The organism is Proteiniphilum sp., from assembly GCF_034927365.1.
Taxonomy (GTDB): Bacteria; Bacteroidota; Bacteroidia; order Bacteroidales; family Dysgonomonadaceae; genus Proteiniphilum.
In genome coordinates, this window is sequence record NZ_JAYFQD010000013.1 from 403,700 (window position 1) to 461,370 (window position 57,671).

Annotated in this window: 44 protein-coding genes (2 of these 44 running past the window's edge); 22 read left to right on the forward strand and 22 right to left on the reverse strand. The window is 43.4% G+C overall.

The features are described from left to right. The 3 genes in view from VB073_RS10590 to VB073_RS10600 are tightly spaced (at most 20 nt apart) and all read right to left on the reverse strand, a layout consistent with a single transcriptional unit that may run on beyond the window. Positions 1-1,786, reverse strand: the 5' portion of a protein-coding gene (locus tag VB073_RS10590; protein ID WP_323404138.1) for a UvrD-helicase domain-containing protein. 1,481 nt of this gene lie to the left of the window's left edge; the window shows 1,786 of its 3,267 coding nt (coding positions 1-1,786); the start codon lies at positions 1,784-1,786; the stop codon falls past the left edge of the window. After that, positions 1,764-2,102, reverse strand: coding sequence for a translation initiation factor (locus VB073_RS10595; RefSeq protein WP_323404139.1), 339 nt, complete (start codon positions 2,100-2,102; stop codon positions 1,764-1,766). Before VB073_RS10595 ends, VB073_RS10590 begins: the two co-directional genes overlap by 23 nt. A 20-nt stretch (positions 2,103-2,122) precedes the next feature. Beyond that, positions 2,123-3,949 carry a Na/Pi cotransporter family protein gene (locus VB073_RS10600; protein WP_323404140.1) on the reverse strand — a complete coding sequence of 609 codons (1,827 nt, stop codon included), beginning with the start codon at positions 3,947-3,949 and terminating at the stop codon, positions 2,123-2,125. A gap of 138 nt (positions 3,950-4,087) precedes the next feature. On the opposite strand from VB073_RS10600, the gene VB073_RS10605 reads away from it, so the two are divergent. Next, positions 4,088-5,755 (forward strand): nucleoside kinase, encoded by a 1,668-nt coding sequence (locus VB073_RS10605; protein ID WP_323404141.1) that lies wholly within the window; start codon positions 4,088-4,090, stop codon positions 5,753-5,755. A 92-nt stretch (positions 5,756-5,847) separates the two neighbouring features. Then, positions 5,848-7,236 (forward strand): tRNA uridine-5-carboxymethylaminomethyl(34) synthesis GTPase MnmE, encoded by a 1,389-nt coding sequence (mnmE, locus tag VB073_RS10610; RefSeq protein ID WP_323404142.1) that lies wholly within the window; start codon positions 5,848-5,850, stop codon positions 7,234-7,236. Positions 7,237-7,435: 199 nt separating this feature from the next. Here the strand turns inward: mnmE and VB073_RS10615 are convergent, their stop codons facing one another. From VB073_RS10615 to VB073_RS10625, 3 genes are read right to left on the reverse strand one after another with little or no spacing between them, the layout of a single operon-like run. Next, positions 7,436-8,665: a glycosyltransferase family 1 protein gene (locus tag VB073_RS10615; protein WP_323404143.1), complete on the reverse strand. Its 1,230-nt coding sequence runs from the start codon at positions 8,663-8,665 to the stop codon at positions 7,436-7,438. A 26-nt stretch (positions 8,666-8,691) separates the two neighbouring features. Further along, positions 8,692-9,510 (reverse strand): 1-acyl-sn-glycerol-3-phosphate acyltransferase, encoded by an 819-nt coding sequence (locus VB073_RS10620; protein WP_323404144.1) that lies wholly within the window; start codon positions 9,508-9,510, stop codon positions 8,692-8,694. Positions 9,511-9,541: 31 nt separating this feature from the next. Beyond that, on the reverse strand, positions 9,542-10,111 hold the full coding sequence (locus tag VB073_RS10625) for an RNA polymerase sigma factor (RefSeq protein WP_323404145.1): 570 nt from the start codon (positions 10,109-10,111) through the stop codon (positions 9,542-9,544). 237 nt (positions 10,112-10,348) lie between these two features. Between VB073_RS10625 and VB073_RS10630 the strand changes: the two genes are divergently transcribed. The 4 genes from VB073_RS10630 (at position 10,349) to VB073_RS10645 (ending at position 13,307) form a co-directional block, all read left to right on the forward strand. Beyond that, positions 10,349-10,777 carry a hypothetical protein gene (locus VB073_RS10630; RefSeq protein ID WP_323404146.1) on the forward strand — a complete coding sequence of 143 codons (429 nt, stop codon included), beginning with the start codon at positions 10,349-10,351 and terminating at the stop codon, positions 10,775-10,777. A gap of 54 nt (positions 10,778-10,831) precedes the next feature. Beyond that, positions 10,832-11,863, forward strand: coding sequence for a hypothetical protein (locus VB073_RS10635; protein WP_323404147.1), 1,032 nt, complete (start codon positions 10,832-10,834; stop codon positions 11,861-11,863). Positions 11,864-11,952: 89 nt separating this feature from the next. Beyond that, on the forward strand, positions 11,953-12,867 hold the full coding sequence (locus VB073_RS10640) for an AraC family transcriptional regulator (protein WP_323404148.1): 915 nt from the start codon (positions 11,953-11,955) through the stop codon (positions 12,865-12,867). 152 nt (positions 12,868-13,019) lie between these two features. Next, complete coding sequence (locus VB073_RS10645) at positions 13,020-13,307, forward strand: hypothetical protein (RefSeq protein WP_323404149.1); 288 nt, start codon at positions 13,020-13,022, stop codon at positions 13,305-13,307. Between the two features lie 383 nt (positions 13,308-13,690). On the opposite strand, the gene VB073_RS10650 is transcribed toward VB073_RS10645, so the two are convergent. Together VB073_RS10650 and VB073_RS10655 are read right to left on the reverse strand one after the other, a co-directional pair. Continuing rightward, positions 13,691-14,098 (reverse strand): biopolymer transporter ExbD, encoded by a 408-nt coding sequence (locus tag VB073_RS10650; protein WP_323404150.1) that lies wholly within the window; start codon positions 14,096-14,098, stop codon positions 13,691-13,693. Positions 14,099-14,101: 3 nt separating this feature from the next. Further along, positions 14,102-14,785: a MotA/TolQ/ExbB proton channel family protein gene (locus VB073_RS10655; protein WP_323404151.1), complete on the reverse strand. Its 684-nt coding sequence runs from the start codon at positions 14,783-14,785 to the stop codon at positions 14,102-14,104. Between the two features lie 301 nt (positions 14,786-15,086). Between VB073_RS10655 and VB073_RS10660 the strand changes: the two genes are divergently transcribed. Continuing rightward, positions 15,087-15,212 carry a hypothetical protein gene (locus VB073_RS10660; protein WP_323404152.1) on the forward strand — a complete coding sequence of 42 codons (126 nt, stop codon included), beginning with the start codon at positions 15,087-15,089 and terminating at the stop codon, positions 15,210-15,212. A gap of 2 nt (positions 15,213-15,214) precedes the next feature. Here VB073_RS10660 and VB073_RS10665 read toward each other — a convergent pair whose 3' ends face one another. Next, positions 15,215-16,477 (reverse strand): MFS transporter, encoded by a 1,263-nt coding sequence (locus tag VB073_RS10665; protein WP_323404153.1) that lies wholly within the window; start codon positions 16,475-16,477, stop codon positions 15,215-15,217. 205 nt (positions 16,478-16,682) lie between these two features. After that, positions 16,683-17,273, reverse strand: a complete 591-nt coding sequence (locus VB073_RS10670; RefSeq protein ID WP_323404154.1) for an HD domain-containing protein — start codon at positions 17,271-17,273, stop codon at positions 16,683-16,685. Between the two features lie 232 nt (positions 17,274-17,505). Here VB073_RS10670 and pdhA point away from each other — a divergent pair, with 232 nt between their 5' ends. From pdhA to VB073_RS10740, 14 genes are all read left to right on the forward strand, one after another. Next, positions 17,506-18,615, forward strand: coding sequence for a pyruvate dehydrogenase (acetyl-transferring) E1 component subunit alpha (gene pdhA, locus VB073_RS10675; protein ID WP_323404155.1), 1,110 nt, complete (start codon positions 17,506-17,508; stop codon positions 18,613-18,615). Further along, positions 18,612-19,589, forward strand: coding sequence for an alpha-ketoacid dehydrogenase subunit beta (locus VB073_RS10680; RefSeq protein WP_323404156.1), 978 nt, complete (start codon positions 18,612-18,614; stop codon positions 19,587-19,589). The genes pdhA and VB073_RS10680 overlap by 4 nt, the downstream gene beginning before the upstream one ends. Positions 19,590-19,735: 146 nt before the next feature. After that, positions 19,736-21,055 carry a dihydrolipoamide acetyltransferase family protein gene (locus tag VB073_RS10685; RefSeq protein WP_323404157.1) on the forward strand — a complete coding sequence of 440 codons (1,320 nt, stop codon included), beginning with the start codon at positions 19,736-19,738 and terminating at the stop codon, positions 21,053-21,055. Between the two features lie 443 nt (positions 21,056-21,498). Next, the gene (locus tag VB073_RS10690) at positions 21,499-22,332 is read left to right on the forward strand and encodes an ROK family protein (protein WP_323404158.1); all 834 of its coding nucleotides are present in this window, start codon (positions 21,499-21,501) and stop codon (positions 22,330-22,332) included. 49 nt (positions 22,333-22,381) lie between these two features. Further along, positions 22,382-25,024, forward strand: a complete 2,643-nt coding sequence (locus VB073_RS10695) for a glycosyl hydrolase 2 galactose-binding domain-containing protein (RefSeq protein ID WP_323404159.1) — start codon at positions 22,382-22,384, stop codon at positions 25,022-25,024. A 24-nt stretch (positions 25,025-25,048) separates the two neighbouring features. After that, positions 25,049-28,282 carry a TonB-dependent receptor gene (locus VB073_RS10700; protein ID WP_323404160.1) on the forward strand — a complete coding sequence of 1,078 codons (3,234 nt, stop codon included), beginning with the start codon at positions 25,049-25,051 and terminating at the stop codon, positions 28,280-28,282. A 16-nt stretch (positions 28,283-28,298) separates the two neighbouring features. Further along, positions 28,299-30,101 carry a RagB/SusD family nutrient uptake outer membrane protein gene (locus tag VB073_RS10705; protein ID WP_323404161.1) on the forward strand — a complete coding sequence of 601 codons (1,803 nt, stop codon included), beginning with the start codon at positions 28,299-28,301 and terminating at the stop codon, positions 30,099-30,101. 20 nt (positions 30,102-30,121) lie between these two features. Then, the gene (locus tag VB073_RS10710) at positions 30,122-31,366 is read left to right on the forward strand and encodes a glycan-binding surface protein (protein ID WP_323404162.1); all 1,245 of its coding nucleotides are present in this window, start codon (positions 30,122-30,124) and stop codon (positions 31,364-31,366) included. Positions 31,367-31,389: 23 nt separating this feature from the next. Then, a complete protein-coding gene (locus VB073_RS10715; protein ID WP_323404163.1) occupies positions 31,390-33,735 on the forward strand; it encodes a hypothetical protein in 2,346 nt (781 codons plus the stop codon). 67 nt (positions 33,736-33,802) lie between these two features. Further along, positions 33,803-35,164: a glycosyl hydrolase gene (locus tag VB073_RS10720; protein WP_323404164.1), complete on the forward strand. Its 1,362-nt coding sequence runs from the start codon at positions 33,803-33,805 to the stop codon at positions 35,162-35,164. Positions 35,165-35,184: 20 nt separating this feature from the next. Further along, a complete protein-coding gene (locus tag VB073_RS10725) occupies positions 35,185-36,183 on the forward strand; it encodes a glycoside hydrolase family 5 protein (protein ID WP_323404165.1) in 999 nt (332 codons plus the stop codon). Between the two features lie 53 nt (positions 36,184-36,236). Next, a complete protein-coding gene (locus VB073_RS10730; protein ID WP_323404166.1) occupies positions 36,237-37,100 on the forward strand; it encodes an ROK family protein in 864 nt (287 codons plus the stop codon). Positions 37,101-37,108: 8 nt separating this feature from the next. Further along, a complete protein-coding gene (locus VB073_RS10735; RefSeq protein WP_323404167.1) occupies positions 37,109-38,110 on the forward strand; it encodes a LacI family DNA-binding transcriptional regulator in 1,002 nt (333 codons plus the stop codon). 72 nt (positions 38,111-38,182) lie between these two features. Continuing rightward, positions 38,183-38,785 (forward strand): SagB/ThcOx family dehydrogenase, encoded by a 603-nt coding sequence (locus VB073_RS10740; protein ID WP_323404168.1) that lies wholly within the window; start codon positions 38,183-38,185, stop codon positions 38,783-38,785. A 47-nt stretch (positions 38,786-38,832) separates the two neighbouring features. Here VB073_RS10740 and VB073_RS10745 read toward each other — a convergent pair whose 3' ends face one another. The 12 genes from VB073_RS10745 to VB073_RS10800 form a co-directional block, all read right to left on the reverse strand. Next, positions 38,833-40,251, reverse strand: coding sequence for a sialate O-acetylesterase (locus VB073_RS10745; protein ID WP_323404169.1), 1,419 nt, complete (start codon positions 40,249-40,251; stop codon positions 38,833-38,835). Between the two features lie 106 nt (positions 40,252-40,357). Further along, the gene (locus VB073_RS10750; protein ID WP_323404170.1) at positions 40,358-40,741 is read right to left on the reverse strand and encodes a heavy metal-associated domain-containing protein; all 384 of its coding nucleotides are present in this window, start codon (positions 40,739-40,741) and stop codon (positions 40,358-40,360) included. Positions 40,742-40,824: 83 nt separating this feature from the next. After that, complete coding sequence (locus VB073_RS10755; RefSeq protein WP_323404171.1) at positions 40,825-42,435, reverse strand: efflux RND transporter periplasmic adaptor subunit; 1,611 nt, start codon at positions 42,433-42,435, stop codon at positions 40,825-40,827. 55 nt (positions 42,436-42,490) lie between these two features. Further along, the gene (locus tag VB073_RS10760; RefSeq protein WP_323404172.1) at positions 42,491-44,011 is read right to left on the reverse strand and encodes a TolC family protein; all 1,521 of its coding nucleotides are present in this window, start codon (positions 44,009-44,011) and stop codon (positions 42,491-42,493) included. Between the two features lie 13 nt (positions 44,012-44,024). Beyond that, positions 44,025-47,849: an efflux RND transporter permease subunit gene (locus tag VB073_RS10765; protein ID WP_323404173.1), complete on the reverse strand. Its 3,825-nt coding sequence runs from the start codon at positions 47,847-47,849 to the stop codon at positions 44,025-44,027. A gap of 137 nt (positions 47,850-47,986) precedes the next feature. Then, positions 47,987-48,466, reverse strand: coding sequence for a hypothetical protein (locus VB073_RS10770; protein WP_323404174.1), 480 nt, complete (start codon positions 48,464-48,466; stop codon positions 47,987-47,989). Between the two features lie 362 nt (positions 48,467-48,828). Further along, positions 48,829-50,382, reverse strand: coding sequence for a 4Fe-4S dicluster domain-containing protein (locus VB073_RS10775; protein ID WP_323404175.1), 1,554 nt, complete (start codon positions 50,380-50,382; stop codon positions 48,829-48,831). An 87-nt stretch (positions 50,383-50,469) separates the two neighbouring features. After that, positions 50,470-51,411 (reverse strand): DUF362 domain-containing protein, encoded by a 942-nt coding sequence (locus VB073_RS10780; protein WP_323404176.1) that lies wholly within the window; start codon positions 51,409-51,411, stop codon positions 50,470-50,472. A gap of 61 nt (positions 51,412-51,472) precedes the next feature. Then, on the reverse strand, positions 51,473-53,368 hold the full coding sequence (locus VB073_RS10785) for a TonB-dependent receptor (RefSeq protein ID WP_323404177.1): 1,896 nt from the start codon (positions 53,366-53,368) through the stop codon (positions 51,473-51,475). Positions 53,369-53,431: 63 nt separating this feature from the next. Next, positions 53,432-53,833 carry a phosphoribosyltransferase gene (locus tag VB073_RS10790; protein WP_323404178.1) on the reverse strand — a complete coding sequence of 134 codons (402 nt, stop codon included), beginning with the start codon at positions 53,831-53,833 and terminating at the stop codon, positions 53,432-53,434. 1 nt (position 53,834) lies between these two features. Next, a complete protein-coding gene (locus VB073_RS10795) occupies positions 53,835-54,344 on the reverse strand; it encodes an ECF transporter S component (RefSeq protein WP_323404179.1) in 510 nt (169 codons plus the stop codon). A gap of 150 nt (positions 54,345-54,494) precedes the next feature. After that, entirely contained in the window at positions 54,495-55,673 is a 1,179-nt protein-coding gene (locus VB073_RS10800) for an esterase (protein WP_323404180.1), read from the reverse strand. 282 nt (positions 55,674-55,955) lie between these two features. Between VB073_RS10800 and VB073_RS10805 the strand changes: the two genes are divergently transcribed. Continuing rightward, a protein-coding gene (locus VB073_RS10805; protein WP_323404181.1) for an N-6 DNA methylase crosses the window boundary here: on the forward strand, positions 55,956-57,671 show its 5' portion. It continues 1,092 nt past the right edge of the window; the window shows 1,716 of its 2,808 coding nt (coding positions 1-1,716); it begins with the start codon at positions 55,956-55,958; the stop codon falls past the right edge of the window.

Consider the following 57,671-nt stretch of genomic DNA (forward strand, 5'->3'; position numbering starts at 1 on the left):
GATAAGTCAGTAATGTTTCGGCAACCTGTACCGCTTCGTGGTTCCATCTTACCACGATGGCAATATCTTTGAGTGCAAAGCCTTGATCCTGAAGTGCCTCTATTTCGTGGGGAAGTCGTTCCAGTACTTCCGCTTTCCAGTCGGTTTCTTTATCGTCTTTCAGGAAGGTAATCTTTACCTGTCCGCTGCTGCCCGCTTTTTTAGCTGGTATCTGCTGATAAAGGTCGGCGTAGGCATTGGTGATCTGTGTGTCGCTGTTTTGTCCGTTATTGTTATCCTCCGTTATTTGCTGAGTGCCTTCTGTAGATGCATTAAAATCATTTTGTAAATTGATAGCGGCTTTCGTAAAGAAAGCATTGTTGAATTCCACTATATGGGCATCGCTTCGCCAGTTGGTATCCAATACATGTTCCTCTATATTGCCGGTCCGGAAATCTTCCTTGACCTGTTCTTCGAGTAGACGCCAGTCAGAGTTGCGGAAACGATAAATACTCTGCTTTACATCACCCACGATCAGGTTGAAATTGCCGGAGGCAAGGCTTTCACTGATTAGCGGTTTAAAATTTTTCCACTGCATCCGGGAGGTATCCTGAAACTCATCTATCATATAATGATGTACACGTGTTCCTATCTTCTCGTAGATAAAAGGAGAGTCGGTATCGGCAATGATATCGTTGAGTAGTTCCGTCGTGTCGGAGAGGAAAAGGATATTGTTTTCCTGTTGCAGTAGCCTCAGTCGTTGTTTAATGTCATTAAGGATTCCCAGGGTATAAAAATTACGGAGCAGGTGTTTCGCCGTCTGGTAATTCCGGTCGTTATCGGAGAGGTGGATGATCTGCTTCACGCAATCGTTAAGGCCTTCCGTATAAGCGGATCGGATAGCGCTCTCTTTTGTCTTGTCGTTGAACCAAAGGTCGACATTGTCCACCAGTGCGATAAGGCGATTGGATGGTTTTTCCATACCTCCGTTGGCCAATTTGGTAAACAGGAGGAATCCGGAATTTTTTTTATGCTTAAAATCCTCGTACGACAAGCCATATTGTTGCATGATGCTCAGTGCCTTTACTCCCACCGATTTCACCTCGTGTTCGTAGCTCTTCGAAATGCGCATTAGCATCTGTTTATAGGCTTCGAGTTGTTCCTTATCCTGAATGGCGGACTGCTCCTCGTCGGTAAACGATTTATATGTCTCGTTGAACAGCTGTCTTGCGAGGTCCAGCACCTGTTGTTCGATCTTCCAGCTTTTGCCCTCCTCTATATTGTTTTGCATGAATCGGAGGAGCCATTCGGAGAGTGTCTTGTTTTCCGGTTTATCCAGTTCGGAGAGCATCAGGTCGATAGTCTCCGTCAGCAGTGAAGTTTCATCCAATTCGATATTATATCCTCCGGATAAACCGGTTTCACGGGCAAAGTTACGCATAGTCTGCTGGAAAAATCGGTCGATAGTACTGATCGAGAAGGAGGAATAGTCGTGAAGAATAGTTTCCAGGATGATTCTGGCTTTTGCGCGTACATCTTCCTGATTCATGGCGAAATCTTCCATCAGTCCCGGCATATAGGAAGAATCAGCGCCCGAAGCAAGTCGGTGCAATTCTTCCACGATACGCGATTTCATTTCGTCGGTCGCCTTGTTGGTGAAGGTCACGGCGAGGATATGCCGATGATTGTTAGGTGACGAAAAGAGCAAACGGAGATATTCACCTGTCAGCCGATGTGTTTTTCCCGATCCGGCAGATGCCTTGATTACATATAAATGTTTGTTATCAGATGATACGTGATTTGACATATCCTTCCTTTTGCAAGATACCTAACACCTTCTCGCGGTGATCGCCCTGGATGATGATTTCACCCTCTTTGGCAGATCCTCCCACACCGCATTTCGTCTTCAGCACCCTACCCAGTTCCTGTAGGTCGTCGTCATTTCCTATAAACCCGGTGACCAGCGTTACAGCCTTTCCCTTCCGGTTCCTTTTATCGAGGCTGATGCGAAGCAACTGTTTTTCATTGGGACGGGTTTCTTCCCCCTCGCTTCCCTCTTCCTGATAATGGTAATCGGGATTGGTGGAGTAGACGATATCTAATCTTTTTTTCCAGTCGTTCATCTCTTTACAGGGTTTTGAGTTTATTTAACCTCTTTATGCTTAACTTCTAACGATTCAACTACGTTCATGATATAATCCCCCATTCGTTCACATTCAGAGATAATATCCATATAGAAGATGGAGTTCTGATAGGAGTAGAGGTTTTGATTCAGATTCTCCACATTTTCATGCTTCAGCCGATTCCGTTTTTCGTTGATACTGCTCTCTATATACTTGCTGCGTACCAATTCCGCTTCTGTTATTCTTTGGTTTTTGAGCAAAGCCTGCATATTTTCGAATGCCTTGTCGAGCAGATCGTACATGTTGTTGATATTGTTGATGATGATCTCTTCAAAGACAGCATCGGCCTCCATCTTGCGTTTCAAGTGACGGGCAATGTTACAGTTCGAGTCGGCAATACTCTCTATTTCCGTCACGCCACGCAGGATATAACGCACCCGTTCCTTACTCTGGTTGCTCAATCTTCCTTCCGAGACCTTACCCAGATAGGATCCTATCTCTACCTCCATACGGTCGCAAATCTCTTCATACTTCTCTGTTCGGTTGTACAGTTTCAGGAATTTTTTGTCGTGATGATCCATATTGGTGGATTTCTTCACAAAGCCAAACATCTTCTTTGCACGTTGTGCATATACTTCTACCTCTTTCTCGGCCTGGAGGATGGAGAGTTCGGCTGTGGGTGCTACCCCGGTAGAGATATACTTAAGTGCGAATTCTTCATCTTCTTCCTCGCCCTTTCTGGGTTTAATAGCAGCAAGACATATCTTTTCGTAGAATTTCACGAACCATACCATAATAAGCACATTACAGATATTGTATAGCGTGTGGAATAGGGTTAATCCATAGGAAGTAGAGGACTGATAGCTTAAATATTGATCTTGTAGTGTTGCCAATGCCGGAGATAACTCCGCTTTGGAAAGGGTGGAGATTTGCCTGTATTCTTCAGGTGAAAGCGAGTTGAAGAATGATGTCATCCCGCTGGGATAGAAGGAGGTAGCTCCTCCGATTATGTTATCCACCATTTCCACAAAATAATTGAATACGACAGTCAACCAGACCAGCCCCAATACATTGAAGATGAAGTGGGCGAATGCCGCTCGTTTTGCCGATATATTGGCTGGAATAGCCGCTATGTTGGCGGTAAGGGTTGTACCGAGGTTTTCTCCCATCACCATCGCAGCAGCACTTGGGAAATCGATCCACCCCTTTGCTGCCATAATCAGGGTGAGGGCGATTGTGGCGGCCGATGACTGCACGATGACCGTCAATATGGTGCCGATAAGTAGGAAAAAGAGCACAGAGATGACCCCTTTGCCACTAAAGTTCTGCAGGAAAGATAATACTTCAGGGTTGTCTTGTAGGTCGGGCATCGATTCTTGCAGGAAACCAAGTCCCATAAACAAAAAGGCGAATCCAAAGATGAATTCGACCATCGATTTTTGACTGCTCTTGGAGGAGAAGATAAATGGAAGTGTCAAGCCCATCAATGGAATCGACAACGCGCTGATCGATAGTTTGCCGAATCCGAAGAAAGCTATGATCCATGCGGTGAGTGTCGTTCCGATATTGGCACCCATGATCACGCTGATTGATTGGAGTAGGCTTAATAAGCCGGCGTTTACAAAACTCACCACCATAACGGTGGTGGCGGTGGATGACTGGATAAGGGCGGTGACGAGGAGACCTGTCAATACTCCTGTTATACGGTTTTTTGTCATCGCTGACAATATGGTCCGGAGCCTGTTCCCGGCGAGTTTCTGTAGGCTCTCGCTCATCGTTTTCATACCATATAAAAACAGAGCCATCCCACCTAAGAGCTTAAAAAAATCGAACAAACTATATTCCATGTGTGAAAAATAGCGTATATTAGCGTGCAAATATAGTGAAAGCTGAGAGAAAAACCAAGCTTGCTTGAGTTTTTCCGAGGCGTATCCTATATTCTGGAAATATAGTGAAAGCTGAGAGAAAAACCAAAAATTAACAATATGGCAGATACTGTTCGAGTGCATTGTCTCAACACAGATGAATATAAAGAGGTGAAAATCGGCTCTTCATTAGAAGAGCTTATTGATTTTTTTGGGGTAACATCTCCCTATAAAATTATGAATGCGAAGGTGAATAACAAGACCGAATCACTTGCATATAGGGTATATCGACCGAAAACAATAGAATTTGTAGATATGAGGAATTCTTCGGCCATGCGTACCTATGTGCGGTCGCTTTGTTTTATTCTCGCCAAAGCGGTGAATGATACTTTGCCCCATGCTGAAACCTATATTGAACATGCAGTAGCCAAGGGGTATTATTTTCAGATAGAAGCAGATGTGCCGGTCGGTAAACCCGAACTGGATGCTGTCCGTAAGAGGATGTGGGAGATTGTAGAAACGGATATCCCTTTCGTACAGGTGGAAGAGGAGACTGTGGAAGTGGTAAAACTTTTCCGTGAGCGGGGAATGGAAGATAAAGCCCAGCTGCTTGAAACATCTGATTTCCTCTATTCCCGTTATTCGAAACTGGAAGAGTACATCGACTATTTTTATGGTAGCCTGACGCCCTCTACCGGTTATATTACTATGTTCGATATCCAACCGCATAACGGAGGTTATCTGTTGCGGGTACCCAACCGTGGAAACCCGGTAGAACTGGAGCCTGAGATACAGCAGGAGAAATTGTTGAAAGTGTATCGAGAGCATGTTCAATTTTTGAAAATAAGCCAGTTGGATAATGTAGGTGATCTAAACAGGGCAAAGGAACAAGACCTGATGTCGGAAGTCATACAAGTGGCGGAAGCCTATCAGGCGAAACAGATCGCAGAGATTGCCGAAGAGATCACCCGCCGGTTCAGAGAAGGTGTGCGTGTAGTCCTGATATCCGGCCCCTCTTCTTCGGGAAAGACCACTTTCCGTAAACGGCTCGAAGTGCAACTGTTGGTGAATATGCTGAAACCGGTGGGTATTTCGTTGGATGATTATTTCATCAACAGAGATGAAACGCCTTTGGATGAAAATGGGGAGAAAGATTATGAGTCACTCTATGCTCTCGACCTGGAGTTGTTCGAGCAACATATGCTCGCGCTTATGGCGGGAGAAGAGATTGAGCTGCCGTCATACAATTTTATGACTGGTAAGCGGGAGTTCAAACAGCACTATCTCAAGATGGATGATAACAGCATCCTGATCGTGGAGGGGATACATGGTTTGAACCCTGAGTTAACGGAACATATCCCTGCGGAAAAGAAATTTATGATCTATGTTTCGGCATTGACAGCCATCTCGTTGGACAATCATAACTGGATACCTGCATCCGATAACCGGCTACTCCGGCGTATTGTGCGTGATTACCACTACCGGGGCTATTCGGCAGAACAAACCATTTCTCGTTGGGACAGTGTTCGTCGTGGTGAAGATAAATGGATTTTTCCTTACCAGGAGAACGCCGACGTGATGTTCAACTCGGCCATGATCTATGAACTGGCGGCTATTCGCCGACATGCAGAACCGATCCTACAGCGTGTACCCCGTACCGTACCCGAATATTCCGAAGCGTATAGGTTACTTAAGTTCTTAGGTTACTTCAATTATATTACCGATCGGGAATTGCCGCCGACATCGTTGCTCAGGGAGTTTTTGGGGGGAAGTAGTTTCCGTTACTAAAAGTGTAGGAAAGTGATAAGGTGGAAAAGTGGGAAGGTTGATCCCGATAAATCGGGCAAGTAGTGCAGATTTACTGATATGCAGATTTTTTGATGACAGAAGATATAATTTGTGCGATATCTACGCCTCCCGGAATGGGAGCGATAGCGGTTATTCGTCTATCGGGAGAGGGTAGTTGTGCGTTGACTGACCGAATATTTCATTCTCCTTCCGGGAAGAAACTGGATGAAGTCGCTGCTAATACCGTTCATTTCGGAAAGGTTATGGCGGACGATGAGGTGTTGGATGAAGTTTTAGTCACTGTTTTCCGTGCGCCTCATTCTTTTACGGGTGAGGAGAGTGTAGAGATTTCCTGTCACGGATCGGTTTATATACAGCAAAGGATAATAGAACTGTTGCTCGCCAACGGTGCAAGGTTAGCCAGAGCGGGTGAATTTACCCGCCGTGCGTTCCGTAATGGGAAGTTCGACTTGAGCCAGGCGGAGGCTGTCGCTGATCTGATATCTTCTTCCTCACGTGCCTCACACAGGGTGGCAATGAACCAGATGAGGGGTGGTTTTGCAAAAAAACTGTCCGACCTTCGTGATAAATTGTTACAGTTTGTATCCTTAATCGAGTTGGAACTTGATTTCTCCGAAGAAGATGTGGAGTTCGCCAACCGGCAACAACTTTATTTGCTGACCCGGGAAATTGAGCAGGAAATTGATAAATTAGTCAATTCTTTCCGGTTGGGAAATGTTATCAAAAGTGGTATACCAGTCGCTATTATCGGCGAGACTAATGCCGGTAAATCAACCTTGCTGAATCTTTTACTCAACGAAGAAAGAGCCATCGTCAGCGATATTCACGGCACCACGCGGGATGTGATCGAAGACGTCATGAATATCGGGGGAGTAACTTTCCGCTTTATCGATACGGCAGGTATCCGCCAGACTTCCGATACCATCGAGACGATGGGGATCGAGCGTACCTTCCAGAAAATCGAACAAGCCTCTATCGTCTTGTGGATGATCGACCTGACCACATCGAAGGAGAAGATCGAATCACTGGCAGAATCCATCGTACCTAAAACAGTAGAAAAACATCTGATTTTATTATTCAATAAAGCCGATCTGGTATCCGAAGAACAACGGACAAATATAGAGAATATTCTTCCAGAGATAGGGAATGACCGACTCTTTATTTCCGTCAAGCAGCAGTATAATACCGCCCTGTTACAGGAATTGTTGGTCAAAGCCGCCGCCATTCCTGCCATCAGTGAAGAAGATGTAATCGTGACCAATCTGCGTCATTATGAAGCCCTCAACAAAGCCCTCGAAACTATCCTCCGTGTAAAAGAAGGATTGGAGATTGGCATTACCCACGATTTTCTCTCACAGGATATCCGGGAATGTATGTTCCATATTGGAGAAATAACAGGCCAAATATCTACGGATGAAATACTTGGAAATATATTCTCGAAGTTTTGTATCGGAAAGTAACATTCTGTATATCATTGATTTATAAATATAAGAAAGTATTGTAATTCCTTAGAAGAAGTAAAGAGATTGGCTTCTATACCATATAAACTATCCTGAACCTGAGTTGTAAAAACCATAAGACTTTACCGGTATCATTCCGGCATGCAATGACATGCGTTTTGTAGTATGTACTCTAAAATCAAGCCAATCCCGTATCCCATTAAATATATTTTCTTTTTTGTAAGTTTTCAGAATAATACGCCAGGTCTTCGATATCGTTGAAATATACCTTCGCTAAGTTCTCCCAATTCAGGGTCGATGTGTATTTCAGACCTCCGAATTGAATTTTTTTTCTCAGGAGATGGTTGTCCAGTAATTTTTTGATTTTTTCTATATAATCATCCGGTTCATCGGGATTGCACAAGAAACCTGTTAGCCCGTCATCCACCAATGCCTGCGATCCTCCTCCCCTGGCTATTACCGGAACACATCCGCTGGCCATTGCTTCGATCACCACGTTTCCGTATGACTCAGATACAGAGGTAAATAAAAAAATATCGGAAGAAGCATAAACTTTCGCCAAAGTTTCGTGAGGCAAAAAGCCGAAGAAAAAGGCATCCTTCATTCTTGCTCTGGCATCTTCTTTGGCAATACCGCTACCGGCAACCAGAAAATTGACTTTTAGTCCGACTTCCTGAACCCGGTCGTAAATGGCAAAAAGAGTCTCAAGATTTTTCTCCCAAACCAATCTCGATACGAACAGGATGGAGGGATAATCGTTGTTGGTTAATCTCTTTATGAAAGACCGGTCCCTTTTATCAGGCGAAAACAGGGAGGTATTGATCCCCCTTTGCCATAGTTTAAAATTTCGTGGCGATATCCTGTGTCCTTCCAATTCTTTGGCAATCTGGCGCGTGGGGATATAAATGAGGTCGCATTTATTGTAAAATTTGCGGTACGTCCTGGCAATCACGGCCTCGGTGCAATTAATAAGAAAAGGCAGGTTCTTTAAGTAATATTTTGTATATGAAATGAAGTGTGTATGATAGATGGATAATACAGGGATGCCCTGTTTCTTCGCGTAATTAAGCGCGAAGAAACCCAACGATGAAGGTGTGGCAATATGAATGATATCGGGCTGGAATAAGGATAAAGTGGTGACCAATTCAGCTTTACACAAATGGGGGAGGGCAAACTTATAAGTATGATTATAAGGAATGGTCAATGTCGGGATTTCCCGTACCTGATGTTTCAGTTTGTGTTTGGAAGACATTCCACAAAAGAACAGGTAGCTGTATTCTGATTGGGGGATTCTATCTATCAACTGGAACATGGTCTTGTTTGCCCCATCGAAATCCCGGACCAATATATCCGAGAAAAATGCCACTTTTATTTTTTGCTTTTCCTCAACCATTGTTGGTTGACTTCTCTGAATTGACTTAACTTGCATACTCATTTTGTTTAATAAGGGATTGATTATTGTGCCAAACTGTATGTCCGTTGCTTCAGGTATTTACCCAATTTTGTATCGTCACGAATAATTTGCATGAATTCCGGCAAAATCGGATTTCCCACGGTGATGGTAATTTCCCGACCCTCCTTATTTTTTAGCTCATGACAAAGCAACAGGTTGCGGGCTTTCCATCCGAAGATGCGGGAGAGATAAAACGGCATGGAATTCCTTCCTGAGATATGAATGGGAATAACCGGGACTCCCGCCTTACGGATCAGTTTTATGACCGACAATTGCCAATCCCGGTCCAATATTTCGAACCGTCGGTTTCTGAAACTTATATAAGAAACTGCGCCGGAGGGGAAAAATCCCAACGAATTCCCTTTTTTCAGGTGCTTGAGGCATTGTTTTACCCCGTTTAATGTAATACTTGCCTGCAATTGATGGGGATTTACCACGATAAAATTATCTTCCAGCGTATCGATCAATCCCAGAATATGATTGACCAGTAATTTGAATCGGTCCGAATAATAACCGACAGCTTCCATCAGTGTGATGCCGTCGATATGGCCGTAAGGGTGATTGGATACTGTGATAAAAGGAAGGTTTTTATACTTTTCCAATACTTCCGCATTCCTTATTATACGATTGATTTTTAAATTGTTGAGTAAATCCCGGCAAAAGGAAATACCCGTTAAATGCTTCGACTGGTCATAAATATCATTGGCGTTTTGCAACCCCGACAATTTTACACCCACATCGATAAGAACTTCTCCATACCTTCCCCTGAAAACAGGATGTAAAGTGCGTATATCTTTCAGGCTGATTAATTTCTCCTTCATCGATAATCTTAAAAGTAAAATGAATAAAAAGCTATCCCGAATAGCTGTAAACCCTTATCAGGCGTTCCTTTATCATTGCCATTATATTCCGGTAACGGGTACGGACGATCTTGGGGGACACTTTCAGTTCGGAAGCGGTTTCTTTCACCGTATATTGTTCATTTAGCCTCAATACTAAAATATCTTTTGTCAATTGGGGCAGGTTATCCAATACACTGTTTATGATAGTATGTACTTCATTCGTATGGATTTCTTCAAGGATGTGGGTATATGATAATGACTTCTCAATTTCCGACAATAGGGAATTATCGCCCGATTTACGGGCATACGACGATTTCAGGTAATCCAGCATCCTGAAAGAAAGAACGCGTAAAAAATAATCCTTGACGGAACCATTTGTATTGTTTATGAAATATGAGGGATTCTCCCATATTTCCATCCAGAAGTTTTGCGCTATTTCCTCTACTGTTTCCTTGCAACCTATGCGGGTGTATATCCACCTATAAAAAAGGCGGTTGTAACGATCATAAAGAAGATTGAAAAAGTAAATTTTACGACCGGTTTCCATTTGCTTCAAAAGGGTAGCATCGGTGATCTCCATATAAAATATTTTGAGCAAATCTAAAGAAAAAGTGTTACGATTCAGGCTCGATATTATTAAGTATTTGCTACAAAAAAATCGAAACTAACAAATGGGAGAATATTGAATTAAAATGCTTTGTAATCGCGATATAAATCTTAACAAAATCTTAATGGTTTTCAGGTAAAAAACAACCCGTTCAACTCTATTATCTATATAGGGAAGTAGGAACCAATTATTTATTTTCAATTATCGATTATGTTCATTAACAATAGACGTTTCAATAACAATAGAGAAGGCTATGTGCCGGACCGTGGAGGGAAAGGCGAAAGAAGTAGAATTGAATGGTTTCTGTTTGCCCATTATTTGCTGAATCGCTTTGCGTCAGGTAAGATCTCGAAAAAGGAAAAGCAACTTCTGTCACTATGGGATCCCTCATTAGAAGAACAGTTATCGGTATCGCCCAATGAGAAAGACGAAAAGGATGCAGAGAAAAAAATTTATAGGAAGATATCCGAATATTTTTCTTCCATTCACACTAACGATAACGAGTCGATACCCGTCCAACCCGAAAAAAAATCTAAATCGGGCATATTGTCCAGTTTTCCGGTAATTATGATCATCATCCTCGTAGCCGGTTTCGGGATGTACTTTGTCTTCAATATTTTCATATCTTCAATCGATTAGTGAACGGAATTAATGGAAATGAAGTAACTTTGTCAAAATGATAATTTAGTAATTATGAACAAGATTAATTATCCGGCATTCGTTTTTTTATTCTCGATATTATTGATTGGTGCATGCTTTGCAAAGACGGGAAAATCTACTGAAGATAATTGGAGTAGTGAGTTGAAAAGTAGGTATATAGCTGGTCATGAAATAGCGACCGAAGAAGTATTACGGTCGATACCAAAAGAATATATCGACAAAGCCAGGACTACCCTCCATGTTGCCTATCAACACACATCGCATGGAACACATGTTTCCAGAGGGATGTCTGGTTTGAATGATTACAAGGATGGTGACGATGTACTGTTTGGCTTTTCGTACATGGACGATAAATTTCGCGAGGGTGTACCGGAACCAATCCCCGGGAAACTCGACTTTCGCGACCATGCTTTAGTCGATTATGCTGAAGAGAGTGTTGATGCTTGGGATTTAGGTAGGGTTGAAACTGCTTTTATCCAGGCTACGAGAAATTTTCTTGATGATCCTAAGAATGCAGTAATAAACGTGGTTATGTGGTCGTGGTGCAATATTGAGAGCCATAAAATTTCTGAAAACTACATCCCGGGGATGGATTCGTTAATTGCTGAATATGGTGTTGGTGGAACAAAAATAGGCTCAAAAGACGGTCAGCGTGAAAACCCGGTTACCTTTATTTTTATGACTGGACATCCCAATACCGGTGATAATGTTGGCGAAGGTAAACCGAAAAATCAGGCCAAAGTCATAGTAGATAACTGCATCGAAAAAAAACAATATTGTCTGGATTATTATAGTATCGATTCGCATGATATGGATGGAAACTACTGGGAAGATACTGGTGATAATGGCAACTCCGAAGCTTATGGCGGTAATTTTTATAAAGACTGGCAGGATACGCATCAACTTGGTGAAGATTGGTTCGAAAATAAAATCAAACCCGGTGGCAAGGTCGAATTCGGGGCACACAACGATCAACATATTACGGCAAATCGTAAAGCTTATGCTATGTGGTGGATTCTAGCGAGGATTGCCGGATGGGACGGTCAACTTGAAAATGACAGATAAATGACAATATCTTTATTTTACTAATGTCTTTTCCGTTAGTTGCAAGTGTAACGACATTTGTATTTGGGCTAATAAACTAAAAAACGATCATGGTAGGATTGAAATTGGGGGATACAAAGATCAAGCAATACCATCTTCATAAGGATGAACCGGATAAGGTTCAATTCGAGATATACAGTTTAAAAGAGTATCTGGAAGAAAGCGTCGGGCATCTATATCCTCATAGACATAGCTTTTATCAGATTATATGGTTCATATCGGGTAAGGGTAAGCATTATGTCGATTTCAATGAGTATGAGGTCAAAGAGAACTCCTTGTTTTTTGTCTCAAAAGGTCAGATTCACTATTTCGATAACAATAGTTACGAGGGTTGTATCATCCACTTCAATGAATCATTTGTAGCTGAGGATGAAAATTATATCAACATCTTCCTGAATCACAATATATTCCATTCGTTTGAGAAGGAGCCATTCTTCACAATCAATGAGCAGGATACAAAGGAATTCCACAATATCGTGAATCAACTGCAGGCAGAGATGTGGGTTACAAGCCAGTTTGCTCATGCTGAATATCTGAAACACCTGCTCCATCTGTTTCTTATCCTTATTCAGCGGTTTGGCGTGAAACGGGATTGTGACGGTCTTTCAATGAATAATCCGTCTCATACATACTTTGTCAGATTCCGGAAATTACTGGAAGAGAATTATCATGCCATACATACCGTAAATGATTATGCCGGACTATTGAATATTTCGAGTAAGACACTCACGAATTGCACCAAAGAGATTTCAAGCCAGACTCCTCTGGAAATAATTAACGACCGTATCCTACTTGAAGCGAGGCGACTATTGGCCTATTCCGATAAGAATGTGAATGAGATTGGATTTGATCTGGGATTTGAGGATCCTTCTTATTTCGCGAAGTTCTTCAAGCGGCAGATGAAGATGTTGCCGAGAGATTTTAGAAAACTGAATAGTTCGATTTCTGAGAAACTGATTTTCTGAGTGAAGGGTGTCGTGAATGAGTGATAAATAGACTTGTTTCTGTAATTTACCATTTTTGTTCTCTTTTCTACGCTAATTGGCCATTCAGTATGCCATATCTTTGTATTATCAATCAATATTGATGGTTCTTTACTATTTAAAATTTAAGGATTATGGCAAAAGCTTATTTGGAAATTACGATGTTTGTCAGCAATGCAAACAGACCCACCGCAGCAGGTGTATATAATAAGTACAAACAACCGTTCCTGGATGGCATCAGGGGTGCCGTTTCTAAAGAACTGCTTATCCGTAATGAAGATGTGCAGGTACTACACTGTTTTGAAAGTGTTGAAGATGCAAGTGCTTACCTGCAGACAGAACTTTTCAATAATGATGTAGTCAAAGAATTGGCTCCATTGTTGGATAAAGCGCCGGAAATCAAAATTTATACGGTAGCATAAAAAAGGATATCGAGAAGGATAGAGCTGCTTATTAGAGGCGGCTCTTTTCGTGTTTTAATAGATAATCATATGAATTCAGATATATTATCCCAAGTTTTGGATACAAAGAGCTTTGAATAGACAGGAATTTCTCTTGTCCGGTTTTTAGCCCAGATTTTTGAGAATACCGATAAACGGGTTGTCCTTCCTTATAAGACGGTGGAAGAACAATATACCTATTGGAAAGATGGTTTCACGAAAAGAGGCAGTCGGCTTGATCTGTTTAAAGATGTAGTCGAAAAATCGATGAATTTCTACTGCCGTCCTACTAAAACACCTGGTTGAAATAGCCGACCGAATGTGAGATTTGCCTTCAATGGTAAAATCAACGGGTTGGAATTTTATTATTCCTTTTTGGCAAACAACACCATCTTTACATCGAGTTTGTATCCGATGTTGATGACATCGATCACCTGTTGAAGGTTGAGGCTTTTGTCTGCTTGCAGGATCACATTTATTTCTTCGTTTTCCTGTTTTTTTTCCAGCAACTGGGCTAGTTGAGGTTCCATCTGATCGAAAGAGACTTCCTTGTTGTTGATGAAGTAGCGAGAATCGGCAGTAATGGCAATGGTTATCGCTTTTTTGATGGTTACGTTTTTGGCGGACGAAGCGTTTGGGAGGGTTACTCTCACAGCCGAAGGAGTAACCATGGTTGCGATAATCAGAAAGAACATCAACAGAAAGAACATGATATCGTTAAGCGAAGATGTAAACACCTCGGCATTTCTACTTTTTCTACGTTCGATTTTCATTTTTTATATTACTTCTTTGTAAAATGAACGGATGCTTTTGAGGACATCATTGGAGTCTTTCTCGATGCGGCTTACTGTTTTGTCGATCTTGTTATTGAGAATATGATATCCCGAATAGGCTATAATCCCCACTAAAAGTCCCACTCCCGAGCATATCATCTTCTGGTACAACCCGTCGGAGATACTGCCGATACTGATTTCATTGGTTACCGAGATGTTGTAGAAAATGGTGATTACCCCGAAGATTGTTCCGACAAATCCCAACATGGGCGCAATGGTGGCGATAATCCCCAGGTTTCCCATTCCCTGTTCGAGTCGGATAATTTGCTGGCGTGATTCGCTTTGCATCGCTTCTTCCACCTCCTGCTTCCCGTTCCGGATTTCGTGTAACCCTGCTGCTACAACCTTCGAAGAGGAGTTGCCTATTTGGGTACAAAGAGCTTGCGCTTTTTCGGGTTTATTTTCGGAGATGAGTTCCGTAATGCGGGAAATCCACATTTTATCATCTTTGAGATTGGCACTGATGACCAAAGATCGTTCGATGATAATGTAAACGGCGATGAGTAGTAAAATAAATATCGGAAGTAAAATCCATCCGCCTTTCATCAATATGGAAAGAAAACTCTCTTCCACAACCCGCTCGGGCATGGATACTTCCTGAAGCAATACATATAAAATAGTAGACATAACACTCTCCTTTCAGTTCAATTTTTTAAATCGGGTTTTTTGCGATGGCAAAATTAGTGAAATGTAGGATTGAGTATTCAAATAGAGTGATAAATTATCTTATTTCTGCACTGTTATTTCGAATGTATTATATTTAAGGTGATAGGGGTTAAAATCATTGAAGATTTTGTTCAAAAAAGAACAATGCATTTATTTAACACGTCGTCAATAAAGAAGAGTAGGAATTTAACAGAATAATGAATCTATTTCATCGGATTATATTGGGTATAGAAGCTCTATTTGGGGTCTTGAAGATGAAAAGTTGGTTATAAGGCATGATACAGGAAACGGTGCAGAGCCTTATGTAAAAGGAGGTCTACTCTCCATCGAAAGAGTAGGTGCATTTAAAGGATTACGGAGAGGACCCGATAGGGTAAGGGATTTTTAAAATTAGTCGATTCTGCTTTTTGATACTTTTCTCCCGGTTTCAATATTGGGAAGAAAAGCCGTTATTATTCCAATTAAGGGTAAATAAGCGCAAATATTGAATACGAATTCAATGCTTGTCCTATCCGCCAGCCAGCCCCAAAAAGCGGAAGCTATACCTCCCATCCCGAAAGCTAACCCGAAAAATAGTCCGGCGATCATACCCACTTTCCCGGGAACGAGATCGGTCGCATATACCAATATGGCTGAAAAAGCAGAAGAAAGGATCAAGCCTACAAATACTGCCAGGACGATGGTCGCCCAAAGTCCGGCATGAGGCATTAAAAGTGCAAAAGGAGCTGCTCCGAGAATGGAAAACCAGATAATATATTTTCTGCCGAAACGATCCCCTAAAGGACCTCCGGCAATGGTCCCGGCAGCTACTGCGGCAAGGAAAATGAACAGGTATAATTGCGAATGTTGTACGGAGACATTGAATTTCTCAATCAGGAAAAATGTGAAGTAGCTGGTCATACTTGCCATATAAAAGTACTTGGAGAAAACGAGGAAGAATAATACGATCAATGAACCGATAACTTTTTTGCGTGTTAATGCATTGTTGTTTTCTGTCTGTACCTTACTTTTCGCTGTCAGTTTTATATGCAGATGTGCCTGATACCATTTTCCGACCCTGAAGAGAATGATTATAGCCAGTAAAGCGATCAATGTAAACCATATAATGGCCGGTTGCCCGAAGGGTAAGACAATCAATGCCGCTAAAAGGGGGCCCATGGCGCTTCCGAAATTTCCTCCTACCTGAAAAATAGATTGTGCAAGCCCTTTCCTTCCACCTGATGCTAATTGTGCCACTTTTGAAGACTCGGGATGAAATACCGAAGAACCCATACCCACAAGAGTAACAGCTATCAGAAAAGTATAAAAATTAGATGCCATTGACAAGACCATAAGTCCTATCAATGTGAAACTCATACCTATAGATAAAGAAAATGGTTTTGGATGTTTGTCCGTATAAAAACCGATGAAGGGTTGTAATACTGATGACGCGAATTGAAATGTAAGTGTGATGATACCTATTTGCGTGAATGAGAAAGCAAATTTCTCTTTAATGATGGGATATACGGCAGGAATAACCGACTGCATCATATCATTAAGCAAATGAGCAGAGCTAATCGTGAACAGGATTGTATAAATCGTTTTTTGTTGGAGTATTTTTGACTGCACTCTACTTGTTGATTGTTCTTTTTCGTCCACTTCTATTGAATCCATTGAAAATTGTGATATTATTGCTTCTGTTATATTTTAATTCTTTTTGATCCCGTCTTATAAGAACTCGGAATCGGGGTGCAAAATTAGCAATATTAATATGAAAACAGCTAAAGGAAGTTATCGCTGTTTAATGAATAGGGTTTCATTTAGCTATTGGAGGATATACGAGTTTTATCAAATTGTGCCCCAGGGATACCAGGAGAAGTTATAGAAGACTTTGTTTCTTTTGAGAGATATCAACCAGTTGATGGAGGAGGTTCCAGACAGTAGCAGGTCCTCTTTGGAGCACCTTCAGCGTTTTGAAAATCTGCTCTGATGTAATACCCGCTTCACGCCAACTGGTGCCGTTACTATAGGTATTTAACATCACCGGCATGATTTTATCGATACTGCAAGCATAAATAGCATCAGGACTCTCTTCCCGTTCAAATTCGAGCCATAAGGCATAGTATTCTTCTACCTGATCATCGGGGAGGAGTGAGAAAAGTTTTTTTGCAGCTGCGTTTTCCCGTTCGAACTTGTCTTCATATCCAGTCTCGTCGAAGATAAATGTATCGCCTGCGTAGATCTCAACCAGATCGTGGACGGTGATCATTTTTATGATATGTAGTAAATCGAGGTCTGATTTGTTTTCGGCATATTCGAAGAAAATCTGAGCTAGTAAAATACTGTGCCACGAGTGTTCTGCCGTATTCTCACGGCGTGAATCATCGACCAGAAAATTTCTACGAATGACGCTTTTGAGCTTGTCCGTTTCAAGAATAAAATTGATTTGCTGTTGTAATCTCTCTTCCATAATAATGTTTTATTAAGGGAAGAACGTATTTGGCACGTTATTGTTTAGTTGTTGCCGTAATTCGTCTGTAAGCATTTTTATGGCCCGTTTGCACCCCTTCTAAGAACTATTTATGGCTCGGGCTGTTATATTCAGAACGAAGGTTATTAAAATTTACAGCGAAGTGTTGTTTGCGATAGTCAGATTATTTCAGGCTATGTTATATAAGAAATAGTTCAAAATATACAGATAAATGATTCAAGATGATTTACCTGCGATTTTTCGTGGTTTCAATCCAATAGAAGATAAGATGTTGCAGATCACCGACAATGAAGGCAATGTGGTGAATAAAGAGTTGTTACCTGCATTAGATGATGAAACGATTATAGATGCCTATAAACAGATGCTGTATGAGCGGACTGCCGATGAAATGGCAGTCTCCTATCAGCGTCAGGGTCGGATGTATACTTATACGCCCAATATAGGCCAGGAGGCCATTCATATTGCTGCGGGTATGAATATCTGTGAAGATGACTGGCTGGTACCTGCATTTCGGGAAATGGGTACATTACTCTCAAAAGGGGTCACGATGAAGGAGATGTTCCTCTTTTATTTGGGAAATGAACATGGCGGAAGTTTCAGGAATGTGCACCACCTGTTACCGATTGCTATCTCTATCGGTACTCAGTTTCATCATGCCGTTGGTGTTGGCTATTCAGTCAAATACCAGAAAAAGGATGAAGTGGTATATACTTTTATCGGTGATGGCGGCACTTCGGAAGGAGATTTTAGTGAAGGATTGAATTTTGCCGGCGTATGGCAGGTACCTGTAATTTTTACTGTACAAAATAACCAGTATGCTATCTCCGTGCCGGTGAAATCTCAGACCAATTCTATCAATCTGGCGGTGAAATCGGTCGCTTTCGGCATTCCGGGGATCAAAGTGGATGGAAACGATTTTTTGGCCATGTACCTCGCCTATAAGACTGCCTCAGAATATGCCCGTGCAGGGAAAGGAGCAGTGTTGATTGAAGCATTTACATACCGCCGTGGCGCACATACGACCTCAGATGATCCCTCGAAATACAGGGGTAAGGATGAGGAGGAGTTGTGGGGGCTCACCGATCCGTTAATCCGTTTACAACGTTATATGAAAAGTAAGGGGATATGGCATATCGATGAGGAGAAACTTATCGAAGAGTATAAGTCGGAGATCGATGCTCAGTTTGTGGATGCCGAAGCCAACAAGTCCTATCCCCGGGATGATGTATTCGAATATATTTACACCGATATGCCGGACGAGCTAAAGAGACAGAAGATGGAATATGAACAATTCTTAAGCTGGAAGGAGAATAGACGATGAGCGTGATGACAATGGTGAAAGCGATCAACAATGCGCTCGATATAAAACTGAATGAAGATAAGAGTATTGTTGTCTACGGAGAGGACGTAGGTGTGGAAGGAGGTGTTTTCCGTGTGACCGAAGGATTGCAGCAAAAATATGGTGCCGGCCGTGTTTTCGATTCTCCGCTGGCAGAGTCAGGTATCGTGGGTACTGCTTTAGGGATGGCTGTGTCAGGACTCCGGCCGATCGTAGAGCTTCAGTTCGAAGGATTTACCTTTCCTGCGTTTAACCAGATACTTTCTAACGTCTCACGTATGCACAACCGGTCGCGTGGTAAATACGCAGTACCGATGGTGATCCGTTTTCCCTATGGAGGAGGAGTGAATGCGTTGGAACATCACTCCGACAGTCCAGAGTCACTTTTTGCACATATACCAGGACTTAAAGTAGTCATTCCTTCCACTCCGCATGATGCAAAGGGGATGATGATTGCTGCCATAGAGAGTAATGATCCGATTATCTTTATGGAGCCGAAGCGAATCTACAGGGCAATCAAACAGGAGGTTTCGGAAGAGAAATTCACGCTCCCTCTTGGAAAAGCCAGGGTAATACAGGAGGGGAATGATATAACAGTGGTGGCTTTTGGTGCTATGATCCGTGAATGCCAGAAAGCGATTGCGATGGCACAAGAGGCTGGCATATCGGTCGAGTTGATCGATTTACGTTCCATTTACCCGATCGACCGGGAGACCGTTGGTGACTCAGTGCGGAAAACGGGACGCATGCTTGTCGTGGCTGAAGCGCACCAATCGTTCAGCGTGGGATCGGAGTTGATCGCTATCGCCAACGAAGAGGCTTTCCTTCATCTGGAGGCACCACCGCGAAGAGTGATGGGATTCGATACTATTGTGCCGTTGGCACAGGGGGAGAAGTATTATATTATCTCACCCGACCGGATTTTTTACGAAATTCAAAAGAGTGTCAAGTTTTAAAGAATAAGAAGTTATTATAATGTGCCAATAAGACAATATGCCAATGAGATTGAAGATTGAAAAATCCTGAATCTAAAAATCTTGGTTTTAAAAGTCTTGGCCTTAAAATATTGATTCTTAAAATCTTGTGTCTAAAATTTAAACATATGAGATTTGTATTTAATTTCCCCGATTTAGGTGAAGGACTCGAAGAAGGAACGATCTTGGAGTGGTTTGTAAAGGAAGGAGATAGTGTGAAAGTAGGTGATTCCCTTGTGCAGATGGAAACGGACAAGGTTGTAGCAGATATCCCTTCGCCGAAGAGCGGTACTGTTACAACTCGTTATGGTAGCGTGGGAGATGTGATTCATGTAGGATCGCCGCTGATAGAGATTGAACTGAAGGGCGTAGGGGGGAGTGATGAGAAAGTGCGGGAGGATCCTGGTGCCGAAAAGCAAGAGGTTGCGGAAACGGAAGTCCGGCTTCAGGCTATTTCGGAATCGGAAGACGGTGCTGCGGTGGTAGGTACTATGGAGTTGGCCGGTGATGGAGGATTTCTTGCCGCGAGTAATGAAGGATCCCCCAAAGGAGGACAAGAAGATACTGTACCGCGGAAAGTGTTGGCTACACCCGTTGCCCGTGCTATGGCAAAAGAGATGGGTATCGATATCAATAACGTGCCAGGCAGCGGTCCTTCAGGTAGAGTGAAGAAAGAAGATATCCTGAGTTTTAACTCATCTTCGGGACAACCCGTCTACGGAAATGAGATATTCAATGAAGTAGTGGAGGATGTAACCTACAAACCACTTACACAAATCAGGAAGACCATTGCGAAGAATATGCTTCACTCTAAGCATAATGCGGCACACATGTCGGTTTTTGAAGAAGTTGAGATTTCTGTCTTGAAGGAGGTGGTCACGAAATACAAGCCAAAATTTGCCAGTAAAGAGGTAAAACTGACTTACCTTGCTTTTGTTGTAAAAGCAGTAGCACAGGCATTGAAACAACATCCACAGCTCAATTCCCAGATTGATGTGGAAAATAACCGTATGATCTTCCGTAACCGTTATCATATCGCTATTGCAGTGGATGCCCCTGATGGACTGGTAGCTCCGGTGATCAGAGACGCAGACCGCTTGTCTATTTTTGAGATAGCAAAGAAAATAGGGGAATTGGCTCAAAAGGCGAGAGAGAGGAAATTGACGTTGGAGGATATGAAAGAAGGCTCTTTCACCATTACCAGTTTCGGTTCTATCGGTGGTATCTTTGCTACACCAGTGATCAATTATCCACAAGCCGGCATATTGGGTATCGGGCGTATTCTGAAAACACCTATCGTGAAAGATGATGAAATTGTCATAGGAAATATCATGCCTGTATCGCTTACTGTCGATCATCGTATTGTAGATGGTGGAGAAACCACCCGTTTTGTCAAAAGAGTGATGGAATACCTTTCCGATCCTGTTTCATTATTAATGGACGACTAAATTAAAGAATCGATTTTTCTACATGTCATAAGCCAAAGCTTATGACATGAGTTTGCTATGAATAATACAACCCGCATATAGAACCATTTGGCGGCGGGAAATGATCTTACATCCCTTTATGCAACAAATTGCAATAAAATAATTTTTTTAAACTTTTATGGCAGATATGTTGCAATAATGAAAACTTGTCTTATATTTGCAGAGTTAATTCCTTTTTAATTGAATGTGATTAAAAATAGAGAGTTATTTTTTAATTTATAATGAAAAAGTTTTGATAAATGCTGAAAGATAGGTTTAGAAAGGAGTAACCTTTAAAGTGGATGTTTGTATTCATTTTGCAATAGAGTTTTGAAATGATAAATATTTATTGCATTAAGTTGCAGATGAGAGGTAGTGGTATCGTATATGAAATTTCACAAATAGAATCGAAATAGAGTAAACATATGGAAAATATAATCGGTATTGATATTGGAGGAACTTCTATCGTAGGTGGGAGGATTGAAGGTGATATTATTGTAGCGCAAGTCTCCGCAGATACTCACGCACAAGAAGGAGGGGAGAAGACATTGGATACCCTGAAAGGAGTTATTCGTCAGTTAATGACAATCGATACGCGGGCAATCGGGATCGGTGTTCCAAGCGTGGTGGACAGGGAAAAAGGGATCGTTTATAATGTACAAAATATAAAAAATTGGGATGAGGTACATTTGAAATCACTGCTTGAAGCGGAGTTTGCATTGCCGGTTCACATTGATAATGACGCCAACTGTTTCGCCTATGGTGAAAAAATCTTTGGTAAAGGGAGGGATTTTGAAAATTTTGTAGGTATTACATTAGGAACAGGTGTAGGAGGTGGTATCATTCAGGATAGTCATCTGTTATTTGACTCCAATTGTGGTTCGGGGGAATTTGGGGAGATTCCCTATCTCGATTCGATCCTTGAAGAATATTGTGGAAGCCGTTTTTTTATCCGTATATCAGGTCGTTCAGGGTACGAAATAGCAGTAAAAGCACGGGAAGGAGATCCGGAATCGATTGAAATATATAACCAATATGGGAAGCATATCTCCATGTTAGTGAAAGTAATCCTTTTGATTCTTGATCCGCAGGCCATTATTTTCGGAGGCTCCATTTCCCGGTCGTTCGACCTCTTCAGTGAAGCTATGTATGAAAACCTGAAAAATTTCCCATATCCGAAATCAGTAGATAAGATTAAGATACTGACCTCTGATCTGCACAATATGGGGATTCTCGGTGCGGGTGCTTTGTGTGTATGATAGAAGATGTTGCAGGATGAATTTGAATCATTATTTTAATAATATATATATGGGTTTCAGATTATATAAAAATATATTGATTGTGTTGGGAGTGGCCTTTCTGCTATCATGTAAAACGGAGACTCAAACTGCCGCACATAAGGTATATCTTGATGAGGGATGGCGGCTTTTCTCTTCCGAGTCGGTCGATGTGGACGGATCCATTATTTCCTCTCCCGGTTTCGATAAGAAGCTGGGTTATCCGGTAAAGGTGCCTGCTACGGTAATGCACGGGTTGATGCAAAACGATCTCTTCCCCGATATTTTCGCACCGGATGTATTGGAAAAGATGGATAAGGCGCCTTATGAGGTTCCCTGGTGGTATCGGAAAGAGTTCCGGATCGATGCGCTTTCGGAGTTGGACTTTTACCAGCTCACGTTTGAGGGAATTAATTATAAAGCAAATGTTTGGCTGAATGGGGTAAAGATTGCAGGCGATGATCTGATACAGGGATCGTATGGCATCTGGAATTTTGATATCACTCCGTTCCTTAAAAAAGGAACTAACCTGCTGGCGGTAGAAATTATTCCTCCGGTTTTTGGAGAGGATGTACATATGGGATTTGTTGACTGGAATCCTACGCCTCCCGACCGGCTTATGGGAATCTGGCGCGGAGTCTTACTAAGTCATACAGGGCCAGTCTCGATGCGTCACTCCAATGTGGTGACAAAAGTTGATAAGGAAATCCTTCAATCGGCTGAGATCACCTTGTCGACAGTGTTGACCAACCATACCGGTCAGTCTCAAAATGCTACAATTGTTGCCTCTTTCGATAATATTAATATCAGGAAGGAAGTGGAATTGCAGGCAAACGAAACACGGGAAGTCTTTCTGATGCCGGAAGAGTTTGGTGAATTGAAGATGAAAAATCCGAAACTCTGGTGGCCCAATAATATGGGTGAACAACACTTGTACGATTTGACTTTCAGTGTGCAAGTAAGTGAAGAGGAGAGTGATAAAGATTCTTTCCGGTTTGGTGTCAGGGAGATAGAGGACTTCTGGAATGAAGCGGGTTACCGGGGATTTATGGTCAATGGGCAGAAAATCATGCTTCGGAGTGCCGGATGGGTCGATGATATCTTTTTGGGTGATCCGGATGAGAAGGTGAAGGCGATGGTAAAATATGCCAGGCATATGAACCTTAATTCACTTCGCCTTGAAGGATTCTGGGGTAGGAACCGGACTATTATGGATATGGCCGATGAATGTGGTTTATTGCTTATGCATGGCTGGTCCGCACATTGGGAGTGGGATAGTTATGTGGGAATACCGCATGATGATTATGTCTCCATTCGTGGCGAAGAGGCTGAAGTAATACATTCAAATAACTACAGGGATCAGGTGTTATGGCTCCGTCGTCACCCAAGTGTAGCTATCTGGACTTACGGAAGCGATAAATTGCCGCGACCCAGCCTGGAAATCAGGCTTAACGAGATCATGGCGCAGATCGATACTACCCGTCCTGTCCTCAGTTATTGTGGCGGAGCGATGTTGATGGGTGACAGCGATCCTCGCAGGAGTGAGATCAGCGGTCCTACCGGTGTGAAGATGGAAGGTCCCTACGATTGGGTACCACCTGTCTATTGGTATATTGATAAGCGTTATGGTGGTGCCTTTGGTTTTAATACGGAGGTAGGTCCCGGACCACAAATTCCTCCATTGCCCAGTATAAAGAAAATGCTGCCTGCAGATCATCTCTGGCCGGTGGACGATGTATGGCTTTATTACAGCGGCCGTAATCAGTTTGAAAATCTGGATCGTTTTCTGGACGCATTCAATGCCCGTTACGGTCAATCCGATGATATCGAAACATTTTTGCTGAAGAATCAGATGAGTAGCTATGAGGCTATCCGTCCTATGTTCGAAGCCTTCGCCGTGAATAAATTCCACAGTACCGGAGTGGTACAATGGATGTTTAATTCGGCATGGCCAACACTCTATTGGCAACTGTTCGACTATTATCTGATGCCGAACGGGGCATTTTACGGCACTAAAAAAGCGGCTTCTCCGGTATTGCCGGTATATAATTATGGAGATCAGGGTATATATGTGAATAACGACAAGTTAGCGGATTTACGTAATATTTCACTGCAAGTGAAAATTTATGATGTTTCCTCCAAACTATTGTTCGATCGGACTGAGAAACTGAATATCGGCCCCAATCAGGCAAAAAAAGTGATGGATATGCCTGCATTACAGCAGCTCCCATCTACCTATTTCCTTGATTTGAGACTTATGGATGATCATGGGAAGATGATTGAAAATAATTTTTATTGGTTATCGACAAAACCTGACATTCCTGATTTTGAGAATACTACCTGGTACTGGACTCCCAATAAGCAACATGCTGATTTCTCGGCGTTGAATTCGATGCCCAGGACGGAAATAAAATATAACTATTCGATTAATGAGGGTAGTGATGAAGTGAGTTTTGAAGTGGAGGTCGATAATTCGACGGATAAGATCGCTTTCTTTATCGAATTCATGTTAGTGGATGAGAAAACAGGCGAACCTGTGTTACCGGTATTCTGGAGCGATAATTATATTTCTCTGCTGCCGGGTGAGCAACGTGTATTAACGGGCACAGCCGATACCAGTCGGTTGAAAGATACGAAAGAATTGAAAATTGTGATGCAGGGATTAAATTTTTGAGAATATTATTAAATGTAAAAATTTATGAAGAACATTTTTATGTTATGTGTGGCTCTTTTAATGAGCTTTCAGCTATTGGCACAGCAGCACAGGGTTACCGGAACGATAATCGATGCCCGGGACAAGTCTGCGATGATTGGGGCCAATATTATGGAAAAGGGGACCTCCAACGGTGCCGTTACGGATATCGATGGGAATTTCTCACTGAATGTGGCTTCTGCCAATTCTGTGCTGGTTATTACAAGTATCGGATACCGAACACTTGAAGTGATTGTGGGTAATCGCTCTACACTGAATCTGGAGATGGAAGAGGATGCCGAACTGCTTGATGAAGTGGTAGTCGTAGGGTATGGTACCATGCGGCGAAGCGATTTGTCGGGTGCATCGATCACAGTAGGAGAAGACAAAATCAAGGGTACGATTGTGACCAATCTCGACCAGGCGTTGCAGGGACGTGCTGCCGGTGTTACTTCGGTAATGACTTCCGGAGCTCCCGGTTCGGCGGTATCAGTTCGCGTACGTGGGCAAGCTACCATCAATGCCGGTGCAGAACCTTTATACGTCGTTGACGGTGTTATCTGGCAAGGTGGTTCCACAACCGGTCTTTCATTAGGGTTGAATCTGGGAAACGGTAGAGGGGCTATCTCTCCTTTATCCACGTTGAATCCCAGTGATATTGTTTCAATGGAAATTCTGAAGGATGCTTCGGCAACCGCCATTTATGGTGCACAAGGCGCTAATGGTGTGGTATTGATTACTACCAAGCGAGGTAAGGAAGGAAAAGCAAAATTCACATACGAAGGGTTGTTCGGTGTACAGGATCAGGTTCGCAGATTGGATATGATGAATCTACGTCAGTATGCTACCTATTCCAATGCACTGATGGCCACAACGGCAGGTGGTATTGAACAGCCTGAATATAGTGATCCCAGTCTGTTGGGTGCGGGAACCAACTGGCAGGATGCCATCTTCCGCAGCGCTTATATGAACTCGCATAACATATCGGCGCAAGGAGGGACAGATGCCGTGAAATATTATGTATCCGGTTCTTTTATGGACCAGGAAGGTACCATTATTGGAACCGATTTTAACCGCTACTCTTTCCGTGTTAATTTAGATGCGACATTGACAAAATGGATGACATTGGGATTGAATGCCATGTTCGCAGATACCAAAGAACGGCTCATTCGTGCTGAGGGGACGGAAGGTGTATTAACCTATTCATTACAGAGCCCTCCCGATATTCCTATTTATGATGCTTATGGTAATTGGGCCTCCATGGTACGTGAGGGTTATACAACCTTAAATCCGATAGCTATCGCCAATATTGACGAAAACCTGTTGGATCGCCAGAAACTGAATGGTAATTTCTATGTGGATATTAAACCCCTCAAACAGCTTAACTGGCGTTCGGAACTGGGTTACGATTTTGGCAATACCCGTTCTGAAGCCTGGAAACCCACCTATGATTTTGGTCCGGCTGTGCAACGTCCGATTAACGAAATAGGCTGGCAGCGTAGTAATAACCTCTGGTGGGCGTTTAAGAATTACCTGACTTACTCTGAAACTTTTGGCAAACACTCGTTGACTGCGATGATTGGGCAGGAAGTATGGGAATCCAATTGGGAATATCAACGTATTTCTTCCTCGAATTTACCGGGCAACGAAATTAAAAATCCAAAATTAGGTGATCCTCAAACCTATACAATTAATAATGGTATGGGAGACGCGGCAATGGTTTCTTTTTTTACGCGTGAAACTTATAATTATGATGACCGTTACCTTCTTACCTACACCTTCCGCAGGGATGGTTCGTCGAGTTTCGGACCAAACAATCGTTGGGCCTCTTTCCATTCTTTTGCTGGATCATGGCGTTTCTCTAACGAAGAATTTTTGAGAGAGAATGATTTTTTGTCGAACGGTAAACTTCGTTTAGGATGGGGGCAAACTGGTAATTCGAGTATTGGCCAGGGATTGTGGGATGCTTCTCTGCGTATGTTTCCTACCGCACTTGGTCCAGGTTACAGACAAGGGCAGATTGCTAATCCCAACGTGCAATGGGAAACGCAGGAGCAGTGGAATCTTGGTCTGGATCTGAGCTTTTGGCATAATCGCTTGAACGTTACACTCGATCTTTACGACAAGACTTCCAATGATTTGCTGATGCAGTTGCAATTACCCACTTATTTTGGTTCGAGAGGAAATAGTAATTCTGCACTTACTGCGCCGATGGGTAATTATGGTACCATTAATAACAAGGGGCTGGAAATTTCCATCAATTCGAGCAATATTGAGATGAAAGACTTCAAGTGGAGTACCGATTTCCAAATCTCCTTCAACAAAAACAAATTGGTTGCTCTTCAGGGTACCGATGCCTCGGGTATCGAGGGGTATGGACAATGGAGCGATGTGGTATCACTTTCTCCGGTAGGAGGCTCCTTGTATCAGTTCTATGGATATATTGTCGACGGTGTCTACAAGGATAAAGCCGAAATTGAGGAGCATTTGTGGGGAGAGTTACCTGAAAAAGGGTTTAATCGTTATGCAACCGTTTTTGTAGGGGACATTAAATATCGTGATATCAGTGGTCCGGAAGGAAAACCTGATGGTAAAATTGATACCTACGACCGAACATTTATCGGCTCACCGTTACCCAAATTTACCTATGGATTAAACAATACGTTTACCTACAAGAATTTTGACCTCAACCTCTTTCTTCAGGGTAGTTACGGTAATAAAGTGTTCAACGCATTAGACAGGGATTTAACCGGGATGGGGTATTGGAGGAATCAGCTTTCCAAGGTGATGGATTTTGCCAATATCGTTCCTATCGATCCTGACAAACAGTATCCGATTGCCCATCCCGATGATCCGTCCCAGATGATAAATTATTGGTTTGAGGATATAGATAATGTTCATTTGTCAAATCCGGATACACAGATTCCTCGTGCGGGACGTGCTCAGCCTTACAACAATAGCCGGCTAAGTACCCGTTATATCGAAGATGGTTCCTATCTGCGTGTCAAGAATATTTCGCTGGGATACACATTCCCCGTGAGTGTAGCACGGAAAATGAGTTTGGAGTCACTGCGTGTGTATACAAATATTCAAAACCTGCTGACATTTACAAAATATACGGGCTATGATCCTGAAGTAGGGATTAATCCGCAGGACGCAAGCGGTTACACTTTTGGCTTCGACCAGGGGCGTTATCCTTCGCCACGGATCGTATCTTTCGGTCTTAATGTCTCATTCTGATAATATTATGGATAAAATGAAAAAGATTAAAAATATAGTGTTGTTACTTATTGTAACACTTACTGTGGGGTTTGTGTCGTGCGAAGATTTCTTGAACCGGCCCGACAAAGAGAATTATACGCTTGCCAATTTCTATAAGACAGACGAACAATGCCTGCAAGCGGTGAATCCGCTCTATACCGTTCCCTGGTTTGATTTTTTCCGTGGTTGGCTGCGTGTAGGGGATTGCCAGTCAGGTAATTATTATATGGATGGTAATGGTTTCTGGATGCTTACACCTAATGAGGATATGGAAGAGGTGAAGAGCATGTCGGCTTCGTTATGGGCTGTGAATGCCCGTGCAAATACCGTACTGGAAAATATTAACATGTATGCCGGACCGGCTACAACTGTAGAGGGGCGCAATAAGGCCAAAGGAGAAGCGCTTGTCTGGAAAGCCCTTTCCTATTTCTTTATGGTCCGTATTTATGGTGCTGTACCTATCGTGCATAATAATACCGAACTGATGCAAACGGGAGAATACAATACATTATACCGTGCGAAAGTGGAAAATGTGTATGACTATATTATCATGACGTTGGAGCAAGCTATTGAATGGCTCCCCGAGGAGAGTGAAAAAGGACGTCTGGATAAATATTCCGCTTACGGACTGTTGGCAAAAGTGCATTTGACCAGATCGGGCTACGGACGCTCCGGTGACCGTAATCAGGATGACTTGAACAAAGCGAAAGAGTACGCACGGAAAGTGGTTCATGAAAGCGGACGGGTATTGACACCGGAATATTCCGATATTTTCCGTGGAAGCCACAATATGGATGACGAAAGCCTGGTTGCCTGGCGCTGGGTTACTGCCGCCAATGATTATTGGACAGCGATGAACGACTTACAATCCGATTTAACGCCAAATGGATTTTCCGAAGCGCAATCCTGGGGAAGTTGGGGAGGACCTTCTCTCGACTTGCAGGAAGCTTTCGGTGAGAGATTTAACGGAACAACTCCTTCCGGAGCACTTTCGGCTACCCGGAACAATACCGATAAACGTCGTAAAGTTACCATGATGATGTATGGTGATGTATATAGCTACTTCTGGCGTGATAAGCCAATAAAGAAAGATGCGGACGGAAATGACGTGCCGTTCCCGAACGGGTTCGACTTTACGAAATTCTACGGTACGTTATTGAAAGATTTCCATAGTTCTACCGGTGCTAACGTGGTAAAACACATTGTAGGAAACAATGCCGACCACCTGGGAGAATTCGGGGTGCCGATGATCGGGCGTGGTACCAGTCAGGCAACACATATATTGCGTCTTGCCGATGTATATCTGGTCTATGCCGAAGCTATTCTGGGAAATAGCAGTTCTACCTCCGATGCGGAAGCACTGTGGGCATTCAATGAAGTGCGTAAACGTGCCGGTGTTGCTGAAAAATCATCCGTCACATGGGAAGATATTTTCAAGGAACGCCGTCTTGAGCTGGCTTTTGAAGGGGATTTCTGGTACGATATTGTGCGTTGGCATTATTATAAACCTAACGAAGCATTAGCTTACCTGAACGGTCAAAACCGTAAGACATATACGGGATTAAGTAGCTATTATCTGGATCAGGGATGGAATTCATGGGGAAGCGAAGGTGGCTATCCCAAAAAAGATGAAACGACCGAAAAACTCTCTCCGCGTATAGATACTGAGAAACCCGACGGTAAACCTTTTACCCATGATAAGTTTACGATGCCTTTCCCGTCGACAGACTTGCAGATGAACCCGAATCTGGCGAAGGACCCGATAGATTATGACATCAGCCAGTATAAATATGAGTAACGTAATAAATTTGTAATCATATGAAGAACAAAATAAATAGATTATTGCTGCTGATTTTTACAGCTTCAATTTTCGCCTCGTGTGATAGAGAGGTGTCAGGTAAGTATGAAATGACCGACGGAACCCCCACGGTGTATTATGTCCGTTATCAGGCGAAGGAAAATGCCGAACAGCTGCTCGACGGTGCATTTATGGGAGAAAATATTGTCATCATAGGTGAAAACCTGACAAGTGTACAGGAAGTGTGGTTCAACAACGTCAAGTCGTTGCTGAATGTCAACTTTATCACTAAAAATACGCTTTTTGTAAACGTGCCGAAAGATCTTCCGAGTATTCGTACCGATAAACTTTATCTGGTTACGGCAAAGAAAGATACCGTTGCGTATGATTTTGAAGTAAAGATTCCCGCCCCCATACTTTCGCGTATCAAATGCGAACAGGTGCCTGAAGGCGGTGAAGTTGTGCTTTATGGTGATTATTTTCTGGCTACGGATGCAAGCTTGATCAACGTATTTATCGGTGATTATAAAGTTCCTACGTCCGATATTGTAAGTTTCGAAAAGAATAAAATTGTGTTCAAATCACCCGCCAAGGAAATCAAAGGACCGGTTGAAGTGAAGACACTCTACGGTAATAGTGGAAGATCTAAAGATATATTCCATGACGACAGGGGATTGATTACCGGTTTTGAGGAAGGATATGTCGGAGGTTGGGGCCGTCCTGATCAGTCGAAGATACAAAATGATCCTGAACTTTCCATTTCCGGTAATTATGTACGGATTGACGGCACTACGATTGGTATTGATGGAGCATGGGTTGGAGGCAGCGTCATAATCAATATCTGGGGAGAAGATAACGGTGTCCCTACCGGAAACCTTTTCCCGAGCGATCCTGCCACTTCAACGCTGAAGTTTGAAGTCAATGTGTTGGAACCCTGGAGTGCTGGCCCGATGATTTTCTCATTTTTCAGGCAAGGTCAATTTGAAGATTACCTGTGGGCTGACGGAAATGCAAGTGGTGGAGGTATGCCGCGTGGTGTTTGGGTGCCGTGGCTTGACTCCGGTTCCTATATCTCGGAAGGATGGGAAACCATATCCATACCCCTGTCGGAATTTAAGTACAATGGTGCAGGTGCGGTAATACCCCTGTCTACTCATTTCGGAGCATTGGGAATAGCTATCCATAATCGTGGAAATGATGCTTGGATAGGTACGGCTGAATGTACTCCGGTTATTCTGCTCGACAATATCCGTGTAATACCGTAACATTAAAAAGCACAATGATGAATATGAAGAATAACATATTGAATATTTGGAAGGTAGCTGCAGTGATGTGTTGTCTTAATATCCTTTTCTGGTCTTGTAGCCAGGACGATATGCTGAACACAAATCCGCTCGACAGCAAAGAAACGACAGTAAAGGCTTTCGGACCTAGTCCGGCACTTCGGGGGCAAAAACTGACTTTTGTCGGTACCTATCTCGATAAAATCACAAAAGTGATTTTACCCAATGGTATAGAGATTACCGATATAGAGGTAGTAAACGATAAGCTGATAAAAGTGCTTATTCCACAGGAAACGGTTCCGGGATCTGTAAAATTAGTCGGCCCGGGCGGAAAAGAGTTCTCTTTCGATAAGATGCTGGAGATTTCGGAACCGATTGAAATCAGTTCTATGAGTCCGCAGCCTGTTAAAGCGGGACAGAAACTGACGCTCGAAGGGAATTATTTCAATCTGATCACCAAAGTGATTTTTACTGATAAGGTGGAAGTGTTGAGTAAAGATTTTATCACCCATCAACGTACCAAGATAGAGTTGGCTTTGCCGGCAGAAGCACAAACAGGTGTGATTGTCTTATCCAATGACGCGGAGATTCCTCTCGAATATCAGTCGCCTGAAGCGTTGCAAGTGGTATTACCCTCTGTAAACAAGGTATTGGATCTCACCGGTAAGAAACCGGGCGATGCTATTGAATCTCCCGGAAAAGACCTCGACCTGGTGATGAAGGTCGTTATGCCTAACGGCAGGGAAGTTTCGTTCACGGTGATAGATAATACACTCCGTTTTGTACTGCCTGATAACATCAGCGACGGTGCCATTGTCATGATTCCCGCTTCTGGGGTGAATGTAGTGGTAGCCAATATCGGGGTTGCCTTCCCCGACAGATTGGAAGTGACCCCTACCGAAAACCTGCGGGCAGGTGATGAAATCACCATCAAGGGAATCAACCTGGAATTGGTTACCGATATTGGATTCCCCGGTGTGGATGGTGCTGTTGTGCCGGCTTCTCAAAGTGCGACCCAGATTAAAGTCGCTTTCCCGGAGAAAGCCATCAGTGGTGAAATGATCTTACATACGGCGAGTGGTAAAACTGTTGCAGTGGATATTTCTACTCAGAAACCGGAAGTCCATCAATTTGATCCCTCTCCGGCGCCTGCAGGCAAAGATGTGGTACTGAAAGGGAAAAATCTCGATTTAGTAACGTCAGTAACTTTTGTGGACAAGCTGGTTGTGGAGGTAACGCCCGTTAAAGCGGACGAGTTGGCTGTCAAGGTTCCATTGAACGCCCTTTCAGGCACCCTTGTATTGACTATGGCCAATGGGGAAACCGTAATTACCAATGAATTACAGATTACTGCGCCCGAATTTGCTTATCTCCCGACTCCTCCCGGTCCGAAAGCAGAAATCCATGCGGGTGGAGTGCTCACCGTCCAGGTAGAAAACGGGGTTAAACTCACCGGTGTGCATATAAACGGAGTTACGGTCAATTATATTGTGGATGCTCCCAACCTTTACATTGTTATTCCAAACGATGCGAAAGGAGCTACCGAACTGAAGCTTATATCGTCGAATGGTGAAGCGGTTTATACCATCCCAGTGATAGGTGCAGGCATAGTTGAAACGATCGTTTATCAGGGTATCTTTGCATTGAATTGGAGCGATCCATTACCATTGGATAAAGCGGTGTTCGAAAGTGTTCCTGCAGGATCGAGGTTGAAAATATATATGGCTGCCACAGCAGGAGGGGCATCCATTGCGTATAATGATGCCACCTGGAATAAGTTTGTAATAGACGATCCCAATTACTCTGCGCAATGGGGAACAATAAGTGTTCCTGAAGGTTCAACAAGCTACGAGATCGTGCTTACGGCAGATATTCTTAATGGAATCCGTACGATAAGTGATGGTTGGAGTAACAGGGGACTTATGTTTACCGGTTCCGGAGTGATGGTGTCGAAGATATCGATTATCGTAGGTACCGAACCGGAAGAAACGGAACTGTTCAAAGGCTCGCAGGCTATCAATTGGGGTGACAATATTATGCGCTTCGATAAGGCTCATTTTGAAGATGCCCGTGGAGGTTCGATCCTGAAATTCTATTTTACGCCTGGCGCCGCTCCTTCCTTTGCCTTGCAGGATGCTAATTGGGCGAAACTGGAATTTCCCGAAGATCCGAATTTCTCTTCACAGTATGGTTCCATTACAGTTCCTGTCGGAGAAACAACCTATGAGGTGGTATTGTCAGGAACTATTTTGGATAGAGTACTGACCGTTGATGATGGTTGGTCGTCTACCGCCATTATTATGGGTGGTGCAGATATGACAGTTACCCGGGTAACGCTTATAAAGAAGTGATGAAGTTTACACAGTTCAGGCTTGACACACCCTTTTGTGTCAAGCCTGAACTATAATACGTTACATAATGAAACCTACGTACGCTGCTTTTCTAGGGATATTGGCATTGATTTTTCTGTTCACCCATTGTGGTGATGACGGAGGAGAGGATCTGCCAAAAGCGGATCCGTTGAAATTCTTGTCCACATTTCCTGAAAACGGTGCTACCAACGTTTCATTTCAGGAAAAGACGATAATCCTTACGTTCGGAGAAAATATAAAGTTGATTAAACCTCACGGTATCACCTTTAATGGCGGGGATGTGGCAAATGCTTCGGCTTTGCTTAAGGAATTGAAAATAGTGGTCACTCTGGAACCTGGTAAAACGTACAACCTGATTATACCTGCCGGAAAACTGGAAGGTCGCGATTCGGGAGGGTTGAATTCCGAAATAACACTCTCTTTCTCTACGGCTACTGTTGTTAAACCGGCATTAGTGATTACTAATCCCTCGTCCGAAGCGCGGAAGGTCTACGATTTCCTGTACGAAAATTTCGAAAAGAAAATTATTTCCGGAGCGATGGCAAATGTAGCCTGGAACATCAATGAAGCCGAGTGGGTATACAGGCATACAGGGAAATATCCGGCCTTAAACAGTTTCGATTATATTCACCTGCACGAATCTCCTGCAAGCTGGATCAATTATGAGAACATCGAAGTCGTGGAGAATTGGTGGAATAATAACGGTCTGGTTGCCGCCATGTGGCACTGGAATGTGCCGGCCTCGGAAGGAAGTTCGGCATATCATTTCTATACGAAAGACACCTCTTTCGATGTGTCGAAAGCAACTGTTCCCGGTACATTCGAGAACCGGATTGTAAAAGACGATCTGGAGAAGATCGCCGATAATCTGCTTCTCCTGAAGACGAAGAATATACCGGTCATCTGGCGTCCGCTGCATGAAGCTTCCGGCAGATGGTTCTGGTGGGGCGCCAAAGGTGCCGACGCCTGTAAAAAGCTGTGGATAATGATGTTTGAAACGTTCGAGGCGAAAGGGTTGAATAACCTTATCTGGGTGTGGACATCGCAAACCAATGACCACGACTGGTATCCGGGAGATAAATATGTGGATATTATCGGTCGTGATGCGTATGATAAAACCAGCAGCGCTATTTTAGCATCAGAATATAAATGGCTGAAAGAAACTTATCCGAATAAGATCATTGCTTTGAGTGAATTTGGTAATGCGGCCGATCTTGCCGAACAATGGGAAAACGGTGTGAAATGGTCCTGGATGATGCCCTGGTATGATTATAACCGGACGGTAAATATTTCGGGTAGCGAGTTTGACAAGCAGACCCACACTCATGCCAATATTGCGTACTGGCAGAAGGTATTGGCAATGGATGAGGTAGTTACCCGCGATGAGATGCCTGATCTGAAAAAATAGAAAGGATTAAACAGAAGAATATGAACAGAAAAATTATCCTTATAGTTTTAGGATTTGCTTTGACAATTTTTCAAAGCTGTGCGAAGGAACCTGCAGATGAACAAAAGGAAGAAAAAAGTTTCGTGGAACTAAACGGTCAACTATCGGTACAGGGTAATCGGATGGTGAATCAACACGGGAAAGTGACTGCCCTCCACGGTGTGAGTTTTGGATGGCATAATTGGTGGCCGAGGTTTTATAACAAGGGAACCGTACGGTGGTTGGTTACAGACTGGAATTGTACCGTTGTAAGGGCTGCGATCGGTGTTGAACCCGATGGCGCTTTCATCGATAAGCCTGAAAATGGTTATCATCTTCTCTATAAGGTGATCGATGCGGCGATAGCGGATGGCATTTATGTGATTGTCGATTGGCACAGCCATAATATCCGGACGGAAGAAGCCAAAGATTTTTTCAAAACGGTGGCCACTAAATATAAAAACTATCCCAATATTATCTATGAGATATTTAATGAGCCGGAATATGATTCGTGGGAAGATGTAAAAGCATACTCTGAAGAGATCATAAAAACCATTCGTGCGATCGATCCGAAAAATATTATCCTGGTAGGTTCTCCTCACTGGTCTCAGGATGTCCATCTGGCTGCCGATGATCCCATCAAGGGATATGACAATATCATGTATACCGTTCATTTTTATTCGGCATCGCATAAGCAGTTTTTGCGTGACCGGGTAGAATATGCCCTCAATAAAGGTATTCCGGTCTTTATATCGGAGTGTGCTGCCACGCAGGCTTCGGGATCCGAATCGTTTGATATGGAAGAGTGGGGGCAATGGGTGAAAATGATGGACAAACATCAGTTGAGTTATGTGATGTGGTCTATCGCCGATAAGGATGAACTTTGTTCTATGGTTAAAGATACTGCTTCTCCGGTAAGTCATTGGAAAGAGAGTGACTTAAAAATATGGGGAGTTACAGTCCGGCAACTTGTAAGAAGTAAATGGCAGGATAGACGATAAAAATGCGTATATTTGTAACATATTTGTTGAATGATAAGGTTATGGATTAAAAAATGATATTCAATCAGGAGAAACTATTAAAAAATGTCATTGGCGTAATTTTTGGTGGAAAGTATCTTCATGTGGCGAGGATAGATAACGGAACAGTTACGGATATTACACATCGGGAGATCAATAATCATGAATCGGAGGAGTTTATTCTCAGCGAAATTATTTCTACCATAAAGAGTGTCCATAATGATACGGTAGCAGGAATCGGTGTGGGAATGCCCAGTCTGGTAAATGTAAAGAAAGGGATAGTATTCAAGCCGACAAATATTCCTTCCTGGAATAAAGTGCACCTGAAGGATATCCTGGAGGAGAGATTTAATATTCCGGTCTTTGTGAATAACGATGCCAATTGCTTTGCATTGGGCGAAAAATATTTTGGAGTAGCCAAAGATTTCGATAATATTGCCGGTATTACTATCGGTACCGGGATGGGAGTGGGGATTATTATCAATGGCAGGCTTTATTCCGGACGGCACGCCGGAGCAGGAGAGTTCTGTTCTATTCCATACCGCGATCACGATTATGAATATTATTGCAGTACCCGGTATTTTGAAGAAAAATATGGTATAAGGGAAGATGTGTTGTTTAAGAGAGCAAAAAAGAAAGATAAGGTCGCATTGGCCATCTATGAAATGTTTGGTGTAGACCTTGGCAATGCAATCAAGACCGTCATGTATGCTTTGGATCCGGATGCAATAGTCATCGGAGGACGATTATCGGAGGCGTATGACTACTTTCAGGAGTCGATGATGAAAACGGTAAGAACGTTTATCTATAAGAACACATTGAAACATATACAGATATTGCAGTCTACCGAGCCCGATATTTCAATCTACGGAGCGGCTGCATTGTGCTTTGAAGAGTAAAGAGGAATATGTCGAAGAAAGTAACTATATATGATATTGCTGAAAAGTTGAAGGTCTCCCCTTCTACTGTATCGCGTGCGTTGGCCGGAAACTCTCTGATTAGTGCTGAAACCAAAACAAAAGTAATGGCAGCAGCCGTGGGGATGGGGTATACCGATATCAGGGCCGTGAGTAACGCTCATACTATAGCTGTTATCGTGCCCGAGATTGATAATTTTTTTTATAGTAAAGTCTTGTCTACTATTCAGTATACCATCAAAAATAAATACCTGTTTTCAATTTTCTGCTCCTTCAATTCCTCCCGGATAGAGAGGGAAATCGTATCGAAGCTGAATCCGGATCAGATCAAGTGCCTTATCATTTCTCAAAGTATGGATACGGAGGATTCTTCTCATTTATCGGATGTGGAGAAGAAAGGTATTCCGGTTATTTTATTCAACCGGGTCAACTATAATTATGCGAGTCCAAAATTCCTGATAGATAACTATATGGACTCTTTTATGCTGACAAACCATCTCGTTTCATCCGGCTACCGAAGAATAGCTTTTGCAGCAAAGCATTATAACTGCCCAATATACAAAGAGAGGGTACAGGCATATAAGGATGTGTTGAATAAAAACAATATCGCATTCAATCCTGACTATCTGATATACAGTGAACATACATTGGAAGATACTTACGAGGTGATTACCCGTTTCATCCATATGAGACCAAGGCCCGATGCGTTGATACTGCCTAATTTTGTATCCGCTTTACAGGCTACCTCCATTGCCAAAATATACAATATATCCATTCCGGGGGAGATGGCTGTGGTGAGTTTCGATGAGGATCCCGAAAGTAAATATTCCACACCTACCATCACCGGGATTGGTCGTCCCTGTACTGAAATTGGTATTGAGATTGGTAAATTCGCACTTTCTGTTTGTGATAATCAACCTTATGATCGTAATGCTATCAAGATCTTCCCTTCGAATTTAATTATCAGGGGGTCATCACTCTCTCATCCCTGATTTACTCATTATCGGCTGTTTACTGGAATTTTTTGTTTAAATTTGTGATCTAGTCTTAATACATTATTTGTTATGAATCGATTTATCATTTTGTCAGTTCTTTTTACCGTGAGTTATTCGATATCTGCACAAGATATCAAATTGCCAGCTCCCGACAGGGTAGGAGGGAAACCTTTGATGCAGGCACTAAACGAGAGACAGTCTATCCGTTCTTATCAGGATAAGGAATTAACCCTTCAGCAACTGTCCGATCTGTTATGGGCTGCCAATGGATTTAACCGTGACGACAAACGTACTGTGCCAACTTCGAATAACCGTCAGGAATTGGAATTGTACGTGACGACGAAGAACGGTGTCTATTTCTATGATGCTCGCAACCATCTTTTGAAAGAGGTAAAAAAAGGTGATTACCGTGTCAAGGCCGGATCACAGGATTTTGTGGCACATGCGGCTCTCAATTTGATTTTTGTTTCCGATCTGGAAAAAGCATCAAATAGGGAAGCAGCACATATCGACTGCGGTTTTGTGGCACAAAATGTCTACTTGTATTGTGCTTCCGAAGGATTAGGAGCCGTTGTACGTGCTTCTTTTGATAAGAGCACGCTGAGAGAATTACTCAATCTTCCTGCCAATCAGGAGGTTTTATTGACACAATCGGTCGGGTATCCAGATTGATTTGTATGCCATTTTTGCATAATACTCCAGGAAACAGGAATGACTTCCTATTTCTCGAATGAGTCGGTTCTGAAGGGAACTACGGGTAATTCGTGTGCACCTGTAAGGTTGCCTATCTGGAAGTTCTTGAAGCAGTAACGAACGGCTATCGGTTTATCAAGCCCTTCGCGGGATACTTCTATCTTTCCCCAGTTCTCTCTTGCCACGGCAGGAAGGAAAACGCCATCTTCACCGGCGATTTCAAAGCCTTCAATACCATCTCCGCGGTTGAATCCATCCGGTGCATGGTCGAAAGAGATGAATATCTTCCCCTCTTTAACCTCCATTGAACTGTATTCCGGTCCGTGTGCTACCACCCTGTTGAATCCATAGGTCTTGTTAAGTGCCAAGAATGCAAGCCGTTTTCCTATATCGGTCTTGTTCCGGGGATGGATATTGCGTAACTCATGAGGTTCTACCAGATCATTTGTAGAGACCACTCCACTGTGGGGGATCAGCTTCTGCGATTTGAACTGGGCCTCGCGCAGGAGAGCGGCCTCGGTGTTATCGGCACCGCTATATATAAAAGGTGCGATTTCCACGGAGTAAAACGGCAAATCGGTATTATTCCACTGCTTGCGCCAGAGATTCACCATATTGTGGAGACGTTCGGCATAAACCTGATGAGCTCCTACATTTGATTCACCCTGATACCAGATAAAACCGTTTACCACATAATTCTTGATCGGATGGATCATACCGTTGTACATCAATAATGGGCGGGAGGGGGCGGGTAATTTGTTGACTTCCTCTTCATTCAGATTTATATCGGAGTATGTCTCCAGGGTCTCTCGGTCAATCCATGCTTCTACCCTTGATCCTCCCCAGGAGGAGACAATCATGCCTACCGGTACATTGAGTGCTTCCTGAAGTGTCTGTGCGAAGAAAAATGCTGTGGCGCTGAATTCCGGAGAATTTTCCGGATTGCATACCTGCCAGCGACCTTCCACACTTTCAAGGGGTTCAAATGACTGTGTCCTGGGAATAGTGACAAAACGTATCGCGGGATATTGTCCCGAAAGAGCGATAGTTTCATTGGATCTTAGAATGGGATTGTTATTCCACCCGTAAAGCGGCATTTCCATATTGCTTTGTCCCGATGCCAGCCATACTTCACCAATCAGGATATCTTTGAGTACCACTTCTTCACCGTCGGAAACTGAAATAGAACACGGAGTGAAACTTGCTGCGGGGGTCTCTATGACGGCAAGCCAGTTTCCATCGTTGTCGACTTTGGCACGTACAACGGTATCGCTCCAACTGGGTTTCACTACTACTGTTTTACCACGGTCGCCTTTTCCCCATATATTCACTTTGCTGTTCTGTTGCAACACCATTCCATCGCTTAGGATTTCAGGGAGTGCCGGCTTTCCGTGTAACAGGAGGCCCAGAGAGAGAAGTAGCGGTAATAGAAAAATTCGTTTCATTTGTTTTTGTTTTAACTGTCTTGCAAATTTAGTGAATTTTCCTAATAGCAGGTGAAAATATGGGAAATCTTTGTAAGGATTATGAAAACCTTGATTTTCCTACAAATTATCCCCTGTATTTACAACATGCCGGTAGTGCATCATAAGTAGCCTGATCTGCTTTATCCTTATCCGTATCATATCCTACCTTGGCGATGGCTTTGCTGACAGCATCGAGACTGGTCTTCTGTGCATCGAAATGCAGATGAAGTTCCTTTTTCTCTGCATTCCATTCGGCCATGGATACACCGTCAACACTTTTTGCGGCCTTCTCGATATTTTCTTTACACATTTCACAAAGTCCCTGCACGGCAAGGGATGCATGCTGATCCTGTTGTGCTGATGCTTTCACTTCGGTTTGTGATGTTGCCGTTTCGCTCTTGGAGCCTGAGTTACATGCTGCGAATGATAGGGTTGCAACAACCACTACTGATAATACATACTTTTTCATTTTATTTTCTTTTTATGGTGAATTGAATTCTGATTCTGCTTTTGTTTAACGAAAGTGAGATGTTTTTGTTCGTTATATTTTGCTTACTTCCTGTATTTACAGCATCCGGGCAGAGCGTCATACACTTTCTGGTCTGCCTTGTGCCGGTCGGTGTCATGTCCCACTTTGGCAATCGCCTCGGATATTTTGTCGAGGCTGGTCTGCGTTGGATTGAAATGAAGGTGTAATTGTTTTGTAGAACCATCCCACGAGGCAGAAGACACGTCTTTCACGCCCATTGCGGTTTTCTCAATGCGGTCTTTACACATTTCGCAAAGGCCTTGTACAGTTATCGTTCCATGTTCATGTCCATCAGGTACCTGTTTATGTGCCTGATTGTTCCCTTCTTGCATGGAATGACCTTCGTGTCCGGTAATGGCATGGCCTGTTTCATTGTTCATCATGCTGCGTTTTCCCGCAAGCTGGGCACTTGCATCGATGGTGAACGCTCCTTTTGTTACGATCTCATCGCCATCTTCTATTCCTGAAAGAACCACATAGCTGTCACCCAATGAAGGTCCGAGCTCTATTTCCCTAAGCAGAAACCCCGGTGTTTCGGTACCGGGTTGCTTTACATATATGATTGAACGCTTCCCGGTCCATAATACTGCCGATTTTGGAATAACGATTTCGTGATTATACTGTTTTAGCGGTGCATTGACAAATGCATCGGCATACATGCCAGGCATTAGTTCCATTCGTGGATTTGCTGTTTCAACCCTGACTTTGGCTGTACGTGTGTTCGGATCAAGTATCGGGTTGATAAAAGAAACCTTACCCGAAAATGATTTTCCCGGGAGCGATTGTAAAGTATATTCCAGCTTATCGCCTATTTTCAGAAAAGGGAGATCGGATTCGTACGCATCGAAAACTGCCCATACTCGCGAGAGATCGGCAATATCGAACAATATGGTTCCGGTGCTGACATAGTCTCCCTGATTCACATTCTTAGAAACCACTATACCTCCGGTATTAGCTGTTATGTCGATCAAGGGGGAGACCTCTCCCGATCGTTCAATTGCGGCTATCTGTTCCTCTGATAATTTCCAGAGAGACAGTTTCTCCCTTACCGCTTCCAACAATGCGGGTTGGAACTCTTTCATCTTTACTGCTTCCAATAACTCTTGCTGCGCACTTAGCAACTCCGGTGAATAGATTGTTGCAATGGTTTGTCCTTTCCGAACACTTTCTCCGGTGAAGCTGACCATCAGCTTCTCGATACGTCCGCCCACGTGGGATGTTTGCGACTGAGAGAGCCGTTCGTCCACCTGGATAGTTCCGTAGAGACGGATGTCCTTTACAGGATTTTGCCTACTGACGATCGTTGTTTGGATGTTGGCCAGAGCCACTGCTTCCTCGCTTAATTGAATGGCATCCGGATCGATGGTGGCATCACCCGATCCGGTTGCTTTCAGAGGGATGAGATCCATGGCACAAAGGGGACATTTCCCCGGTTTGTCCATCCGTATCTGAGGGTGCATGGAACAAGTCCATATCTCTTCCCCATGATCATGGTCGTGTTCTGTTGTTGATGTTTCTTTGCCTGTTGACGAGTCTCCCGGGAAAATCAACCAACCCAGAAATAATCCTGCCAGCAGAATTAATCCATATGTGACATATTTATTGTTCAATGTTTCCTTTATCTTGGTGTTCATATGATTTCTTTTACATTAAAAGTGAAAATTAAAAGAGAAAGTTTATTGTGCGTCTTTATTCTTTACTCTTGAATGAAATAAGCTTCTGTACTGAAGCTACCATCGTATTATAGTCGGCGATAGCTTCTGCTTTTTTTAAACGGTAATCGAGTAATTGACGTTGTATTTGTATGACGTCCGTCAGATCACTTTTTCCGGAGACGAACTCCTGTACCAGCAAATGATAAGTGGTACGGGCAAGTTGCGATTGTTTCTCGTATAAGGCGATCTTTCTTGATGCATCATCCAGTGAATGCCTGATCCGGTAGAGTTCCGTTTGTAAGGTGTTCTGAGTGTTGGCTAATTGATGCCGGTTAGCCTGCCAACGGATACTGCTCTCTTTCTGTTGTGCCTTATATTTGTTGCGATAGATGGGTAGGCTGATAGAAACCATTGGCATGATCATATCCATCCCGTTCATTTCTGTTATCGGGAGTCCTCCGTGACCCATATCCATCCGTTTGCCAATTAGGGAATATTGGAGGCCTATCCCTACCATCGGATAACTCATCTTTTTATCCATTTCCGCTTTGGCCTTGTAAGCCGCCCCTTCTTCATCGATCATTGCCAACATTGGATTGCTCAGACTAATCTGATCTGTTGTTGCAGCGATATCCAAAGAGAAAGGAATCGGAGTGATTGAGTCGGGCAGTTGTATCTTGTTGTTGGCAGGCCTGTTCAGCAGAGCGTTGAAGGCGGCTGCTTCAGCATCTATCTGAGATGAGATACTCTCGATACTGTTCTCCAGTTCAGCGATCTCCAGTTGAATACGTAATACATCCGACATGCCGGAAGAACCGTTCATGCTTTGCATGTTTGTACCGGAGGCCATGGAACCCATCGATGCGGAAGTAGAGGTAGACTGTGAAAGGTTCCCTCCCATGGACGATCCCATGGGACCCATATTTCCCGCTGTCCCCGTATTACCCATAGTCGCAGAGGTGGAACCTGTTGACGTAGTTGTCTGCGTACGCCTCCCAGGACTGGTGTTTCCTGCCGGGGAAGCGGAAAACTTTCGTAAGGCGAGTGTCTCCAATTGCTTTAGATAATCCCTGTTTTCGCGGTTATTTTGTAATTGTTGCTGCAGACTACAAAGTAAAAACCACTGGGTATATACCTCCAGATAAAGATTATCCCTGGTTTCCCTGAACTGGGCAAAAGCCATATTAGCCATGTGTTCGGCTTCCGTACGTGCTGCTTTGCGCGTTCCGAACCAGGGAAACATCTGCATCAGTGTGAAATCGGCAATCTGTCGCCCGTCCATGATCTCCATCGGTTGCAGAAAGAAACCTATTTCGAGTTCAGGATCGGGATAGGCACCCGCCTGTGGTATCTTTTCCAGGGATGCCTTATAGGAAAGAAAATCAGCTTTTACCGCCGGATTGTTACGAGCTGCTATTTCCAGATAGAGGGCAAGTGAATCGGGTGTCTGCCGTGTGACCGCGTCTACGGTAAATGGATCAGTCTGGGCGAATGCTATGTCGGTTGTTACCGAAACAAAAAGCAGTGCAATGAAAAATATTTTTAAAGTGGACATATCTCGTTAATTTTTACTCTTTAATACTATCCTGTTTTTTAATTGCCGATTCGCGCCACCAACATTGAAGCACAGGCACAACGAATATTGTCATGGACTGAATCAACATTCCTCCGAAAGTGGGTATGGCGATTGGTACCATGATGTCGGATCCTCTTCCCGTGGAAGTAAGAATAGGCAGCAAGGCGATCAACGTGACGGCGGTGGTCATGGCAGCCGGACGGACACGCCGTAGGCCTGCGTACACGACCGCTTCCCTGATCTCTTCTTTGGTTTTCGGATTACGTTCAAGAAAGGTATCGTGAATAAACGACCCCATCAATACACCGTCGCTCGTAGAAATACCGAACAATGCGATAAACCCTACCCACACAGCGATACTTAAATTGACCGGGCGCATTTGGAAAAGATCGCGCATATTCAGATCACCGATTGAGAAATTCAGGAACCAGGATTCACCATACAACCATAATAAGATAAATCCTCCGGCAAAAGCGACAAATACTCCCGAAAAATGGATAAATGATGCTGTAAGGGTCTTGAACTGGAAGTAGAGAATGACCAGGATCAGGATTAGACATACCGGGATCAGTATCAGTAAACGGTCGGCTGCACGCTGCTGTTGTTCATAATTACCCGCAAAGGTATAGGATACACCTTGCGGAAGTTGAAGTTCACCCGAGCTTATTTTGTCTTTCAGCATTCTGTCTGCTTCTTTAACCACATCTACTTCTGCCTTTCCCGCAATTTTATCGAAGATGACATATCCTATCAGAAAGGTATTTTCACTTTGAATCATCTGGGCACCCCGGGTATATCCGATGTCAGCTACTTCCTTTAGTGGAATTTGTGCTCCGGTAGCAGTGGGGATAATCAGGTTACCCAATTCCTCAGGATTCTCCCGTAATTCACGCGGATAGCGTAACCTCACGGGAAACCGTTCACGTCCTTCCACAGTTGTTGTTAGGGGCATTCCACCCACTGCCGCACTGATAACGTCCTGCAAGTCGGCTACGGTGATGCCGTACCGTGCCATATTCTGCCGGTTCAGGCCGATTTCCACGTAAGGAGCACCGACGGCCCGGTCGTAAAATACGGTAGAAGGTAAAACGGATGGAATCTCTTTCAATGCGGCTTCAAGCAACTTTCCTCCTTCCTCAATTGCCTCGAGGTTCGGTCCTGATACTTTCAGACCCATTGGTGCGCGCATACCTGTCTGCAGCATTACCAACCGGGCTTCGATGGGTTGGAGTTTGGGGGACGAGGTGAGTCCGGGAAGGTGCGACACGTTTACTATCTCCTGCCATATATCATCGGCCGATTTGATTTCCGGACGCCATTGCCGGAAATAATCACCCCTGCTGTCGATAATCAGGCTGTCTGCCGGAATCAGTCGGAAACCTTCTTCGGGATTGTAGGTTGATCCGCTTTTCAACAGATATTGTCCTTTACCGTTGGTTTTGAAACGCATACGCCTGCCATCCTGGTCGAGGATATATTCCGGGCGATAATTGATAACATTTTCGAACATTTGAGTAGGGGCCGGATCGAGTGCTGAGTTTACACGACCCCACTTGCCGACGGTCATTTCCACTTCGGGAATATTATTGATCCGCTTATCGAGTGCTTCCACAAACTGTAGGTTTTGCTCAATACCGGTATGGGGCATACTTGTCGGCATAAGCAAAAAGGAACCTTCGTTGAGACTTGGCATGAATTCTTCACCTATACCTGGAAATTTATTGATTGACATCTGCCAGAAGGCGGTCTGACGGAATTTTTTCCAACCCACAGTTTCGAATCCCTTTGCGACAAAACCGAATATCGAATCGAATCCCAGCCAGATAGTGAGCCCGAACAGGAGTGTAAAAATCGGGATTACCATAAATTTCCACCGATTGGCCAGACACCACCGTATCAACCGTTCGTAATTATTGATCAGTAGCGTAAAGAATCCGAGGATCAAACCGATAAAGACAATCACCATCACGAAATTTATTATAAAACCCTTTTGAGGACCCATCGGTAACCATTCAGAGGTCAGGAAAACGGTTGCTGTGAGGATCGCAATCCCAGCCGTAATGTAAGTGGTGATCTTTTTACTTTTCCAGCGATGGGCATATAAATTATTTATTCCGAACAAAGGCAGTACGATTGCTGCACCTATTCCTGTGAAGATAAACAGTAAAATACCGCCGACGATGAGTGTGATATTCAGTATCTTTCTTATCCTCCTGGAGGATACCTTCAGCGAAAAGAAATAATAGGTTAGGGTGGGGACGACCGTCATACCCAGGATCAATGCCGATATGAGTGTAATGGTTTTCGTATAGGCAAGTGGTCTGAAGAGTTTACCTTCCTGCGCTTCCAGAAAGAAAACAGGGAGAAAACTGACAATGGTGGTAAGCATGGCTACGATGGTAGGTGTGGAAACCTCGCTCACAGCCTGATGTATCAGTTGCACAAAAGCCTTACCTTTTGTAATACCCTTGTTCTCGGGTTTTTCCATGTGCTGAATGACAATCTCCACAAAGACAACACCGATATCGGTCATTACCCCCACTGCAATGGCGATCCCTGAGAGAGCAACGATATTGGCATCAATATGTAATAGCCGCATTACGATAAAAGTAGCCAGTACCGCTATAGGGAGTAGGCTGGATATCACGACCGATGCCCTAAGATTGACAATGATAATGATGATGACGATGACACTGATAATCATTTCCAGAGTGAGGTCGTCCTCGAGCGTGCCGATAGTCTCCTGTATCAATCCAGACCGGTCGTAGAAGGGAACGACGGTCACTTTCGATACCGTACCGTCGTCAAGGACCTTTTGAGGCAATCCCGATTCTATTTCATCAATCTTCTTTTTCACGTTGTCGATTACCTCAAGCGGATTCGAACCGTACCGGGCGACCACCACGCCGCCTACGGCTTCCACGCCTTCCTTGTCAAGCCCGCCACGCCGGGTGGCTGGGCCAATATTGACAAAAGCTACCTCTTTGATTTTTACCGGAACTCCGTTGCGGACGGTAATTACCGCCTCTTCGAGGTCGGATACGTTTTTAATGTACCCAAGCCCGCGTACCAGGTATTCAGCTTTATTGATTTCGACGGTTTCCGCACCGATATCGAGATTACTTTTTTGTACGGCTCCCATGATATCCATGATAGAAACGCCAAAAGCGCGCATGGCATTAGGATTGATCTCTACCTGGTACTCTTTTATAAATCCACCGATGGAAGCGACTTCCGACACACCTTCGGCTGAAGAGACGGAATATCGTACATAGAAATCCTGTATGGTACGCAATTCCTCGGGATCCCATCCACCTGTAGGTTTTCCCGTCTTCGGGTCGCGCCCTTCCAGCGTGTACCAGAAAATCTGTCCAAGCGCCGTGGCATCGGGACCGAGACTGGGTTGCACCCCCTCGGGTAAGGTGCCGGGCGGTAGAGAGTTGAGTTTTTCCAGGATACGTGAACGGCTCCAGTAAAACTCTATCTCTTCATCGAAGATAATATAGATAAATGACATGCCGAACATGGATGTACTGCGGATGGTTTTTACACCCGGAATACCCAGCAGGGAAGTAGTCAGCGGATAGGTGATCTGATCCTGAATATCTTTAGGTGAGCGTCCCATCCATTCGGTGGCGACGATCTGCTGATTATCGCCGATATCGGGGATTGCATCCACAGGTACAGGATCGCGGGGCAGGATACCTCCGTCCCAACTGAAAGGAGCGGTGGACAATCCCCACGCAATGATCCCTACTAGCAATAGTAGCGTTATAATTCTGTTTTCGAGGAAATATCGAATGATTTTATTGAGCATAGTGAATTTGATTTTATGATGATATCTCACAGTGATTGAACACTGTCAGATATGATTATGCAATTAATTGATCCCTATTGGTACAACCAATCCATATATGGCTGATCGTGTTATTCTGAACGATCAGTTTCGTAAAATCAAATACGGTAAATACAGATGTAAGTGAGCAGATTTACATCTTTCATAAAAAGTCCTCCCGGAGGAAAATCCGTAAGAGGGGTACGAATATCGGTTTCAGGATCCGGCAATTGAATTATTCCGGTTAGAACGGATCCTACATTCTCAATAGAAAAGGATAAGGGACGGGAAGTCTGCTGTTCTGCTTTATTTTGGTAATCATCGGTAGTGAACTCCAGTAATTCCGTATTACAGCAACTATTTCTGGCAATGTACCGTCCATGATTTTGATTGTCGGCTTCATGAGTGTTGTAGAAATCACAACAGGAGTGGTTGTCTCCAAGGTTTATCAGGCCTGCAGAATTAATATCTGTGGCAGTATGTACCGTGAAAAGATCGAAAGACTTCAACTTGCCACCACAGAAGTGTATTGCGATAACAGGTTGTATCGCAAAAATCATCATGATTGGAAGTAATAATATGGCAGTTGCTCTATTCATCTACATTCATTCCATCGTCGGTGAAGATTTCATTTTGTATCCGCTAAACCAAAATGTTGATATGAACGGTACAACAAAGAAACACCAAGCTAGTTTACAAAAGTATCAATTATTTTTGATTTAAGAATTAAAAGAGCAGTTAATACAAAAAAAGTGGCTCCAAGATCTTTTTGATGACTCCTGGAGCCGCTTACTATCAGAAGACTATTCTTTCAGTCGTACCAGTTTTTCCCGTATTTCATAGCGTTTTTCAGCTGACATATAGCTGTAATTCAGTGTGATGGTTTCCGTTTCAAGATTATAGTTGCTTTCTCCTAAATCACTTACTTGGTTGTGTGTATTATTCCTGGAGGAACTGAAAATCAGAATCCAAAGTCGTCTATTACGATATCTTCCACTTCATCGTGTTCAATTTCAATGGTGTTCTGTGTGCTCAGTCCTTCCACGTAGATGGCTTTGTAGGGAATGGCGGGACAGACATATTCACAGCCGCCGCAACCTACGCATATTTTTGGTTCTATTTCGGGAATGGTAAGATGCCCCTTGTACGGAACCATACGTACAGCTTGTGTGGGGCAGTGTTCCGAGCAAGCCCCGCAACTTGTCTCGTCGTAGTAAACGATACAGTTTTCAATAATCAATTGTACTTGTCCCATCTGGGTGTGGTTCTTTACCTCTTTAGTGAGGGGGAGGATGGCTCCGGTGGGACATACCTCTCCGCAGATGGTACAGTCATAATTACAGAATCCATGGTCGAAGTAAAGCTTGGGCTGCATCATTCCTCCTAAACCATATTCCAGGAAAGCGGGCTTGATCACGTGTGACGGGCATTTACTCACACAAAGATGGCATGAGATACATTTTTCCCGTAAATGATCGAAAGATGGTGTTCCAGGAGGTGCGACAGGGAGTTGTCGTTTAAACTCCTTCCTCGGGAGCAACTCATCTGAGATTATCTCCTGCGCGATAAGTTTTCCCGCGGCCAATCCCGTAATTAATGACGCGGAAAGGAAGCGGCGTTTCGACGCATCTACCGGTTTCTTTTCGTTCAGATAGGTGTAAGCAGGTGCTACATCTGCTCCTTTTTTCCTGCTCGGCCGCTTCAAAGTGTATTTCATCGCGTTGCGGTTACAACTTTCTATGCAGTTGAAGCAGGTGACACAACGGCTATGATCGATTTGCTTGCTTTTTGAATCGATGCAGGAAGCTTTACACTTCATGGCGCATAATCCGCACATATTGCATTTTTCATCTACGAACCGGATCCTGAACAGAGAGTATTTACTGAGCAAACCGAGGGTGGTTCCTACAGGACAGATGGTATTGCACCAGGTCCTGCCGTTGCGCCATGCCAGATAACCTATGACCAACAAGGTGAGGAGGGCTGTAATAACAGAAAAAAGGCTGAGTGTATAGATGCTGACCTTATAAAAAGTGAAATTGTTGAAAGTGGTAAAAATAGCTTCTAAAAGGTTATTGCCGGCAAGATATGCAGGCCGGAACAAATGGGTGGCGATCCTTCCGTATGCACCGTACGGGTCGAGTAAACCCAGTAAAAAGGTAAAACCGAAAATGAATGATATCACTGTGCCTGCCAGTACACTCCAGCGGAGAATGCTTTTGGCTTCACTGTACCGGTATTTTTTCTTTCTGTGAAATCTCTTGGAAAACCATGCCACTATATCCTGATATACCCCCATGGGACAAATGGAAGAACAGTACACCCTTCCGAAGAGGAGGGTTAGGCCCGCCAATGATACCAGAATAACAATATTGAGAGCCAGAAGAGCCGGGATCAATTGTATTTCGGCCAGAAAACTGAGCTGAGCGGGCAGAATCTCCCTGAAATCGAGGAAATAGAGTGTGAGCAGTGTAAAGAGGATCAGAGAGAGAGTAATACGAATTTTTTTCAACATGATGTGCACAGTTTAACACCGACAATACTATCCGAGGGAAGGTGCCGGTTAAGATTGTCGGTGATAATGATACAAAGGAAAGGTGGATTATATGCGCAGTCTCCTGATATTCAGGTTGTCCAGTTTCATGGTGCCAATGCCTAATTCTTCTCCTTTGGCAATATGCGTCACATTTTCAAGTGGCATTTCACGTGCCTGGTTGAAGAAATTGGCGGCGGCGGTATCGGCTGCGACAATATCCTGGGAGATAAAGATCCCTTTGGAGAGTACCACATCGGAGAGCGATTTTCCTCTGGGACCGCTGGTTTTCATCAGCCTGTATGCATCCACCACGTTTAAAACAGGTTTTTTGGAGTATGTACATACGTCGGCAATGCATTGTTGCAAATCGTTGGCGTGGAAGTATCCCCTGTCCCATACAATCCCCATATAATTTTTCATGGAGATAGTGAGTTGGGCACCTCCGTGGTTTTTCAGGATGGGGACATTGATCCATTTGTCGCAGTCCACGATCGCCTGATGGATCTTGGCTGCTTTCAGGCTTTTTCCTTTGGGTAGGGATACCTCTTTGTAATAAGACTCCTGATGAGCTGGTATCACTTTGGCACCTGCTTTCTTGGCTGCCTCTTCAATACCGCTATTGGCATAAGATTTCCGCCAGTCGTCACAGGTATGGTCAAATACTGTCACCTCTGCTGCACCGGCATCGAAACATTGTTTAATAATTTCCTCCACCAATTTAGGATTTGTATTGGCTGCCATCTCTATTGGCTGATCCCATCCGATATTAGGTTTTAGACATATTTTATCACCTTTGCTGATGAAGTTGCTCATTCCTCCCATCTCGGCGATCGCTTTGCGGAACATTGCTTCCGGTTCGCCTCCCATTACGGCTACCAAATCATATTTTTTGGCGGCGTTGGCGGTTTCGAACGACTGGGTGAGTACGCTCATCGCATCTGTCTCTTTCACTGTGGTCAGTGCTGCTCCTGTGAGAGCTACTGCTCGTAAGAAATTCCGTCTATCCATAATCATGCTTTATTTAGATTGGCTGGTGTCTATTTCCAGCCTGTTTGAATTTCTATTGTCATTAAATCCGTACCCTTATTCCTCCGAAGATTGTGGTACCCGGCATCGGGTATCCGGCGTTGATCTCATATTTCTGACCAAGCAGATTTTCACCTCTTGCAAAGATATCCAAGTTGCCGGTGAGTTTGAAACTGGCGCGTGCATTCCAGAGAACAAAACTCTCCTGCAGAGATTCGGCCGGGGAGGTGTGCATGTTTCCAATATATTGTACTCCGGAAGAGAGATTCCAGCGTCCTCTGTTATAATTTCCTCCCACATGGAGTTTGTGCTCCGGTGCATAGAGTATTTTATAGGTCATATCCAGATAACTGTAGTTTGCAGAAAAGCGTAGGCTGGGTGTTGCCTGATAAGTAGTGCTGACCTCGAACCCTTTGTTCTCCACTTCTCCAATATTATCCCATTGCCCGACATTCGGTTGAACTTGCTGTATCATGTTGTCACCGTTTATGTAAAAGAGATTGACTCCTACACTCAATCTGTTGTTCATAAGCATTTGAAGCAGCGATATCTCGTAGTTCATCAACCGTTCCGGTTTCAGATTCGCATTTTGCGACGGAAACATATACATTTCCCGGATGGTGGGATTACGAAATCCTTTGCTCACGATTGCTTTCAGAACGGTAGCATTCGAAGGAGTGAAACTGGCGCCTAATTGCGGAATCCATTCAGATCCGTTGATTTCATGATGATCTAACCTGATACCCGCGTTAAGTATCAGCTTGTTATCCAGGATTGTTTGCTGCATGTTCAGATATCCCGCTATATCGTAGAGGGTGGTATCTACTAACTGTTTGTTGTCTGCTTCATCAGGAAATTTATTCTTAGCCTCACCTCCGAAATGTTGAAAGTCGAATCCGGCCGTTGTTTTATTTCCTTTTACTAAAGAATAGGATTGGTAGAGAGAGACTCCAGCCATCCGGTCGGATGAGTTAAAGCGTTGTGGTAAAGGTTGTCCCCCCTCTCTGTATCCATCGTTAATCCGATGTGTACCGAAGTTATAAAACAGCTTTACCGCTCCTGATGTGTTTGCATATTCGTTTTCGAGGGCAAGAGAGGTCATTCCCCGGGTGATGTCGGCATCGTTATCGATCATGGGGATAGCGACCATCCCCGGGTTAGAAGACTCTGTATTTGAGATATTAAAGTCTGCAAAACTTTTCCAGTTGCCTGAAATTTCATACCCCACCTTAGCGTAGCCGTTCCACTGTTCAAACTCCATGTTTTCACGGTGTCCGTCGGAACGGTTGTAGCCTATATTCCCGGCCACATTCAACCGATCCTTTTTCCATCCGGAGGATGCTTCTGCATTCAACGTGTTGTAACTCCCGTACATTACCTGTGCCGTGCCATAGGATCCATCCTGCTGTTGTTTTTTTGTGATGAGATTGATCACTCCTCCCATGGCATTCGAGCCATAGAGAACCGAAGCGGGGCCCCGCACTACTTCTACCCGTTCCGTCATCATCGACTGGTAACTGTCGGCTAAAGGATGCCCCATCAATCCCATATATTGTGGATGTCCGTCAATCAATACCAATACACCGGCAGTAGGGGCACCTCCAATCCCGCGGATAGACATCCCACCGGCTGATCCGTTAGATACCCCGTAGCCCATTACTCCTCTCTGGGTGATGAACAGTCCCGGTACCTCTTCGGCAAGTAAGGGTAGGAGGGAGGGTTGCATCCTTTCTTCAATCTGTTTTTCAGAGATAACGGATATGCTCATTGGCAGGTTGCGCAGATTGATTTTGGACATAGCGCCGGTGACAATGACTTCGTCCAGCCGAACGGTGTCGTTTAACCTTTCATCGGGTTCATTACTGTAGTAGTTGTTCCCCGCTGCCACCGTGAGTGCCGACAGCATAATACAGTATAATAAGAGGGTGATTTTAGACATACTTACCCTGATCATTGCTTGTTATAAATAATAATTGTGTCAGTAGAAAGAGAGTGCTCCCGGTTATATTATCCAGGGAAATTTAAAGCAGGATTCGTCGTAAAGCGAATAATCGGCTTTCCCGTTTACAGCAAAAGTTTTTATTTGTCTGGCGTCCTGTAAGAGATCAATAGCATATTGTACGGTAGCCCCGGTTTTTATGCGATCTTCCACCAAAAGGATCGATTTGCCTTTATATTCAAAATCGACCGGGGAGATTAATTTTGGAGTTTCGTACTTCGGTTTCTGATACTGGTCACGCAGATTGATCTTCAGGAGTTGTATCTCTATGTTCAACCGCTGGTTGATGATGGCTGCCGGAATGATGCCTCCGTTGGCAATAGCGACGATCATGTCAAAGGTTTCATGAAAGGTGATTTCACGAAACCGTTGCATGACTTCCTCAAATGATTTTCCGGCAATCATTTTATATTTTGGCTATTGCTTTGAGCAAGAGATAACCGCCAAAGAGTTGTACCAGCATCCCGGGGACACCGAGCCGGAAATCCTGTACGGCAATGACAAAATTTTGTGTCATGGCCCATTCTATACCGGTTCCGATCAGTTGATAAGCGAGAATAGCCAGTAAGATGCCTATCAATGATACTTTTCCGAAATACTTCGCAGCCATTGCGGCAGCGATCGCCAGAATAACGGATTTGATCATGATAGCCGGCAGTACAGCTGCGGGAGGCATGCCGAAGAGCAGGTGATTGGCCAGCGGGGATAAGATGGCGGTCAGTAATCCCACGTGGATGCCATATTTATAAGCAGCGATCAGTGTAAAGAAGTAGATAGGCAGGAAGATAAGTCCTCCCTGTGGTACAAGATGAGCCAACTGCGGTAAAAGCAGGTTGCCGACAATAAAGATCGTTGCGAAGAGATAGGTCTTCGTGTTACTGAGGTTCAGAGAGTGTAATTTGACTGTTGTTGACATAATTGGTTGTTTTATATCGTAATTCCTACAAAACTATGAATTAAATTGTTGAATCGAAAAAATGAGATAGTTATTTTTTATTTAAAAAATAAAAAAGCAGGGATCACTCATTGTTTGCTGAAGCGTCATTTAAAAATAAATGACGTATAATTATCTGTTTTTAAAGAGCATTGGTAGAAATTCTGAGAGATAGATCCTCCAGTTTTTCCATGTATGTCCTCCTTCCGATTCCCTATATACATACGGGAAGTTCATGCCGTCGAGTTTTTTCCTGTAATCGATATTTGCCTGGTAAAGAAAATCATCTTTACCTATGGCAATCCAGTACAGGGTATAGCCGTTAGCTTTTTGTGCGGATAGCGTTCCGTCTATGTTATCATATACTTTTGACTTTACAGCTTCATTGGGCATGATGGCGGCAGAGAAAAGTCCCATGTAATCGAATGTTTTTGGGTAATATCTGGAAATGTGCAAGGTATGAAATCCACCCATGGAGAGGCCGGCAATTGCCCTTCCTTTCTTTTTAGGGATGGTCCGGTATTGGGAGTCTACAAACCGGATAATTTCGTGGAAAGTCTCTTCATATTTTCCATCCATGGTATGGGGTAACCGGAATTGCGGCTTGTAAAAACCCAGGTTCGATTCACCCGGGGCAGCTTCCTGCGCCACATTCCCGTTGGGCATCACCATGATCATCGGCTCGGCTTTGCCTTGGGCAATCAGGTTATCCAGTATCTGGGAAGCGCGTCCGAGGGTCATCCATGCCTCTTCATCCCCACCCATGCCATGTAGCAGGTAGAGGACCGGATAGGACTTTTTATTCTCTTCATAACCGGGTGGTGTATAGATTGTGATCCTGCGGGTCATGTCGTTATCCGGCGATTTATACCACCTCTTGGCTATTGTACCGTGCGGAACACTGTTTACCTTGTAGAGGTCTGCCTGTCCACCTCCGATGAGTAAAACGTTGAGTGTGCTGGCCACATCACGCCGGTAGTACACGTTATTGGGATCGTTCATTTCCAGTCCGTCCACCCTGAAGGCATAAGTGTATAATTCGGAAGGAAACGGTTTCGTTGTAAAGCTCCAGACTCCGTCGGCATCTTTGGTCATCCTGGCATTCTCCCCGGAGGTCAGGAAATCCCCCGTAACAGATACGCTACTGGCGTTTGGTGCTGTTAACCGGAACGTAACAGAATTGTCGGCATGTATCTCCGGAGAGATAATTTCTTTCTTCTGCCCGGAGGAGAGATTCTCCTGCGCTTGAACGTTTACTGTGAAAAGCAGCATCAATGTTACCGCCAAAATAGAGGAAAATAATATCTTCATATTCTATTCAGATTGGAAAGTTTTTCAATTCGTTTTAAAACATAATAAAGGGTTAATTTAATTACCTTTGATCTAAAACCCTCCTTCAATGCTTCAGTTTACAAAACTAATAAAAACTATCGGTTATGAAAAATATGTTCCGGAGGAAAAAATAAAAATCAGGGAATGGCTTTCTTGTCCATTGTTCAGGTGAACAGGATTTTTTTATTTGTGGGATTATCCTTAATTTTGTCATTATCCTTGAGAAACAGCGATGAATTATATGAATGAAAATAGTTAACAATGAAACTACATGAGGCTATAAAACAGGTTTTGAAGGAAGCTAATTCCGGAATGACAGCAAAGGATATTGCAGTGTCAATTAATAAGAATGATTATTATTCACATAATGACCGGGGATTTTTGTATCTAGGCCAGATTTATAGCTGTATTAAAGATTATCCGTCACTTTTTCAGAATATAAATGGGTATATTGTATTGGTTAATAATCATACCTGGAACAATATATTGAACAGTTATGAGTATTTGACCCAAAGCCTCAAAGGTATTTTTATACAGGCTGATATCCAATTCATAATAGCTGTTCTCTTTTATTACAAACGATTGGTAGATATTAATCATCGTACCGGTCGTGGTTACCCGATAGAATTTGAAAAAAAATCAACAGATCTATTCGAGAAATTGGTGGATGAGGGACAGTTCCTGATTAAAGGCTTTAAATCTATAGAGGAATATAAGATTGCTCCGGAGGGAATTTTCGAAGAATGTGCAAGATTAGTATCAAAACTGGATCAAAATAAAATCCAGGAGATATGGTCTATCATAAAGCGGGTTCAAACGGATGATTTAAGTGACAAGGAATTTGGGGCTATATACGAGCACCTTATTACTCTTAATACTTTGGATGATAATAAGTCGTCTCTTAACCACACATCCTACAGCTTACGGCAATTAATGGTTGAATTACTGAAAGTAAAAGATGGGTCATCAGTGTATGATCCTGTAGCAGGAATAGGGGATTTACTGGTTGAAGTATCGCTCAATACAGGTAAGCGTATCCAAGGCTATGGCACAGAAATTAATCGACGAATAGCTCAACTTGCCAGTATGAATGTATTGATGCATGGATGCGATAATATACATATCGATGCGAAAGATTGTTTTGAACAGATAAAAACGGATAAAAAATATGACTATATAGTCGGGGATTTGCCCGCCAATGGTATTACCAACTCAGTGGAATATTATAAGCTTTATGATCAGTATGGTCTTTCAGCGCCAAAATCGGGTAAGAGTTTTGGGGCGTTGGTACTATTTGCTTTGTCAAAACTGAGACCCGGAGGTAAGGCTGTATTGACGGTATCCGATGGTTTTTTGGTGAAAAAGGGGAAAGAGCAGGAAATCAGGGAACTGCTCATCAAAAATGATTTGATCGAAACCATTATCAGTCTTCCCCCCGGTACTTTAAGGCCATTTACCGGAGCCAAATCATCTTTGATCATACTGAATTGTGATAAACCCGGGGAATTAAAAGGTCGTATTCATTTTATTGTAGGAAGAATAAGTGATCAGACACCAAAATATGTGATTTTGGATAATGAGGAAATTCTTTACTTATATAACAGGAAAGAATCGTTTGAAAAGAATGCACAAATAGTACACATCGAAGATTTAAGGCCCAATGTAAATTTACTGGCAGAATCGTATGATGCCCAGTTCCTGCTTGCCAACAGTATGTTGAGGGACGGTAAAGCGAAACTTCTGGCCGATTTAGTACATGTTCAATCGGGTGTAAATCCTGAGAAGTATGTTATTCAGCAAAATGGAGATATTCCATTGATAAAAGTTGAAAAATTATCAAAGGATATTCTGGATATCAATCTCAACACTCAAAGCAATGAGGGTATTATTTACCAATCCCGATACGAGAGAAATGTAATCTCTGAAGAATGTATATTGGTAGCTCGTATTGGAGATAACCTGAAACCAACCCTTTTC

What these genes read in the sequence shown, in the direction of transcription:
- VB073_RS10695 (WP_323404159.1), top strand. Translation starts at nt 22,382, where the DNA reads ATGGGTTTCAGATTATATAAAAATATATTGATTGTGTTGGGAGTGGCC.
- VB073_RS10765 (WP_323404173.1), bottom strand. Translation starts at nt 47,849, where the DNA reads ATGCTCAATAAAATCATTCGATATTTCCTCGAAAACAGAATTATAACG.
- VB073_RS10605 (WP_323404141.1), top strand. Translation starts at nt 4,088, where the DNA reads ATGGCAGATACTGTTCGAGTGCATTGTCTCAACACAGATGAATATAAA.
- VB073_RS10795 (WP_323404179.1), bottom strand. Translation starts at nt 54,344, where the DNA reads ATGTCAACAACAGTCAAATTACACTCTCTGAACCTCAGTAACACGAAG.
- VB073_RS10800 (WP_323404180.1), bottom strand. Translation starts at nt 55,673, where the DNA reads ATGAAGATATTATTTTCCTCTATTTTGGCGGTAACATTGATGCTGCTT.
- VB073_RS10625 (WP_323404145.1), bottom strand. Translation starts at nt 10,111, where the DNA reads ATGGAGATCACCGATGCTACCCTTTTGAAGCAAATGGAAACCGGTCGT.
- VB073_RS10700 (WP_323404160.1), top strand. Translation starts at nt 25,049, where the DNA reads ATGAAGAACATTTTTATGTTATGTGTGGCTCTTTTAATGAGCTTTCAG.
- VB073_RS10775 (WP_323404175.1), bottom strand. Translation starts at nt 50,382, where the DNA reads ATGTTGAAAAAAATTCGTATTACTCTCTCTCTGATCCTCTTTACACTG.
- VB073_RS10720 (WP_323404164.1), top strand. Translation starts at nt 33,803, where the DNA reads ATGAAACCTACGTACGCTGCTTTTCTAGGGATATTGGCATTGATTTTT.
- VB073_RS10760 (WP_323404172.1), bottom strand. Translation starts at nt 44,011, where the DNA reads ATGTCCACTTTAAAAATATTTTTCATTGCACTGCTTTTTGTTTCGGTA.
- VB073_RS10755 (WP_323404171.1), bottom strand. Translation starts at nt 42,435, where the DNA reads ATGAACACCAAGATAAAGGAAACATTGAACAATAAATATGTCACATAT.
- pdhA (WP_323404155.1), top strand. Translation starts at nt 17,506, where the DNA reads ATGATTCAAGATGATTTACCTGCGATTTTTCGTGGTTTCAATCCAATA.
- VB073_RS10600 (WP_323404140.1), bottom strand. Translation starts at nt 3,949, where the DNA reads ATGGAATATAGTTTGTTCGATTTTTTTAAGCTCTTAGGTGGGATGGCT.
- VB073_RS10790 (WP_323404178.1), bottom strand. Translation starts at nt 53,833, where the DNA reads ATGATTGCCGGAAAATCATTTGAGGAAGTCATGCAACGGTTTCGTGAA.
- VB073_RS10740 (WP_323404168.1), top strand. Translation starts at nt 38,183, where the DNA reads ATGAATCGATTTATCATTTTGTCAGTTCTTTTTACCGTGAGTTATTCG.
- VB073_RS10785 (WP_323404177.1), bottom strand. Translation starts at nt 53,368, where the DNA reads ATGTCTAAAATCACCCTCTTATTATACTGTATTATGCTGTCGGCACTC.
- VB073_RS10725 (WP_323404165.1), top strand. Translation starts at nt 35,185, where the DNA reads ATGAACAGAAAAATTATCCTTATAGTTTTAGGATTTGCTTTGACAATT.
- VB073_RS10685 (WP_323404157.1), top strand. Translation starts at nt 19,736, where the DNA reads ATGAGATTTGTATTTAATTTCCCCGATTTAGGTGAAGGACTCGAAGAA.
- VB073_RS10735 (WP_323404167.1), top strand. Translation starts at nt 37,109, where the DNA reads ATGTCGAAGAAAGTAACTATATATGATATTGCTGAAAAGTTGAAGGTC.
- VB073_RS10595 (WP_323404139.1), bottom strand. Translation starts at nt 2,102, where the DNA reads ATGAACGACTGGAAAAAAAGATTAGATATCGTCTACTCCACCAATCCC.
- VB073_RS10655 (WP_323404151.1), bottom strand. Translation starts at nt 14,785, where the DNA reads ATGTCTACTATTTTATATGTATTGCTTCAGGAAGTATCCATGCCCGAG.
- VB073_RS10745 (WP_323404169.1), bottom strand. Translation starts at nt 40,251, where the DNA reads ATGAAACGAATTTTTCTATTACCGCTACTTCTCTCTCTGGGCCTCCTG.
- VB073_RS10770 (WP_323404174.1), bottom strand. Translation starts at nt 48,466, where the DNA reads ATGAATAGAGCAACTGCCATATTATTACTTCCAATCATGATGATTTTT.
- VB073_RS10670 (WP_323404154.1), bottom strand. Translation starts at nt 17,273, where the DNA reads ATGGAAGAGAGATTACAACAGCAAATCAATTTTATTCTTGAAACGGAC.
- VB073_RS10645 (WP_323404149.1), top strand. Translation starts at nt 13,020, where the DNA reads ATGGCAAAAGCTTATTTGGAAATTACGATGTTTGTCAGCAATGCAAAC.
- VB073_RS10730 (WP_323404166.1), top strand. Translation starts at nt 36,237, where the DNA reads ATGATATTCAATCAGGAGAAACTATTAAAAAATGTCATTGGCGTAATT.
- VB073_RS10710 (WP_323404162.1), top strand. Translation starts at nt 30,122, where the DNA reads ATGAAGAACAAAATAAATAGATTATTGCTGCTGATTTTTACAGCTTCA.
- VB073_RS10750 (WP_323404170.1), bottom strand. Translation starts at nt 40,741, where the DNA reads ATGAAAAAGTATGTATTATCAGTAGTGGTTGTTGCAACCCTATCATTC.
- VB073_RS10640 (WP_323404148.1), top strand. Translation starts at nt 11,953, where the DNA reads ATGGTAGGATTGAAATTGGGGGATACAAAGATCAAGCAATACCATCTT.
- VB073_RS10620 (WP_323404144.1), bottom strand. Translation starts at nt 9,510, where the DNA reads ATGAAGGAGAAATTAATCAGCCTGAAAGATATACGCACTTTACATCCT.
- mnmE (WP_323404142.1), top strand. Translation starts at nt 5,848, where the DNA reads ATGACAGAAGATATAATTTGTGCGATATCTACGCCTCCCGGAATGGGA.
- VB073_RS10715 (WP_323404163.1), top strand. Translation starts at nt 31,390, where the DNA reads ATGAAGAATAACATATTGAATATTTGGAAGGTAGCTGCAGTGATGTGT.
- VB073_RS10705 (WP_323404161.1), top strand. Translation starts at nt 28,299, where the DNA reads ATGAAAAAGATTAAAAATATAGTGTTGTTACTTATTGTAACACTTACT.
- VB073_RS10690 (WP_323404158.1), top strand. Translation starts at nt 21,499, where the DNA reads ATGGAAAATATAATCGGTATTGATATTGGAGGAACTTCTATCGTAGGT.
- VB073_RS10680 (WP_323404156.1), top strand. Translation starts at nt 18,612, where the DNA reads ATGAGCGTGATGACAATGGTGAAAGCGATCAACAATGCGCTCGATATA.
- VB073_RS10650 (WP_323404150.1), bottom strand. Translation starts at nt 14,098, where the DNA reads ATGAAAATCGAACGTAGAAAAAGTAGAAATGCCGAGGTGTTTACATCT.
- VB073_RS10780 (WP_323404176.1), bottom strand. Translation starts at nt 51,411, where the DNA reads ATGGATAGACGGAATTTCTTACGAGCAGTAGCTCTCACAGGAGCAGCA.
- VB073_RS10635 (WP_323404147.1), top strand. Translation starts at nt 10,832, where the DNA reads ATGAACAAGATTAATTATCCGGCATTCGTTTTTTTATTCTCGATATTA.
- VB073_RS10630 (WP_323404146.1), top strand. Translation starts at nt 10,349, where the DNA reads ATGTTCATTAACAATAGACGTTTCAATAACAATAGAGAAGGCTATGTG.
- VB073_RS10665 (WP_323404153.1), bottom strand. Translation starts at nt 16,477, where the DNA reads ATGGATTCAATAGAAGTGGACGAAAAAGAACAATCAACAAGTAGAGTG.
- VB073_RS10615 (WP_323404143.1), bottom strand. Translation starts at nt 8,665, where the DNA reads ATGCAAGTTAAGTCAATTCAGAGAAGTCAACCAACAATGGTTGAGGAA.